51 protein-coding genes (2 of these 51 cut by a window edge) are annotated in these 57,671 nt (G+C 56.5%); 26 read left to right on the top strand and 25 right to left on the bottom strand.

Annotated elements, in window-relative coordinates:
* From SH292x_RS22940 to SH292x_RS22925, 4 genes are all read right to left on the bottom strand, one after another.
* Positions 1-839 carry the 5' portion of a DUF1156 domain-containing protein gene (locus SH292x_RS22940; protein WP_442483356.1) on the bottom strand. 2,068 nt of this gene lie to the left of the window's left edge, so the window shows 839 of its 2,907 coding nt (coding positions 1-839); the start codon lies at positions 837-839; the stop codon falls past the left edge of the window.
* Positions 836-4,342, bottom strand: coding sequence for a helicase-related protein (locus tag SH292x_RS22935; protein ID WP_442483355.1), 3,507 nt, complete (start codon positions 4,340-4,342; stop codon positions 836-838). Before SH292x_RS22935 ends, SH292x_RS22940 begins: the two co-directional genes overlap by 4 nt.
* Before the next feature lie 59 nt (positions 4,343-4,401).
* Entirely contained in the window at positions 4,402-4,599 is a 198-nt protein-coding gene (locus SH292x_RS22930) for a helix-turn-helix domain-containing protein (protein WP_442483354.1), read from the bottom strand.
* 210 nt (positions 4,600-4,809) lie between these two features.
* Positions 4,810-4,992 (bottom strand): hypothetical protein, encoded by a 183-nt coding sequence (locus tag SH292x_RS22925; RefSeq protein WP_442483353.1) that lies wholly within the window; start codon positions 4,990-4,992, stop codon positions 4,810-4,812.
* Positions 4,993-5,624: 632 nt separating this feature from the next.
* Between SH292x_RS22925 and SH292x_RS22920 the strand changes: the two genes are divergently transcribed.
* From SH292x_RS22920 to SH292x_RS22905, 4 genes are all read left to right on the top strand, one after another.
* Entirely contained in the window at positions 5,625-5,864 is a 240-nt protein-coding gene (locus SH292x_RS22920) for a hypothetical protein (protein WP_442483352.1), read from the top strand.
* A gap of 141 nt (positions 5,865-6,005) precedes the next feature.
* Positions 6,006-6,359: a CHC2 zinc finger domain-containing protein gene (locus SH292x_RS22915; RefSeq protein ID WP_442483351.1), complete on the top strand. Its 354-nt coding sequence runs from the start codon at positions 6,006-6,008 to the stop codon at positions 6,357-6,359.
* Positions 6,360-6,691: 332 nt separating this feature from the next.
* Positions 6,692-7,675, top strand: a complete 984-nt coding sequence (locus tag SH292x_RS22910; RefSeq protein ID WP_442483350.1) for a DUF3644 domain-containing protein — start codon at positions 6,692-6,694, stop codon at positions 7,673-7,675.
* 301 nt (positions 7,676-7,976) lie between these two features.
* Positions 7,977-8,690, top strand: coding sequence for a hypothetical protein (locus SH292x_RS22905; RefSeq protein ID WP_442483349.1), 714 nt, complete (start codon positions 7,977-7,979; stop codon positions 8,688-8,690).
* A 15-nt stretch (positions 8,691-8,705) separates the two neighbouring features.
* Here the strand turns inward: SH292x_RS22905 and SH292x_RS22900 are convergent, their stop codons facing one another.
* Together SH292x_RS22900 and SH292x_RS22895 are read right to left on the bottom strand one after the other, a co-directional pair.
* Entirely contained in the window at positions 8,706-9,050 is a 345-nt protein-coding gene (locus tag SH292x_RS22900) for a hypothetical protein (protein ID WP_442483348.1), read from the bottom strand.
* 135 nt (positions 9,051-9,185) lie between these two features.
* The gene (locus SH292x_RS22895; protein WP_442483347.1) at positions 9,186-10,469 is read right to left on the bottom strand and encodes a hypothetical protein; all 1,284 of its coding nucleotides are present in this window, start codon (positions 10,467-10,469) and stop codon (positions 9,186-9,188) included.
* A 278-nt stretch (positions 10,470-10,747) separates the two neighbouring features.
* Here SH292x_RS22895 and SH292x_RS22890 point away from each other — a divergent pair, with 278 nt between their 5' ends.
* The gene (locus SH292x_RS22890; protein ID WP_442483346.1) at positions 10,748-11,815 is read left to right on the top strand and encodes a tyrosine-type recombinase/integrase; all 1,068 of its coding nucleotides are present in this window, start codon (positions 10,748-10,750) and stop codon (positions 11,813-11,815) included.
* A 20-nt stretch (positions 11,816-11,835) separates the two neighbouring features.
* On the opposite strand, the gene SH292x_RS22885 is transcribed toward SH292x_RS22890, so the two are convergent.
* The 14 genes from SH292x_RS22885 to SH292x_RS22820 form a co-directional block, all read right to left on the bottom strand.
* Positions 11,836-12,678 (bottom strand): type IV secretion system DNA-binding domain-containing protein, encoded by an 843-nt coding sequence (locus tag SH292x_RS22885; protein ID WP_442483345.1) that lies wholly within the window; start codon positions 12,676-12,678, stop codon positions 11,836-11,838.
* 141 nt (positions 12,679-12,819) lie between these two features.
* On the bottom strand, positions 12,820-13,449 hold the full coding sequence (locus SH292x_RS22880; RefSeq protein ID WP_442483344.1) for a JAB domain-containing protein: 630 nt from the start codon (positions 13,447-13,449) through the stop codon (positions 12,820-12,822).
* A 321-nt stretch (positions 13,450-13,770) separates the two neighbouring features.
* Positions 13,771-14,598 (bottom strand): ArdC family protein, encoded by an 828-nt coding sequence (locus tag SH292x_RS22875; protein ID WP_442483343.1) that lies wholly within the window; start codon positions 14,596-14,598, stop codon positions 13,771-13,773.
* A 693-nt stretch (positions 14,599-15,291) separates the two neighbouring features.
* Positions 15,292-18,729 carry a type IV secretion system DNA-binding domain-containing protein gene (locus SH292x_RS22870; RefSeq protein WP_442483342.1) on the bottom strand — a complete coding sequence of 1,146 codons (3,438 nt, stop codon included), beginning with the start codon at positions 18,727-18,729 and terminating at the stop codon, positions 15,292-15,294.
* The gene (gene mobF, locus SH292x_RS22865) at positions 18,686-22,282 is read right to left on the bottom strand and encodes a MobF family relaxase (RefSeq protein ID WP_442483341.1); all 3,597 of its coding nucleotides are present in this window, start codon (positions 22,280-22,282) and stop codon (positions 18,686-18,688) included. The genes SH292x_RS22870 and mobF overlap by 44 nt, the downstream gene beginning before the upstream one ends.
* A 3-nt stretch (positions 22,283-22,285) precedes the next feature.
* Positions 22,286-22,624 (bottom strand): hypothetical protein, encoded by a 339-nt coding sequence (locus tag SH292x_RS22860; RefSeq protein ID WP_442483340.1) that lies wholly within the window; start codon positions 22,622-22,624, stop codon positions 22,286-22,288.
* A 115-nt stretch (positions 22,625-22,739) separates the two neighbouring features.
* Positions 22,740-23,261, bottom strand: coding sequence for a hypothetical protein (locus tag SH292x_RS22855; protein ID WP_442483339.1), 522 nt, complete (start codon positions 23,259-23,261; stop codon positions 22,740-22,742).
* A gap of 1,267 nt (positions 23,262-24,528) precedes the next feature.
* Entirely contained in the window at positions 24,529-25,875 is a 1,347-nt protein-coding gene (locus SH292x_RS22850) for a tyrosine-type recombinase/integrase (RefSeq protein WP_442483338.1), read from the bottom strand.
* Between the two features lie 3 nt (positions 25,876-25,878).
* Positions 25,879-26,157, bottom strand: a complete 279-nt coding sequence (locus SH292x_RS22845) for a helix-turn-helix transcriptional regulator (protein WP_442483337.1) — start codon at positions 26,155-26,157, stop codon at positions 25,879-25,881.
* A 63-nt stretch (positions 26,158-26,220) separates the two neighbouring features.
* Positions 26,221-26,604: a hypothetical protein gene (locus SH292x_RS22840; protein WP_442483336.1), complete on the bottom strand. Its 384-nt coding sequence runs from the start codon at positions 26,602-26,604 to the stop codon at positions 26,221-26,223.
* Between the two features lie 66 nt (positions 26,605-26,670).
* A complete protein-coding gene (locus tag SH292x_RS22835) occupies positions 26,671-27,120 on the bottom strand; it encodes a hypothetical protein (RefSeq protein ID WP_442483335.1) in 450 nt (149 codons plus the stop codon).
* 35 nt (positions 27,121-27,155) lie between these two features.
* Positions 27,156-29,210 (bottom strand): type IV secretory system conjugative DNA transfer family protein, encoded by a 2,055-nt coding sequence (locus SH292x_RS22830; protein WP_442483334.1) that lies wholly within the window; start codon positions 29,208-29,210, stop codon positions 27,156-27,158.
* 450 nt (positions 29,211-29,660) lie between these two features.
* Complete coding sequence (locus SH292x_RS22825; RefSeq protein WP_442483333.1) at positions 29,661-29,909, bottom strand: hypothetical protein; 249 nt, start codon at positions 29,907-29,909, stop codon at positions 29,661-29,663.
* A gap of 61 nt (positions 29,910-29,970) precedes the next feature.
* Positions 29,971-30,126, bottom strand: a complete 156-nt coding sequence (locus SH292x_RS22820) for a hypothetical protein (RefSeq protein ID WP_442483332.1) — start codon at positions 30,124-30,126, stop codon at positions 29,971-29,973.
* Between the two features lie 320 nt (positions 30,127-30,446).
* Here SH292x_RS22820 and SH292x_RS22815 point away from each other — a divergent pair, with 320 nt between their 5' ends.
* The 3 genes from SH292x_RS22815 to SH292x_RS22805 all read left to right on the top strand — a co-directional run bounded on the left by SH292x_RS22815 (position 30,447) and on the right by SH292x_RS22805 (position 33,638).
* Positions 30,447-31,067 (top strand): hypothetical protein, encoded by a 621-nt coding sequence (locus tag SH292x_RS22815; RefSeq protein WP_442483331.1) that lies wholly within the window; start codon positions 30,447-30,449, stop codon positions 31,065-31,067.
* A 7-nt stretch (positions 31,068-31,074) separates the two neighbouring features.
* Positions 31,075-33,159, top strand: a complete 2,085-nt coding sequence (locus SH292x_RS22810; RefSeq protein ID WP_442483330.1) for a serine/threonine-protein kinase — start codon at positions 31,075-31,077, stop codon at positions 33,157-33,159.
* A gap of 209 nt (positions 33,160-33,368) precedes the next feature.
* The gene (locus tag SH292x_RS22805) at positions 33,369-33,638 is read left to right on the top strand and encodes a hypothetical protein (RefSeq protein WP_442483329.1); all 270 of its coding nucleotides are present in this window, start codon (positions 33,369-33,371) and stop codon (positions 33,636-33,638) included.
* Between the two features lie 75 nt (positions 33,639-33,713).
* On the opposite strand, the gene SH292x_RS22800 is transcribed toward SH292x_RS22805, so the two are convergent.
* Together SH292x_RS22800 and SH292x_RS22795 are read right to left on the bottom strand one after the other, a co-directional pair.
* Complete coding sequence (locus SH292x_RS22800; protein WP_442483328.1) at positions 33,714-34,166, bottom strand: tail fiber domain-containing protein; 453 nt, start codon at positions 34,164-34,166, stop codon at positions 33,714-33,716.
* Positions 34,166-35,425, bottom strand: coding sequence for a hypothetical protein (locus SH292x_RS22795; protein WP_442483327.1), 1,260 nt, complete (start codon positions 35,423-35,425; stop codon positions 34,166-34,168). The genes SH292x_RS22800 and SH292x_RS22795 overlap by 1 nt, the downstream gene beginning before the upstream one ends.
* A gap of 720 nt (positions 35,426-36,145) precedes the next feature.
* On the opposite strand from SH292x_RS22795, the gene SH292x_RS22790 reads away from it, so the two are divergent.
* From SH292x_RS22790 to SH292x_RS22740, 11 genes are all read left to right on the top strand, one after another.
* A complete protein-coding gene (locus SH292x_RS22790) occupies positions 36,146-36,427 on the top strand; it encodes a hypothetical protein (RefSeq protein ID WP_442483326.1) in 282 nt (93 codons plus the stop codon).
* Entirely contained in the window at positions 36,424-36,729 is a 306-nt protein-coding gene (locus tag SH292x_RS22785) for a hypothetical protein (RefSeq protein ID WP_442483325.1), read from the top strand. Before SH292x_RS22790 ends, SH292x_RS22785 begins: the two co-directional genes overlap by 4 nt.
* Positions 36,730-36,864: 135 nt before the next feature.
* Positions 36,865-37,110 (top strand): hypothetical protein, encoded by a 246-nt coding sequence (locus tag SH292x_RS22780; RefSeq protein WP_442483324.1) that lies wholly within the window; start codon positions 36,865-36,867, stop codon positions 37,108-37,110.
* A gap of 151 nt (positions 37,111-37,261) precedes the next feature.
* A complete protein-coding gene (locus tag SH292x_RS22775) occupies positions 37,262-37,675 on the top strand; it encodes a DUF6876 family protein (protein WP_442483323.1) in 414 nt (137 codons plus the stop codon).
* Positions 37,676-37,908: 233 nt separating this feature from the next.
* Entirely contained in the window at positions 37,909-38,409 is a 501-nt protein-coding gene (locus SH292x_RS22770) for a hypothetical protein (RefSeq protein ID WP_442483322.1), read from the top strand.
* The gene (locus SH292x_RS22765) at positions 38,406-38,681 is read left to right on the top strand and encodes a hypothetical protein (protein ID WP_442483321.1); all 276 of its coding nucleotides are present in this window, start codon (positions 38,406-38,408) and stop codon (positions 38,679-38,681) included. The genes SH292x_RS22770 and SH292x_RS22765 overlap by 4 nt, the downstream gene beginning before the upstream one ends.
* Entirely contained in the window at positions 38,678-39,364 is a 687-nt protein-coding gene (locus SH292x_RS22760) for a hypothetical protein (RefSeq protein ID WP_442483320.1), read from the top strand. The genes SH292x_RS22765 and SH292x_RS22760 overlap by 4 nt, the downstream gene beginning before the upstream one ends.
* A gap of 742 nt (positions 39,365-40,106) precedes the next feature.
* Positions 40,107-40,484, top strand: coding sequence for a plasmid mobilization protein (locus tag SH292x_RS22755; RefSeq protein WP_442483319.1), 378 nt, complete (start codon positions 40,107-40,109; stop codon positions 40,482-40,484).
* Positions 40,474-42,063, top strand: coding sequence for a relaxase/mobilization nuclease domain-containing protein (locus tag SH292x_RS22750; RefSeq protein WP_442483318.1), 1,590 nt, complete (start codon positions 40,474-40,476; stop codon positions 42,061-42,063). The genes SH292x_RS22755 and SH292x_RS22750 overlap by 11 nt, the downstream gene beginning before the upstream one ends.
* Before the next feature lie 189 nt (positions 42,064-42,252).
* Complete coding sequence (locus tag SH292x_RS22745) at positions 42,253-43,014, top strand: type IV toxin-antitoxin system AbiEi family antitoxin (protein ID WP_442483317.1); 762 nt, start codon at positions 42,253-42,255, stop codon at positions 43,012-43,014.
* The gene (locus tag SH292x_RS22740; protein ID WP_442483316.1) at positions 43,011-43,934 is read left to right on the top strand and encodes a nucleotidyl transferase AbiEii/AbiGii toxin family protein; all 924 of its coding nucleotides are present in this window, start codon (positions 43,011-43,013) and stop codon (positions 43,932-43,934) included. The genes SH292x_RS22745 and SH292x_RS22740 overlap by 4 nt, the downstream gene beginning before the upstream one ends.
* 58 nt (positions 43,935-43,992) lie before the next feature.
* On the opposite strand, the gene SH292x_RS22735 is transcribed toward SH292x_RS22740, so the two are convergent.
* On the bottom strand, positions 43,993-44,547 hold the full coding sequence (locus SH292x_RS22735; RefSeq protein WP_442483315.1) for a hypothetical protein: 555 nt from the start codon (positions 44,545-44,547) through the stop codon (positions 43,993-43,995).
* An 864-nt stretch (positions 44,548-45,411) separates the two neighbouring features.
* Here SH292x_RS22735 and repC point away from each other — a divergent pair.
* Positions 45,412-46,722 carry a plasmid replication protein RepC gene (gene repC / locus SH292x_RS22730; RefSeq protein ID WP_442483314.1) on the top strand — a complete coding sequence of 437 codons (1,311 nt, stop codon included), beginning with the start codon at positions 45,412-45,414 and terminating at the stop codon, positions 46,720-46,722.
* 26 nt (positions 46,723-46,748) lie between these two features.
* Here the strand turns inward: repC and SH292x_RS22725 are convergent, their stop codons facing one another.
* Positions 46,749-47,867, bottom strand: coding sequence for a Fic family protein (locus SH292x_RS22725; RefSeq protein WP_442483313.1), 1,119 nt, complete (start codon positions 47,865-47,867; stop codon positions 46,749-46,751).
* Between the two features lie 323 nt (positions 47,868-48,190).
* On the opposite strand from SH292x_RS22725, the gene SH292x_RS22720 reads away from it, so the two are divergent.
* The 6 genes from SH292x_RS22720 (at position 48,191) to SH292x_RS22695 (ending at position 55,170) form a co-directional block, all read left to right on the top strand.
* Positions 48,191-48,649 carry a winged helix-turn-helix domain-containing protein gene (locus SH292x_RS22720; RefSeq protein ID WP_442483312.1) on the top strand — a complete coding sequence of 153 codons (459 nt, stop codon included), beginning with the start codon at positions 48,191-48,193 and terminating at the stop codon, positions 48,647-48,649.
* 168 nt (positions 48,650-48,817) lie between these two features.
* On the top strand, positions 48,818-50,350 hold the full coding sequence (locus tag SH292x_RS22715) for a recombinase family protein (protein ID WP_442483311.1): 1,533 nt from the start codon (positions 48,818-48,820) through the stop codon (positions 50,348-50,350).
* Positions 50,347-51,243 carry a ParB/RepB/Spo0J family partition protein gene (locus SH292x_RS22710; RefSeq protein ID WP_442483310.1) on the top strand — a complete coding sequence of 299 codons (897 nt, stop codon included), beginning with the start codon at positions 50,347-50,349 and terminating at the stop codon, positions 51,241-51,243. Before SH292x_RS22715 ends, SH292x_RS22710 begins: the two co-directional genes overlap by 4 nt.
* Positions 51,240-51,989 carry a ParB/RepB/Spo0J family partition protein gene (locus SH292x_RS22705; RefSeq protein WP_442483309.1) on the top strand — a complete coding sequence of 250 codons (750 nt, stop codon included), beginning with the start codon at positions 51,240-51,242 and terminating at the stop codon, positions 51,987-51,989. Before SH292x_RS22710 ends, SH292x_RS22705 begins: the two co-directional genes overlap by 4 nt.
* Positions 51,871-53,985, top strand: a complete 2,115-nt coding sequence (gene brxL, locus SH292x_RS22700; protein WP_442483308.1) for a BREX system Lon protease-like protein BrxL — start codon at positions 51,871-51,873, stop codon at positions 53,983-53,985. Before SH292x_RS22705 ends, brxL begins: the two co-directional genes overlap by 119 nt.
* 300 nt (positions 53,986-54,285) lie before the next feature.
* Positions 54,286-55,170 carry a hypothetical protein gene (locus tag SH292x_RS22695; protein WP_442483307.1) on the top strand — a complete coding sequence of 295 codons (885 nt, stop codon included), beginning with the start codon at positions 54,286-54,288 and terminating at the stop codon, positions 55,168-55,170.
* An 880-nt stretch (positions 55,171-56,050) separates the two neighbouring features.
* Here SH292x_RS22695 and SH292x_RS22690 read toward each other — a convergent pair.
* Positions 56,051-57,671, bottom strand: partial view of a dockerin type I domain-containing protein gene (locus SH292x_RS22690; RefSeq protein WP_442483306.1) — the 3' portion only. Its footprint extends 617 nt past the window's final position; the window shows 1,621 of its 2,238 coding nt (coding positions 618-2,238); its start codon lies beyond the right edge, outside the window; the stop codon is at positions 56,051-56,053.

The raw sequence follows: 57,671 nt of genomic DNA, 5'->3' as shown, positions 1-57,671 counted from the left end.
GCCGGATTTGGGCTGCGAACAGTTCTGGCCCAAATCCAAGCGATGACCGTCAGTTCTCGGCCAACATAACGCTCTAAGTCAGGGCGATATTTAGACATTTCGCGGGTGACAGGTATTGGAGCAAATAGGTGCTCGCATTTGGCCGCTGCTGAATCGCGTAGCCATTTACCATAGAATCGAACATCAGCGGCAAGACCAGTCGCGCCTTTCCAATCGCGGGCAAGCAAGCGACGCTCTTTGATAGCATCTGGATTCACCGGTGGACGATCTTTGAACTTCGGTGGCACCTCGACTAGGGCTTTGTTTATCAGTACGGCGACTGGATTCAAGTCCGTTGCAAATGCCTCTATACCCAAGCGTTGTGCCTCAAGGGGTATTGTGCCGCCACCAGCAAATGGGTCATGGACCTCGGGAAGAGCGTCTGGGTTGAACAGCTTCCCGGCGGACGGATGGTCTTTGTTTAATTCACAAACCTCTCGCCAACTTCGCCTAATTTCTGTCCGCGCCTGATCAAGAAGATTTTGGTTATCGACGTTTTCCCACTTAACCAGTTCTTCAATAATATCGAAAAGTCGCTTTCTTTCCTTAGCGGCGGCCTTCTTGTTCATCCCGTACTTGAAGCCCTGGCCATGTTGGTAACCCGGGTCGTTGACCATTTGTGCAAAGATGACAGCACGTGCAGCGGCCAGCGGCCGCCTAGCCCACCAGAGATGAAAAGTCGCTGGATGGCCTTTTCGTGGGACAGATTTCTCATGTGCACAGGCCTCGTTAATAGAGTCCAACGGCAATGCCACTTCGATCAACTTGCGTGGCGACTTGATCGGGAACTCTTTAGTCATCGGATGCGTTCTCCACGCAGCAACAAATCATTGATGTGAAAGTTGATTGACGAAGTTCCCCAGGGTGGCTCGGCGTCGAACGGGTTCGTCAGGTAGTAAACGCTGTCAACGGATTCGTCTTCGTTGATTTGCACGATCGCCAAAATAAACTTGTCGGATTGGTTCAACGCGTACAGCATTTCATTGCGACTGATCGTGACGGTGTCGGCACCTTTGGCTCGCCCTTTGACTTCGATGTGTCGGGCGTTTGGTTGAATGCCGTCAACCGCTGGCGGATACGATGAGAGGTCCCAACCACATTTGGCTGCCGCGACGTTTTCCACTCGGCATCCTTGGGCTTCTTCAATCTCGGTGATGGCATCCATCGCGATCTTTTCCGAGCGAGCACGGGCTAGTGGGTCGGCTGAGAAGTTACCGGGTGTTGGTAATTCGTTTTGTTGGGGGTGAAGCATGCCGACCGGTATGACCAACGCTCCACTGACGACGACGGGCGTGCCCGAAGTGACATGACGCATCGACTGCAAGGTCTTCTTTCGGTTCTCCAACCGTGAAGTCATCTCTGTTATCGACCGTTGGGTGTTGTCCAAGTTCAATCGCACGTCCTTGCCGGCTTCCAAGTCCTCTTTCAATTTCATCCAACGGTCGGTCCAGAAGTCGATCTCTTTGGTCAACCGTTCGTGAACGGCCGCCAGCGTCTTGTCGACGTCAGCGATTCGGCGATCAGCGACCTCGCCATAGTGTTCGGGGACCAGCGTCGTCGCGGCGAGCGTCAAAGCCTGTTGATCGAGGTTGGCTTTGAGCCAGTCGGCGTTCAAGTGCGGTTCGACAGCGGATTGCTGTTCGGGCGTGATCGATTCGAGATCGAGGTGCGGTGCCCATCCGGCGAAGATCGCTTTGCCGTCAGGCGTGACCCGCACGAATTGCAGTCGCTTGGAGATGACGGTGCCGTCGCCCGATTTGACTTCGTGCGTGAGCATGAACAACAACCACGGTTCGGTCCCTTGGTCGGCCGGATCGACCAACACGGCACCTTGGCGAAGCAGGTTGGCGTTCTGTTCCAAGATCAAATCACTGACGGCCAGCATCAACGGATGACCGGGGTGCAACATCACAGCGGGCGTGATACCAGCCTTGTCGAGTGGCTGAACGGCCTCCTTGGTAAAGCAGACTCGTTCGTAACGTCGCAGCACGGGCGATTGGTCGCGGCGATTGCGTCCGGTGATGCGTCGGTCACGTTCGCGTAGCGATCCCGGCACATGGGTGACTTCATATCGTTCGGCTTCTCGCGGGTGCATACTGCCACCAACTTGCTTGAACGCTTCGGTGAAGAACGATCGAACGAAGTAGGGTTGTAGTCGACGCGCTTCGGCCTTTTCCATTTCTTGCTTGACCGCGAACAGCCTTTCGGGGCCAAGCGTTTCTTGCGACAACGCGTTTCGGTCGAGGACTTCTTTGATATGCGTGTGATTGAGCGTGTCGTCGATGACTTGCGACAGCCGGGCGCGGGTCTCTGGAAGGTCGGAGTAGGTGATCGCGTCCATCAGCAGCGACTTGAGGCTGACGTCCTCGAATAGCTCGCCGAGTATGTCAAATACGCGTCCCTTCAAGGCGACGGCTTCGACTTCCAACTTGGTCAACAATCGGTGATAGACTTCGCCTTCGCGTGTTTCTTTGGCGACCAGATTCCAGAGGTGACAGACTTCGGTTTGCCCGATGCGGTGGATGCGCCCGAAGCGTTGCTCCATGCGGTTCGGGTTCCACGGCAAGTCGTAGTTGACCATCAGGTGAGCGTTTTGCAGGTTGACACCTTCACCGGCCGCGTCGGTGGCGATCAGAACGCGTACATCAGGGTCGCTGCGGAACAGGGCCTGGTTCTTGCGTCGGTCGTCTCGCTTGACGCTGCCGTGAATCGTGACGATGGCATCGTGGTTGCCGAGCACGCCTGCGATCTTTTCGTAGAGGTAGTTCAGCGTGTCTTTGTGCTCCGTGAAGATAATGAGCTTTCGCAGTCGGCCATTCGCGTTTTTAAGCTCAGGCGAGTTTTGCAATATTTTCGATAACTCATCCCACTTGCGATCCAGCCCCGACACAACGACGGTCTTGGCTTGCGCTTCGAGGCCTTGCAGGATGAGGATTTCCGCTTGCAGTTCTTCGGGGGTTTGCGAAGCGGTGGCGCGATCAACGAGTTCTTCTTCGAGTTGCTCCTGCTCTTCGGCAGTCAGATCGTCATCGTCCTCAGGAACTTCGTCGAGCGTTTCGGCGAGCAACTGCCGTCCGCGTTGGCTGATCTTTTCTTCACGCAGACGCTTTTCCAGTCGTTCGCGACGACGCTTGAGCGATTGAAAGATGGCTTCGGGACTAGAGGCTAAACGACGTTGCAGCGCCGTGAGTGCGAAGCCGACGGAGCCTTTCCGTTGGCCTCCCAATGCTTCGGCTTTCCCCATTTCCGTTTTGACGTAATCTGTAACGGCTTCATACAAGGCGGCTTCGAGGTCCGAGAGTGTATAGTTGACCGTGTATGCTTTTCGCTCTGGGAACAAGGGGGTGCCGTCGAAACGCAATAGTTCCTCTTTGACCATGCGACGCATCACGTCGCTGGCATCCACCTTGTGAACGCCGTCACGAAACTTACCGTAGAAACGGTCGGAATCGAGCAGCGAAAGGAAGAGTTGGTAGTCTTCTTCTTTGCCGTTGTGAGGCGTCGCGGTCATCAGCAGTAGGTGCCGCGTCGCCGCACCGAGCTTTTCGGCCAGTATGAAGCGTTTGGTCTTGTTGAGCCTGTTGCCGAAGTAGTGGGCTGCACATTTGTGGGCTTCGTCGAAGATGGCTAAGTCCCAGGGGACTGTGCAAAGCTGGTCCCGCAAATCTTCGTTACGTGAGACTTGGTCAAGCCGAATGATGAGGCGATCGTGGTCGTCGAACGGGTTTCCGCTCGGCGATGCGAGTTCAAGGTCTGTGGAAAAGATCTTGAATTCCAAACCGAACTTTTCCCAGAGTTCGTCACGCCATTGTTCAACGAGACTGCCGGGAGAAACGATGACGATCCGCTGGGCGTCGGCTCGCATGACGAGTTCGCGGATGTAGAGACCTGCCATGATGGTTTTGCCAGCACCTGGGTCGTCGGCCAGGACATATCGCAGCGGCTGACGCGGCAGCATGGATTCGTACACCGCGGTGATCTGGTGCGGTAGCGGTTCGACGTTGGATGTGTGAACGGCCATCATCGGATCGAATAGGAACGCCAAGTCGATTCGCTTGGCTTCGACGGCCAGCTTGAACGCTTCGCCGTTGCCATCGAACGACCAGGGGCTTTCAGCAGTGGCGAGGGAGATGTTGGGCTCGTCGGCCGCGGTGAGCAGACGCTCTTTGACGCTTCCATCGCCTGTTCGATAGAAAATCTGAACCGCGCCGTCGCCGATCGGCGCGACGGCAGCAACGGTTGCAAGACTTGATGATTCGAGGCCTTCGAGTGTTTGGCCTGGTTGGATGTCGTCGATTTTCAACCGGTTACCGTCGTGAAAAGGTGAGATGTTGTTGGTTGGGTGACCAAGTGAATGCTTTCCTATCGCGGCTTGAATGGCTTATCGGACTGCTGATCTAGCCAGTGGTCGATCGCTTCTCTCCTAAACCGCCAGTGCTTGCCGACCTTTTGACCCGGAACCTTCCCCTCCTGTGCTAACTTGTAAAGCGTCGACTTAGAGACCTTTAGGTAGGTTGCCAACTCGTCGATTGTGAAAATGTGGATTCGGTCGGTAGGCATGGTGCCGTCCGCTGGAGGGGGAATATTTCCGGGCTAAGTGGTGCACTTAGCCCCAAACAGCGGATTATCCACGTTGCTAGCAGTTGCTGTCAATTAGTGCTCAATGCAGCCAGGGAGTTCTCGTAGCGATAACAGGCCGACTGCTGCGACCTAATTGCGTCGCAGGGCGGCAGGGGAAGTGATGCATGTCACTAGAAGGTAGAAGGCGAGCTAGAACAGCTCGAAGCTCTCACCACACCCGGGGCAAGACATCCGGCGTTGCTGCTCCAAGTAGCGAGCCCGCAGCTCCTCTTCGGAAAGGTCCTGCTGCGAAGCCGGTGTCCGCGGGAGCTGACAGGGAAGGAGTGACGTGTCGTTCTGAGCGTCGGCGGGAGTCGTCGGTTGGTCGGCCATGGTTGGGTTCTCCTGGGTGGTTGCTGCTGCCCCTCACCCGCGGCTGGGGGCGACGGCAAGTGCCGAGGAGAACTAAGGGCGATGTCCAGGACTCTCCTCGGACCAGACGGCAGCCACGAAAGCCTGACTACCCTGCGGCCCCGAATGTATACTCAAGTACAGTATACCGAACGAACGGGAGCCGGGAAGAGACGGGCGACTCATCAAGAGGACTCGGCGACGGTCAGAAACGGCGAAACGCCTCCTCGGCGGCGAGCCTTCCTGCCTACTTTTCGCGGCGGCCCCAGATTGCCACCGTGCGTCTGAAACCGGCCGCACAGATTGGCTCCTAACGAGCTTCGAGCCGTTCAGGCGACCACAAGGTCATCGAGACGAACTGGCCCTGAAATCGGCATTCTCGCGTGCTGGAGTTTTGGCACTGCCTTGGAGTCGTTCGCTCCCGCGACCGCCGGACGCACCCAGCACGGCAGCGTCGTGCCCCTCACAAGTCTCGCGTCACTCGCCGCTGCTTCGTCTGGGTTTTGCGTCAGGCGGCCGCTCCGCTCGCTCCAGTCTCCTTGATCGGGGATGTCACTAACCGGGTGTTCTTGCGAACGGTCAGTGCTTCCCCTCAACAAAAGGAGACCCCCATCATGGCAGTCCAGAAAAACACCCCCTCGCTGTACCATGTCTGCCGGCATTGCAACGCCAAGTTCTTCACGCCCCAAGTGGTCGAGAGCTGCCCGCGTTGTGGCGAAAGCTCGACGTCGCATGACGAGCGGCCAATGCCTTGGCAAAAGCTTGAGTCGGTGGCGGACATCGAGGCCCGCTACCGCGAACAGCAGCGGCGGCTCGCCTGTCCGGGCTGCGGCGAAGAGCCGTTTCTTGGCTGACGCTCCCTGGGGCCCGCCTCCACCGAGGCGGGCCTCTTTTAATGTCCTGGCAGAAGGGGAGGACGGGCTCCTTTTCTCTGGTTCCGGACATATCGGCTCAAAGAGTTGACTAGTAATCGAGGCCCACATAGCGTGAGACCCATGATGCAGAACCATTCGCAACACAATTCCTCGCGACTTGCTCCGATTGATTTTGTGGCCCTCAAAGCCGAGGTGAGTCTGCTCGACGTGCTGCAGCTCTTAAAGTGGCAGGCGGTGAAGGAGCGGGGGAGCGAACTTCGCGGACCTTGCCCCGTGCATGGGTCGAGTTCCCCGACCAGCACCATCTTCGCCGCGAACACCGACAAGAACGCCTGGAAGTGCCACAAGTGCGAAGCAGGCGGCAATCAATTGGACCTGGCGGGCTGTTATTTTGGGCTGCCGAAGGAACAGAGCGTTCGTGTTGCTGTCGCTCTTTGCCAGAAACTCGGCCGGGACATTCCGCGGCTGGGTTAAGAAAGTGCCAAGCAAAATAATGCATAGCTGCCGAGCTCCATGACCCCAAGGGAGGTGAGTTGGAGAGTAAAATTCGCGGGCTTCCTAGACCGCCCAGCTCAAGGGGTTTATCTTGTTTCTTCGTAGATAGGCTCTGCTTCTCCAGTCATTTTCCATGAGAATTGTCGGCGATGCGGAACCACAGTTCGCAGAACCGATGGTTTCTCGGACACGCTTCTCGCCACTGTCATAGCGGATGATAGGGCTGAGATCGATACTTGGCTCGACAACTACGCTAATGATTTGTCTCAGCAAGTCGTCATACGTCCTGTCTCTAGAATAAGCTTCTGCATATGAATCCTTTTGGCAAGTTTCGGTGCTTACGAGATAACGCAAAGTCGGCACTTCTAGCATCGCTTGAAATCTACAACAAACCACAGCTTGCGTACCGCGACGAATGCTTCGTCATCCTACTAGCGAACGCATGGGAACTTTGCGTTAAGGCGATTCTCTCTAAGAACAGAGTGCGAATCTTCTACCCCAAGGAAAGGGATAAGCCATACTTGACCCTTTCGCTTCGTGACGCACTAAACGCTGCAAAGCCGCTTTTTCCAACGACTGTTCCGTATGCCCCCGTTGCTGCCAACCTTAATTCGCTGATTGACTACCGAAACAACGCGGTCCATTTTTACAATGAACCGGGATTGGGGGTTTTGATGTACGGTCTTTCCCAGACCGCAATTATTAATTTCCGAGACATCTTTATCGCGTGCTTCAATCAGGACATCGCTGAGGAGGTTAACCTCAGCCTTATGCCACTTTCGTTTCGGGCACCGCCCGATCCAATTGCCTTTCTGCGATCCAACGCAAATTCTGATAACAAATTCCTGTCTGCGTATCTCCATCTTATCTCTGAAACAACCGAGAGTCTTGAGAAGTCTGGTGCCGACACCGGTCGCTTTCTGACCGTGTTTTCAGTGAGCCTCCAATCAACGAAAAAAATCACGTCCGCTGACGTGGTAGCTGGTGTGCAAACCGAATCGCCCGAAGGGATCTTGTTGGTTGATCGAAAAGTCGACCCGAACAAGTCCCATCCGAAACTACAAAGACATGTGCTGGCAGAAATTGGCCCTGAGCTAAAAGGTGTTCGCTTTACTTCGTATGCGTTTCAAGCCATCGTTTGGCATTACGATATTAAAGATAACCCTCAATATTATTGGAAACCAGAACATGGCGGGTCGTCACAGTATTCTCCGCAACTCATTGCGTTCGTCCGTGGCCTGACGAGAAGCGAGATCGAGACCAGCATCGCCAATTATCGAACACGGAATCAATAGAACGGAACGATGCAGACTAAAGACATGGACGCGGAGCCGCCATTAGCGTGTGTCACGCAGCATATTAATTAGCACCCTTTGTGGGCCGAAATAGAGATTCTAGTTGTCTCTAGTCGCACCAGTGAAAGTCGCCGTCGGATTCAAGAAGATAAGCAAGGAGAGTGGCTCACAGGATTAGAGGGGCTGTATGTGTCACTAATGGTAGTAAGTAACAGGGATACTCGAGGGCACCTGAGGAAGCACACGATGCGAATCGAGGCCTTTTTTGTGTGCCTGGCGATACCTCGGCTATAGTAGATGCATGAATAATTTCACAATCGACCTGCCGGCATTTATCGAGACGTTTATTGGTTACGGAGCCGATGCGTCGACAACCTGGTTCGTTGGTCCTGAAGAAGCAGGTGCCAAGAGCGTTGACGACCTAATGCGGCGAGTGAGTGTATGGCGTGAGCTGGGTGAAGAGCCGGTTGTGGACCTTTACGATTTCCACCGGCTTCTGGGCGTTACAGAGCACTTTACGGAGAATGCCAGGCCCCAATTTACGTGGCGGCGGCTCATTGAAATCGCCCTAGTTCTGGACGGACAGACGCCAGATTCCAAGGCCATCCGCGAGTACCAGCGTCATCAGCTGGGGCGACGTGATGGAACCACACTTCTTACCGAGCTGATGCCACTTCCCAAACCGACAATCGGAAGCTGGTTTTACGACGGGTTATCGGACACGTTGCCTTACTTGTCGGACCTTCAGTCCTACCACCGTGCCGTTCGGCCGAAGCGGATTGCTCTGCTGCGAGCGGCGATTGAGCGGTACCAACCCCAGAGGGTCTTCTTTTATGGGACAAGTGGTGGGTTGTTGGACGCTTGGCAAGAAGTTGCGGGAGTGGGTCTCACAGCAGTAGAGGATGGCTACTGGCGGGGGCGACTCGGCAGGACGACCTACGTGGTTCTAAAGCATCCGAATGCTCGTGGCATGCCACGAGAATACTTTCTTCAAGCGGCTGCGGTTGCCAAGTAAATCTACCCGAGCGGGTTATTCGGTCGCGTGGAAGTCGCCTTTCGATTCGAGCAAGTAGCTCCACCGAACGCGAGCCCGCTCCGGATCCTGCTGGGCGAGGCCAATCATGCCGCGACCGGCATCGTGCCAACCACATTCAGCCCGGAGCTGATCCGTCCAATCATCGATGTGAGCAGCACAGATAACTGCTGCCCCCAATTCAGCGAGCGTAGCAGACAGGCCATCTTCGCGAGCCCATTGCTCCCAGTGGTCCCATGGGAAGGGGCGAGGAGGATTGTCATCAGAACGCCTGTTGTAGAACAGGTCCGCCCGGTGAAGATACTCTTCCCCGGCGGCTATCTGGTCTTCGAGTGCTCTCATGCGGAAGGCGAGAGTTCTCAGTTCATCGGAAAACGGGTGAACAGCCATGACGCTAACTATCCTTTTCCGCGAGTGGCGGCGGTTTGGTAATCAGTTTACTACTTTACTATTTGCGTGGCAAATAACTGCATGCGATCAGCCGTCGTGTTCTGTCGACACGATCTTTTGCCTAAGTAGCTTCCGGAGATCGCCCCTTGAGAACTCGACCTCATTGCCCGCAATGTTTAGGCGGAGCTTACCGGCGGAATTAAGGAGAGCTGATGCTAATGCATCAGTAGCTGTAACAGCTTCATGCTCCGGCTCTTCTGAAGAGAAAAGATTTCTGCTGAGCCGACTTAATAGTTCGTCCGGAAGTTCCGCGTTGCCACCGGCCGTAAGGGATTCAAAATAGAGTTCAACGAGCCAGCTGGCACGCTGAACATCTAATTGCAGTTGCTTAAGTTTAAAATCTTCGGCCGCCGACTTTGTTGCAAATAGATTCAGCCACCTGATGAAGAACCCCGCTGTCACGATAGTGCCGATAGTTGCACCAGAACGCGACGCAATCAGAACCCAATCGTTGGTCCCCGCTTGGTAGAACAAAACTATCGTTATCGCGGCGAAGAATACCAGCAGACTAAGGTAAGCAATGCATACCGCAAGACGTCTTGAAGAAGTTTCCGAGCTCAGCGCTAGGCGATTCTCTTCTGTGAGTGCTTTCAGCAGCTCCTTCCGATCATCGCGACGTGCATGAGTTGCTGCCCGGTCGTCGATCGCTTTTGTGCGAGCAGCAAGTGTATTCTCCTGTTCGTCGAGCTGGGCCTGTCGTGTGTTATAATCGGCTTCAAGTTCCTTAAGTCGGGCATCGTGTCTTTCTTCGAGCGCGGTGACACGTTCTGTATATTGAGCATCCAACTGCATTCGCTGCTCATCCAGCTGCTTGTTTTGCTCAATAACCAGAGATTCGAGCCTGTTTAGGGCGTGCTCACGAGCCTCAAAGTGCTTCTGAACGTCGGGCCCCAGTAGCGAGCCAATGTCGGCAGAAGTGCTGGATCGAAGGCGGGATTGGGCCACATCCGCGAAGTTGATGAAGGCATTCGCGTTGCCGGGACAGTGCTGCTGATAGAGATTGAGCGTGTCAAAGAGCTGGCTTTTGTTATCCTGGTTACGAAGATCGCGGCGAACGTCAAGCAGGGCTTGGTCACCAGATACAAGAAGCTGCCCAATCCTAATGACTCTGCTTCGCTTGGTAGAAAGTTCGCGTAGTTGCTCTGAGTTCCACTCGCTACGGCCAAACTCTATTGCCTCACCTTCGTTAGGAGTGAGACGTATTTTGGTCACGTAGTCACCTGCCGCGGGTGACGAGGCAATATCCACGAGTGCAGAAATAAGTTCGCCGTCTGTCGCGCGGACGACCTGGTCAATAATGTGGTTACTCATGGCGGTGCCCATCGGTTGGTGTAAGCGACAAGATAGCACTCAGGGTTGCTCCGGGTCAAAAGCACGGTTCAGCGGCGGCCCCCTGCCGGTTTTTTTGATCCTTGCTTACTTATGATAAAATCTGTTATCGTAATCAACGTCGGGTCGATAAATGGGTAGGGGATGCCCCCTCAGAACCCAGATTGGACGCCGGGACCCAGGATCTGGATGCAAAATCCGGGCTGGGATGACATGAAGCGGACGAAGTTATGGCGGATGAGCAAAAGGAGATGGCACAGATGATTGACGCAGGATCGCTCATTGTCCCTGGTGCTGAGCTCGACCCGGACCGCATGCCGCCAATCCTTGCTGGCCAATCGACCAAAGCAATGGAACGCCGCGTCGAGCGGTTTTACTTCTCCGTCGGGGCGATCTTTGAAGCCTGGGTCAAGCGACGGCCGAGCCCGCATACGCAGCGTGCCTACCGCCAGGATGTCGAAGCCCTGATCACGTATCTGAAGCTTGATTGGCCCAAGGAATCAACTGAAATGCTGGCGGTCTCGGTGGCCGATGTCATGAACTGGCGGGATAGCCTCGAAAAGGCTGGCTTGGCACCCAAAACCATCATTCGTCGGATTTCATCCGTTTCGAGCTTCTACAAGTACCTCCAAGCCGTCGCGGCCGAGATGCGGCTCCCGATCGTCGTACCAAACCCCGCCCACGCCCAGTTCATCGGCCGAGCATCTCAGGATCCGGTCGACGAGACCAAAGCCCTTACCGCCACGCGGGCCAGGCAGCTGATGGGACTGCCTCAGGGTGACGATCTCATCGCGTTCCGCGATCGAGCGATCTTGAGGTTCTGCCTTTACGCTGGCGTTCGACTCGGTACCGTGTGCCGCGTTCGCGTGCAAGACTTTCACGTTGAAGGTGATGAGGCCACCATACGGGTGGCAGAGAAGGGCGACAAGCGTCGTACGATTGGAATTCACTTCGCGGCGGCCGAAGCGATCGGCGAGTACTGCAAGAAAGCCGGAATTGAATCAGGGCCCCTCTTCCGACCGCGGAGTGGACCTCGCAGCCGAAGTCTTGCCAGTCGACACATGACTGAGACGGCGATGTACATGCTCATCATGAAATACTTACAGCAGCTGTCTGGTTCGATGCGAACTGAAGAGAACGGCCGGAGGCGGTGCCTGTACTCACCGCACTCGCTACGGGCGACAACCGCCACGCTCCTGCTCGAAGCGTCTGTCGATATTCGAAAAGTCCAGGAGCTACTGGGGCACCGCCACGTCACGACAACGCAGGTCTATGACAAGCGAAGAAGGACGACAAAGGAGTCGGCCAGTCACGACGTGCCGATCTAGCCAATAGTCTCCGGTTTTGCTCACTGCTTGGATGCGGTGTCGAGTACGGCGGTGATTGCACGCGAGCGACCATACGCCATAAGTTGTTCAAACCCGTCGAACCGATCTGCCTGGCCAACGTCTTCTAGGAAGAAGTATCGATTTCGGGGCCGATCGTTAGTCTCCTCGAAAAGGAGGCGGGTGAGGACCTCTAGAAGAGCCCTATTTAGCGGCCTGTAGGCTATCTCCACGTTCTCTTGCGGCAGTACAAGAACGGAACGCTCACAGCTATCTAGCCAGTTTCTCACGCTGATGGTGCGTCCCCCTTCATTTGCCGCCGACCAGAGTTCTTCCACCACTGCAAGCCTTTGGATGGATAATTGAGCGGTCATAAGCATGCTCCTACTCATCGCATCCGAAAGACCATCGACGAACAGAGTACGGACGCGTTCGCCCTTGTCGTGGTGCTCTAGGATGTCGGCGATCGATTCGGGAGTTGCGAGGGCTCGGATCAGATCACGAAGCGTCCATGTCGGCTCCTCACCACTGGCGAGGGCCCGATTTCGGAGCGAAATTATAACGGCGCTGAAAAGGCCGCGGACCATTTCCTCCCAGAAACGAGCATTTGGGTTTTTCTCTGCGATACGCGATGCGGATACCACCTCGCCAGCGAACTTCTCAATGCTTGAGTAGTCGTTGATGTCAGCAGCAATGTCCCACGCGTAGCAGGTCGGGTCAGACGGGTCGAGACTTAGGATATCGTTTTCTAGGTCGAAGCCCATAGACGCTAGTAGCGGGATTTTATCGCATTTCACATTGTAGACCACGGCTTGTGAATTCATGACACGGATACCAGAGCAAAGTGAGGCAAAACAACAGCACATCCTAGCAGTCGTGCAGAGGCAACGCCTAGCCAGCCGACGCTTTGGACGCGATTTGAAGACCTGCTCTTGGCCAGGTGTTTGGGGTCGCACCTACTCGCTTCAGGGCGTTAGGACGCACATCTGGCGGCCGTATTTCAGCTACTAGCCTATTAGAGGCCGAATCTCGCGGAATTCAATGACACTGGTGCACCCATCCCTTGCGACCACGATATGGTCAAGCAGCTTGATGCCGATAAGCTTTCCTGCTGCTTCGATGTTCTCTGTGACCTTTAAGTCTTCCGGGCTAGGTTTAGGATTTCCTGACGGATGGTTATGCACAAGCATGATACTCGCGGCGGCATCAAGGATGGCGGGCCGAAATATCTCTCGGGCATGAACCTGCGTGGTGTTGAGGAGGCCAACGGTGACCTGGTGGCTCCGAATCACGCGGTTGTTTCCGTTAAGCGTGAGAACGTGCATCTCTTCTTGTATGCCACGGTGAATAAGCGATTGAAAGTGTTCTTGGCAAAACCGAATGGTATCTTTTGCGTTTGAGAGTGTTGTTGATACAGGTTCGTACTGCGCAGCCTCAGATTCTGATAGGTACCGCGTCTGGTACGGAGCGCTGCAGCTTGGCGTTCGGCGAAGGGTCGCGGTGATATCAGAAAGCTCGCTGCGAATGGCTGCGATCTCCTGCGACAGGGCCTCCCGGTGTTGAGCCGCTGAGTGCCGAGCAGAACTTTGTTTGCGAATACTTTTCATGTGTAAATCCTCCATAGTTAATTTCTTCATGGAGGAGACAGGGGCCGGACTAAGCTGTGGGGGTCAAGGAGGAACGCAAGCGAAGCGAGTAGTCCTTGACGCCAACAGCGGACGGCCTATTCCTGGACGACTGAAGAAATGAACCGCGGGAGGATGCAGAACAAGTGCTTCTCCGCCTAGTCTCGCCTGAATTACACATTCAGGGGGCTAAGAATCAGTGAGCTCGCTACCTGGAAATGCGTGCTTACACACGTGGCCATGAGAAAGGCTGCGAATGAGGCCGATGGCGTGCTAAAAAACCGACCTCAAATCAAAACCTAAGTTGAGAACCTCACTTGCCTACGGATGCAGTCAGGCCATTTGGCACTCGGTTGCAGCGGTGCTGCTCATGAGGGCGGAAATGATCTCGCTCGCCACACGTTGGATGTGGGAGAGCGACGCTAGCAGCAGTTGCTTGTCGCCCGTATAAAGCTGAATGTAGTCGTTCGAACGAGCTAGGCCCTCAAGCCCCGCTGCCTTCGAAACGACATACGAGACGGCTTCGGCTTCAAGCTCCCGTACGCGTCGCGTCGTCTCTTTGCGACGCTCCGTGCGATGCAAGAGTTCGTGTCCAAGCTCGTGCACCAGGACGGCGAACTCCTCCGCTGGCGAGAGTCCGAGTCGCAGGGCAATCTTCCCTCCCTGGGAAACTCCCTCGGCTCCGCCAAGGGATACTTCGTATCGAAGGTCGATGCCACGCTCCGCGACATATTCCTTCAATCTCGACAGCCGTTCGCCAGGTTCGCCAGCAATCTGAGCGAACTCTGGGAGATCTTGGCCTTCGGTCTGTGAAACGTCAAAGACGTACACGGCTCGAAACCCAAAGACGTTTCGCTCAGAGTCTTCCTCGTCCCCTTGGTCTTCGGCTTTTTTCCGGCCGACCATCGGAGCGAGAATGAGAATCCCCTTCTCCCCTTTCTTGACAAAGCGGCCAAGCTGCTTCCAGCGACTAAAGCCCGCAACGCAAGTCGCATCGGGCTTCTGGATGGCGATGAGCAAGCAGTTTCCAAAACTGTATTGATGGAACTTTGCTTGGAAAGCGAGATGCTCCAAGAGCCGCTCGCTCTTTCCTTGCTCCAAGGCTGCGATGAGTTCTTCCAGACCTCGGTCTGTGACCTCCATTGCTTCTTCACGATCCATGGTTCACTTCTTTCAAATAGTCAGCAGAGCGTTTGTTCGCTTACTTGTGGGTGGCGAATAAACGCTCTCCTCGGGATGAACTCCGCCTGAGATACAAGGGAAGCAGCAAAGGCTTGGCTCGAAGACCAGGCGAACTGTGCGACTTCGTATCCGCGGGCGGGGCGGCAAGAATGCCATAGAAAGCCAGCCAACGGGGCTAGGCAAAAACAAAACCGTGGAATGCACGCCACCGGTCTCGCATGCAAGCCGCGTGAGCAGCTCGTCCACGAGAACGTGGCACGGTTTGAGAACTTCTACCCAGATGACGTCCTGACGTTTCAGGACAGCAGAGAATAGCGCAGAAGTTGATACTACTCAAATAAAGAAAGTCCACGGCGAGAATCGCTTCTTCTCCCGGGCCACAGTTGATTCTCTCCCGCTGGGTATTAGTTAATGTTCCAGCATGCACAGCTTGCCGCTTCGGCTATCCTGCTGGTTCTCCCCCTCAATGGAACTGAAACTATGGCGATGAAGGTACCACCGCATGGTGCGATGACTCGAAGTAGAAACGCTGCCGGGAGGATGTAATCGCACGGACATTTCCGCGTAGTCACGTCCTGAAGCATGCTTCAGGCGGGCATTTCGCTTCTCGCGGCCCGTCTACTTGGAAACAAGCTGCTATTATCGCATGTGTCTGCCGTTTGGCACACCTTTTTAGAAATCGAAGTCTGCGAGTGGCGTTCCGTAGTCATCGGGGGCAGCCTGATGTTGAATCAACTGCTGGTCAGCCACCCTGCTTGTTCGCTCCTTCTCGACGGGTGATGCGGCGGGAAGTATGAGCATGTGCCGAATCTCGGGCAGCGTGTGAGGCTTATCCAGGAACAGCCTTTGCAGATCTTCTGGACCCCATTCTATCGACCTGCTGACCGCCTGATCCTGTTCGTCGTTTCGCCTGACCTTCGGTCGGTCCAACTTCTCAGGGAACTCGAACTCCGGTTGCATCTGTGCCATCCGCAGCGTTGTTCTGAAGACCGGCAGCGTAGGCGTTAGGTAAATGCCTTCGCATTTGCCGGTCGTTTCCGGGTCCGGAAAGTTGCCGAACTCATCCGCTTCGACGGCGGGTTCCCCGCGAAGCTCCGTGGTAGTTGAAGTGCCCTGATTCGTTGTGTTATTGACAGCTTCGCTTGTACCTTTCGAAGTGCTGGTGTTCCTTTGATGCGACGAGCCGGTAGTCGTCCCCTCGCTTGTAGACTCATTGTTCGAGTGAGAACTATTATCCGCTAAACCATGGGTCACCGTAGTACCGGTTGTGACCGAGCCTCGCTCTCCGGGTCTAGAAGCCGATGTGGTGCTTTGCTGATTGGCAATTGAATTGGAGACAGAAGAGCCAACGGTGTCGGATGTTCCTTTCGAGCTGCTCGCGTTAAGTGATCTACTACTGCCTTCGGATTGACCATCCGTACGATTTTCGGAGGTCGTATTCGTTATCCCTTTGCTCGTTGAGTAGGTAAACGTAGCTTTTTCGTAAGAACGCAGGCAGTTTCCGATGTGTTCGCTCATCCACTTTCGCGTTCTTGTATCGTTCGACTTAAGGCACGCCAAATACGAGCAAAGGCCGATGATGGTTTCAGACCCGTCTTCGCCGTAGGCTTTTCTTACCTGAGAAAGTTGCTGAAGTCCAAGCACAACATTGACGCCATAAGAGCGACCTTCGGCCATTAGTCGTTCAAGTTCATCAAACTGGCCAGCTTGGCCAAACTCGTCGATAAACAGATGCCGGTGTCTCTTCTGTCGTTTTCCATTTTCATCGATGTAAATGGAGTACGTGTCATCTAGCCAGAGCCCTGTGAGAGCCTTAACCAAGGCTTTGTTGAGCGGTGCATAGGAAGCGACGAGTTCTAGCGTGTTGGGGAGCACGAGGACGCTGTGCCCCCCCTCCAAGCACCATTTCTTCAGGCTGATTGCTCGTCCGCGATTTCGAGCGTCATACCAGCGATTAGCGACCAGGCGAAATTCACTGAGACAATTCCGGAGGGTCATCATGACGCTCGATGTTTGTGTGTCTGCTAGACCGAAGCACTCGTGGAGTTTTTGTACGGGTGTATCGTGCCATCTAAGAATATGCTTGATAGAGTCGTCGGACGCCACGGCAGTTACGAGGTCTCGCAGTGTCCACGAGGGCTCTTCTCCAGCGTGGCGGGCGGCGTTTCTAAAGGAGACGATGATCGCCTCCAGAACAGTCCGAGCAGTGCCATTCCAGAACTCCTGGTTCTTGTCCTGGGAGGCTGCCGTACTCTTTGGAATCAGTTGTTCGGAGAACTTTTGGATGCTCTCGTAGTCGTTGATGTCGGCAGCAACGTCCCAAGCGTAGCCGTTTGGGTCAGCCGGGTCGAGGTTGAAGAGATCGACATCGCTGTCAAACCCAAAGGCTTCGAGATACTTGAGGTACTCGCTTTTCGCGTTGTAGACGACGGCTTGATGCATTTGACTTCGGCTCCATTGATGGCTTGATTCGGGATACGGTGCCGTGCCGCTCGATAAGTGCTCTGCCAATCTTGTGGCTTGAGCGTTCGAGAGCGGCAAGAGCGATGACATTAATCGAAGCAACGTTGTCGTCTTCCCTGACCCTGTCGTTCCGACAACCAACATATGGGGCGAGTTGCCAGTTGTTGCAAACGGCACCCCACCAAACTGAAAGTGCGGACGGACCTTATCGCCTGCAAACAGATGAGCCCTTGCAAGCGTCGTCACCTGCTCAATTCCGTAGACTTGTGATCCTTTGAAGACGTGCTCGATGTCACCCATTTCGGTGGTGTCGAAGCAGCTATCTGGCGGCATTATTTCTCTGGGCGTTTTAAACTGAGGCAAAGGTGGCATTGCCATCAGAGGATGACGCAGCGGCTCGGCGGGAGGCTTGGGCTCGGGCAAGGCTGCCATGCGCCTCGCAACTGAAGTATGGTCGCATACATTCTCCCACCACGATAAGAAGGTGTTCAAAGACTCTGGGGGTGGATTGTGTTTCTTCCATCGATGGTCGTAGATGGATAGTTTTAGCATCGACGCTTTTCGTGCAATAAGGGCGTCGTCAAACCGGGAATGTAACGTGTTCAATAACGCTCCGAATAAAGGCACACCGAATACCAAGTATAAACCCACGGGAACTTTTCGAGTCTCTGGGTCGTCAAACTCGTCTGTGGTGTAGTGCCCAAGCGGAGCGCGTTCTTGAACATGCCTACCCGGGATACGATCGTCCCACTCGTACTTCCCTGCAACGTGTAGAGGAGTATGGACGTAAAGGTCACGTGATGTGATGCACAAGTTGGGGCATTTGTACGTGGCGTCAGGCTCGCATATATGAAATATAACGTGGCCGTCTACGCCTGCTTTTCGGGCACGCCGCCTATCGCGGTACGGACTTGAGAAGTACTCATAGTGGTTAAGCTGTTGAACGAGGGTGTCTCTTCCCTCACGATTCGCCCGTCGACGTGTCCAAAAAGAAAGAGAGCTTAATACGCCACTCATCCATATTCCTGGGTACGTCCCCGTAAAGAGACACGCTACGCTAAAGATGAGAAGCCAACGCGATGCCTTCATCGCGCGAGAGACCTTCCTTTCCCACAGCGCCACCTTAGCAATGTTATCGACCGCGAGGTTAACCATTTCCCGCTGCTGATGCAGGGCAAGAATGGATTTATTCCTATAATGTTCGTGGAGTTGAAGGTCCAGTCGCTCCTGTTCTAGTTCCATTTCTTGTTCCCACGCAGCGTGTGCCGCGTTGAACTCCGTAACGCGTTCTTGGTACTTGCAAAGTGCATCCTCGTTCAGCTTCTGGAGCTTACGGTTGTTCTTCTGGACGTTCCGCACCGCTAGTTCGTACTCGGCTCCGAGCCTAAGGTTATACTCCTCGACCATTCGGTTCTCATGGACTTGAGCATCGTCACCAATGTACTTTCGCCACATTGCAACACGGTGCGATGATGGAAGGGCGACGGCAGACTTCTCGCTAGCAAACGCCTCGCGAAACGTATCCGTCAACTCAAACGAATAGGACTTCGGCAGCAAAGCGAGGGCTCGCTGCTCTTTTCGAACTTCTACCTCGTCGCTTTGACTAGAGGTGGAAAGATTGCTGTCTTGAGAGCTGGGATTGTTCATTTTGTTCCATTCCTGCACGTTGTTGTTCTTCCAAAACCTGCCTATAGCGATCGAGTAAGGTCTGCGAGCGTTCTTGAGGGCCCTCGGGCTTGGGAGCCTCAAAAGATCTCTCAAAGGCTTCCTTTCCGCGTCCTGCGTCGAGGATCGGGCCATAGTGGGATTGCTCCCCAAAGAGCGACACATCCTTGGTGGCGCGTGTTAATTGGATGGCGATCTCGTGCGGTTCACCCCTCTGCTCTGGCAGGAGGACCAGCGACGATTCAATCTTGATGTCCTTGAGCCTATCCGCGGTGGCCGCATAGCCGAGTTGAAGCTTGTCGAAGTCTCGTCCGGAAATGAGGATGCGTTCCTTGGGTTCAGCTGATTGACCAGCCCGCTCTTTAGGGTCGAGCTCGACCGTTAGCCAAGGCGGGTTTGCAGAGTAGGCGACCTCGCCGCCGGGCTTCATCACGGCGTTGAAGGGGACGTCTGGCAAATCAAGCGCTGTTCCAATCTGCGTTGTTGGTACACCCTGGTCGTTGTTGGTGGTGATGAGGATCCGGTCTCCTCGATGGACTCGTTCTCCCTGTCGAATCTCTACCGAGTCGACGCTGAGTTGCTGAGCAGCCTTGCGATGCTCCTGCACGCCGTTGTTAACGCGTCTGGCTTCATTGGCATTGCTAACGACAGCGATGGTCTTGCTGAAGTCTGCGTTAACTAGCTTGCTGTACTCGGCGATTAACAACCAGAGAGCACCCGTCTGATTGGTTGCAAAGCGCGCATCAGCAAGGTAAGCCGTGGGAGAGACAAGCTCTTTGCTCGTGCCACTGGCTAATCGAGAGAGCGTTTCTTGCAACAAGACTTGCCGTTTCTCGATCCGGGCTTCTGATTGAATGACAATCTTATGATCGTTGGCCAGATCCTTAGAGGACGAGTATGAGAGGCGACTGGCCAGGCTCTCCAAACTGTTACCAAGCTGGGCTTCTGCGGAATAGATAACGGTGCTGTGCGAAGCTCGCGTAAGCTGTGTGAACGCCATCTCCTTATTGAGCATCGACTCACCCAGGAGTACGTAACTCGACTTGACGGTCGCTCCTTGTGCCTTGTGTGTTGTAACGGCGTAACCAAGCTGAAGGCTGGAATACTTATCGAGGTCGACGACGATAGCATCCACCTTCTTGCTTGACCCTTGTGGGAGAGTTGGCGCGTCCAGCTTCACTTCCACCCTCACGGACTCACCCCTCCATTGCGGCTGGTGAATGCTGGCGACGGTGCCAAGCATTCCGTTTCGGAGACCGAGTCGGTAGTCGTTGCGGGTAAACAGGATGCGATCATTGAGGTGAATGCGTTCTCCATTCTTGAGCGAAGCAGTCTTTCCTTTAAGCTGACCTGCTGCTAGTCGGCGTTGCTGCAACCCAGCATTGATTTGTGCCGCTTCTGCTCGCGTGGAAGTTAATGCGAGCGACGTATTGAAGTCCGCAGCACTGAGCTTGCCGTAGTCCGCGATTAGGTGAGAGATGGCGGCTTTGTGGCTCTTTTCCAGCCGCAAAGAATCATTAGCCGCGTACAGGTCGAGCGCGAGACGCGGTTCATTCTGAATTAAAGCGTAAGTCGCATTTCGCATCCATTCCTGTCGTTGGCGAACGACGGTCGTGAGATACTGGCAACCCAGTCGATCGCAGAGCGACACAAAGGGTCCGCCCGCTTCGATAGGCGGCAATTGGAGCGAGTCGCCAATGAGTATCAGTTTGGCACCAACCTTGTCGCACTGTTGCATTATTCGGAGCATCAGCTTGGTCGGCACCATCCCTGCCTCATCGACAACGAGGATAGACTTCTCGGTGAGCGAGTAGCTTGGGATAGCGTTGCGCTTCTTGTAATCCCTTTCCATTTGCTTAAGGGCTTCTCCTAGCGGATTCTTCATCCATGCTTTCGTTCGATAGCCCTCATAGTAGGCCCCTTGCGAGGTAGTAGCGGCACTTTCTGGAAAGCACTTCCGCAGTTCATCACGCGTCAGCTCTGGTAGTAGTGATAACATGAGCTTACTTAGAGTGACGCTACGCATGCCGCTAGCCGATTCAAGGCCCGCTGCTGCTTTACCGGATAGGGCGGTTCCAAGAACCTCATAGCCGGACTGCTGCCAGGCGAGGTTTGCCGCTTCAAGCATCTGAGTCTTCCCGGTACCGGCGTACCCTTGGATGGGCTTTATGCTGCCAGGCTCCTGGGTGGCGTGGATGAGGGCCGTGTCCTGGTCGAAGGTGAGTGAGGCGGCAACGCCGATTTGCTTGCTCAAGCGTTCTTCAACGGTTTTCTTGGCTTTAGCAAGGACCTTGTCACTCACGGGATGAGAGCCTTTGCGGCGGCCTTTTTCGGCGATGGTCAGTAACTCCCGCTCAGAAGCTAGTGTTTCTTCAGTTGCGTAGTAGCGATAGTCTTGTCCGGTAAGCTCGACTCTATGTTGAAAGCCATCCAGCGCGTCTTCGACCGCCTCGATGACGTCGGTCGCATCTAGCTCGCTCGCCTGCAGGGACACGGCTACTTTCTGAAGCAATTCTCTTTCTGAAAAGTAAGACTGGCTGCTTGAAAGGGACTCGATGCTATTACTGAGGGCCTCACGCAGCAGCTTATCACGAGCGTCGCTCGTAAGACGGGTCGCGAGCCCTGAACTGACGGAGTCCATCGCGGCGTCAAGAAGCTGCTCTGCTTGTTGCCTTCCGAAGCCATGCTTCTCACCTGCTTCAAGCCATTCTCTGGTACATTCGGGCATAGATACCACACCCTTGGCCGAGCGAGTCTTGATGGCGAGTTCGGCCATAAGTTGAGGGCTCTCCCATCCTTCCTCTTTAGCGATCTGCTCGATGACTTGGCGTCGCTTGCTTTGCTCGTCGCAAAGGCTCTGTGGTACTCCGCTTAGCTTGAAGCTCCATTCGTCGGCTTTAATTTTGAGGCCCAGCTCTTTGGAAAGAAGACTTGCGAGCTCTAAGCGAAAGAGAGCCCCCGCTACCATCTTGTGAAGATAGATATCCTTACTTCGGATGGTACCGGTTGTCCCGTCTTCTCGAACGCACATGTTCATAGCAAGGGCGTGAATGTGTAGTTGTGGGTCCTGGGAGCGGCTGGTGCCGTGGGGACAAAGAGCGTAGACGCCTTTGGCGTGTTCAACTCTTTCGCCTCCTTTGCCGCGTCGGGTAAATAAGGCCTTCGCATCGAGATAGTCGACAGCCCGCTTTGTGGCCTGCATTAGCAAAGCCTCGATCTTGTGACGGTCTGCTGCCCCAAGCACGGACCAAAGCACAGAAACAGATTTCGGTGCGGAAAAGGTCATGTCCCAGGCTGGCTGGCGATTCCTTCCTTTGGGAGTCTGGACGTGCCGCGTGGAGCCGTCAAAACTAAGGCCACTAAAGGCCGCTCTCAATTGTTCGGCAAGAACTTCACCGGTAAAGTCGAGTAAGCTCGCGCCGTCACCGTACCACACCCCTGCCCTATCTGCCGTCAGGTAGTAAAGGGCGTGGTCTACCTCTAAGTAGTAGTCGGGGTTCCTGCATGCACTGACTGAGAGCACTTCAATCTCCATCTGCTACTTTTCAAGCGGTTCGTATAAACTTTCGCGTATCCAGACCTTTGCTTTCTCATTGTCCATCTTGGCGGCGTGCACGAGCACCGCGTAGGTATTGCGTCGAATGAGCTCGGCGACGCCCATGAGCTTAGATTCGATGCCGCCCAGCAAAGCTCGCTGCTCAATGCTGTCGCGATTGGCAAGGTAGTGGAACGTGATTGCCCGTGCCCGCTGGTGGTGCGAGCGTTCGCCATGTTGGGCTGCATCTCGTTCGAGGGCTTCGAATGCTTCTGGTGAGAGTTCAAACGTAACCAGATTGCGCGGCGCCGCGTTGGGTTTCTTACTTGACAGTTTCTTCATGGTTGGTGCTCCGTGTACGTTCTGTAAACAAGGGTTTCCGTCATGATTGTTCGAGAGAATTAGGAGTTTTTAGGGGGCTGTCGTGTACACCAAAGGTGCATCAGGTGTGAATGTTTTAAATTGTTTCCTTGGAAGTGCGGGGGAGATCAACTAGTCCCGACGAATCGTCGTCGGCGACTTCGGATAACGACCGCGACGCCGCCAGGGGCGTTCTCCGGCTGAGCTCGATACCTTGTACTCCGCAGACGAAACGAGCATCGGCGAGAGCCTCCTTAAATCGCAACGAATATCCCATGCGATTAAAGCCTGCTCGCACGAGTTGCTCCTCGATCGATACCTTTAGTTCTTCTTCCTGCATTGCTTCCTTCTGCTGAAGCGTCGCCGCCATCAGGTCGGCGACTTGAGCACGACTGGCGGCCGGAGCGCCGACCTTACGCTTGTCAGACGTCTTTTTCGAAGTCTTGCCATTCGTGCCTACGTGGGCTGTTCCTCGCAACGCAGAGATTGCTCCGTCGAGACGAGCAATCTGATCATCCATATCCGTCAGTTCGGTCCGTAGTTGATTTGCCTTGGTGGCTGACTTGGCTTTCTCATTCTCAAGCTGTTGGGCGATGTCATGGAGTGTGATGGTATTCATGAGGAGTTCTCACGGGGGTGTGGGGTGGGGAGTGGGACGACTGGAAATAAACCAGCATTGGTGTACGGCTCAGAGATGTGTGAAGTTTCTCGCCTTGTTCGGTGTGGCGAGGTCTACTTCGCTTGCGTTGGATAGTTGGCTTGACACTACGCGTAATCCTCGGTGACCAGTCCAGCTAAGTCTGAGAGGTGCTTGAGGCCGTAAGTTGGGGAGTGTCTCCACGCTTTGTCTGCCGCTACATAGCGGCCGCCAATGTTGGCCGACGAAACCAAGCCGTCAGACTTCATTCTGCCGAGGGTCGTTAGCTCGACGCTGAACGCCCTCAACTTGGCGAAGCTATCGCCCCTTTCTGCTTGTAACCGCAGCCATATGGGGAGTAGGTGAGTTTTAGATGCCATTGGGAAGTTCCTCTGCTGGGACGACGGTCGTGAGATAGGATTACAAGAACTGAGCTGGACAGCGGAGCTCCGGCCCTGGGCCAACGGCCCAGGACCGAACTGCCGCCATCGGCTATCAACCTGGGCTGCGTGTCGGCTCCTCCCAGATGCCCCCGCTTGAAATGACGTAGGTGAAGGACAAGTCGTTACGTGACGCCTGCTCCTTCTCCTCAAAAGGTTCTGGGTGGGGAGCTATGTCCTCAGTTAGCATTGCTAAGCGTGGGTTGGTGGTCTTCGAGCTTACGCTTCGCGATTTACCGCAGGAGACGCCGGTAGTTGTGGACGAAGCTGGCGAAAGGGAAGAATTAAGTGGATTAGACATGGCGACAATTTCTTTCTGATTGGAAAACTATTGGTGACTTGAACGAGGTAATGAATGGCGGCTTGTCGGCAAAATACGACGAGCGGTACACGAGCAGCTGGCCAAGCGGAGGCCCGCGAACGGTTGGCAACGACTGTGCAATTACTGGTGGATAGGTATCGCCACAATTTCGAGTGGCGTGCTGCTTGGCGTAGGCAGCGGCAGCTCCATCGCTCAGCGAGATGTCGACGCAACTACTCGCCAGAACTCGGGGCGTAGCATCTCGCAACGTCATGAGGCCCCTCCACGGCTATCGCTGTCGCCGATGGAGGCGGCGGTAGCGTCGATGAGCGTGAGAACCGCACTGCGAACGTGGGGCGGAATTTGGTCCCAACGCTCTACGAGACGAAGAAGTGCCTCGTCCTGTCCGGGCCCGTCAAGGCGTGCCAAGGCGAGACAGAGGCGACACGTTGTCAGGCTTGCTGACTGTGGCACTGACTGGCCAAAGTCGTCATGCTGCAAGTCGTTGTCAGATAACGTACTTGCGGAAATTGGGACGCGGGTTCGATTCCCGCCGCCTCCACTCGACGCCCCCTGTGACAGGGGGCGTTTTTTTGTGCCCGTTGGTGTCATAAGGTGCCATCTCCTCAGGACTTACGGCAAGGGTGCCCGCCACCTCGTGGTGACACTCGGCGACGGCCGATGACCCGTTTGGACAAGCTGGGACGGCTGGGTTCCTGACAATATCCTGACAACTCAGCGGAGCAGGCAGCCCACGGAGTGCCTGAGCCTGGTCCTGAATCCCGATGTGGGTGTACTTCATCGTCATCTTCACATCGGAGTGGCGTGCCAGCTCCTTGGCCTGAACCAGCGACGCACCGTTCCTAAGGAGTTCGGTGATATGGGTGTGCCGACCGGCAGCGTGAAAGTCGGCAATCCCGTCGGCAGTCTCGTACTCGATGCCCACGCGTTCGAGATCCTTCTTGACCATCAGCCAAGTCCGTCGGCGGGCCAGCTTCGGAAACAGAAAGTCGGTGGGCAACAAGCCGAGCAGCCACTCACGAAGCATGGGCACCAATTCAGGATGGAGAGGCAGTACGTCCCTCTTGCGGTGCTTCGAAATCGTCGCCTGGATGGTAACCGTGGGTGGTGAGCCATCGAGCGAAAAACTCTGCGGCGTAAGACTGGCAAGTTCTCCTCGCCGCAGACCCGTCATGTACGAAAGGGTGTAGATTCGAGCCCGCTCTTCTCCACTGTAGCACTGGATGCTTTCCGAGCTCTCTCGGGCAGACTTGATCAGCTTCCCAAATTCCACCGGCGTCAGAGCTCTGCGTGGATGCCGTACGTCGGTTTCGGCGTTGAGCCGGGGAATCCCCACCGCGGGATTGCGTCCCAATCGCCGCTTTTGGACCAGCCAATTGCACAAGCCTTCAATGGCTTGCAGATAGTGGTTGTAGGTCCGATGTCCCAAATCCTCCTCCTCGCGAAGCTCGATTACTAACGCTTCGATGGCGTCGGCATTGATATCGCCGAGGGTTTGGAAGTCGCAGCCCTCGACGACGCGGCGAACTCGGCCCATCGTCAGTTTGACGTGTTTCGTCGTATTCTTTCTCTTGGTCAGGCTACGCTCGTAGTCTTCCAGATGCTTTGCAATTCCTGACTTCTTCTCCAGGGCCAGATCGGCTTGCTCGCCGTCGACGAGCCCCATGCGCCGGAGCCGAGCTTCCGTCTCCAGTTTGACGGCAAGCTGCTCGGTGAGGGATTTATCGGTGAACCCCTTTCGCATTCGTTTCTTGCCGTGGTGATCCAGATACTCGAAGTACCATGGGGCCCCTTTTCGCTTTTTATCGCGGCCGAGTTTAAAGACGGATGCCATATTCTATTTCTTCCTTTCAGTGCTATTTTCGCGCGCCGATGGCGACGGGCAACCGGCGTCGATCCAATGATGTATCTGTTGGCATCCCCAACGGGTGCTGTTGCCAATTCGCAGAGGAGCGGGCAAGGCACCTGCACTGAGCAATCGCCATAACGTTCGCTTGGAAACTTGTAACAACTTGGCGACCTGCTCCGCCGTGAGCAGCAGCGGGTCATCGCGGGCGTCAATCGAAAATGATTTGAAGGACTCTTTGTCGGTGGGAATGGGGTCCGAGCGTTTCATGTTTACTCCATGGCTTGCTTGAGTGAAATTGATTATTAGGACCGACGTGCGATTGAGCGGACCCTAGAAGGTCTGCAGAAAGACCACTTCCGAGTACACCCGATTGAAGATCATCTTGGCGCCGCTACGGTTGTAGCCATCCTGCCGCAATTGATCGCTCACTAGGTCCCACGTATCTCCGGGAGAGATGCCGGGATTATCGGTAACGAATCTTCGCACAAGCTCTTCAATGACCGGCTTGGTCGCCGAAGGGGCGGTGGACGCGGCCGCACGCCGCCGGGAAGACTTGGTACCGCCCGAGTCCGAGAGCACCTCCACCAATCGCTCGGCTTCGGTCAATTCGGTGCGGAGTTGTTTGACCCGCGCCGTCGCTAGGTCGCGAATGCGCAGTCGCTCGTCTTCGAGCTGCCGCAGGCAGGTTGCTAAATCCTCATGTGCAGTTTGCATGGCATGGTGCCTTTCAAGTGGGAATGAAAAATAGAGAAAGTGTTGATGGTCGCGACGAGTAGCTGCCTACCGTTCGTGCTCGCAGTCGTGGCCACGGTCCTGCTGCCGGCCTATGGGGCCGTTCCAATCGTGCTCGTCGAGTTCCTCCTCTTCTTCGGGGAGGTAGTCCGCCTGGTCCTGCCGTTGCCACTCTTCGAATTCCCGCTTGGCGACATCATCCCACTCGTCGCTCATCGATTGATACTCGGGACCAACCTCTTGCTGTGCTTGCTGCTGATAGCGGATTTCCCTTCTCGCCCGCTCGTCCAGTTCGGAGTGAACGTCTTGCTCCAAGTAACCGCCTGGCGTGTAGTCGAGCGTCAGATGCTTCTCGGATGGCTTTGGGAAATCAGGCTCTTCCGTAGGCTCCCAGCTCGCCGCATCAAAGTCGTACGCGATATCCGGAATCTCGATCGAATCCGCTTCGTCGAACTCGCGGCTCAAATCGGGAGCCGACTCAAAATCTCGATCGCTCATCGCAGTTCTCCAACCATGTAAAGGTAAAAACGTGATTACATCCGCACGCCGCCGTACGAATAGCGGCTGAGTCCTTCGTCGTACTGCCCCGAGAGCGGCAGGCCGGCGAACTTCGTCCCGTCGCCGGTGACGATCGTTTTGTAGGCGGCTCGCGACAGCCGCATCGGTACGACGCCACCGCCCATCACATAGGTGAGCGGGCTCGTTAGTGAAAGCTCCCGCAGCACCTCGTCTGCTGTGATGACATGGGCCACGTCCTGCTGCTTCTCTCCCCACACCCCTTCTCGCTGGTTGTGGGTACCGAACCCCATCCGGTCGCAGATTCGCTGGGCCGTCTTGAGATCATTGATGGAGAAGTAGATCATCGTCGAACAGGCCTCCATTTCCGCCGCCGCATCTTCGCCGAGCGTCTCAAGGGCCGAGGGCCAGCTCTGAAACATGAGCCACAGCTTGACTCGAGCGTCGCGCAGCAAGGTTAGGCCGTTGCGTATGGATTGAATTCCCTGAAGGTATTGGCGGGCTTCATCGCAGATAAACAGCGTGGGAACTGACGGACGGCGAAGATTAGTTTGAAGAATTTGGAGTGAGAGCTCCGCGTGCGATCGAAGCCAGGGTAACGCGGCCCGCAGGGCCGCATCGCCACGTGGCGGAACGATAAAGATGGAAGTCGGTCGCTCGTCATCCCCCAGTTGCCGATACGAAAAATCGCTCGCGCCGGTCAGCTGGCTGTCCATGAATGGATCAAGCGCCCAGGAACAGCGGGTTTGAAATTCGCTCTTGAGCGTTCCATAGCCGCGATCGCCCAGCTCAAGAATTTGTACGGCGGTTGTGCTGATGTAACTGCCCACGTTGTGGTGAGTATTACCGGTCATCTCGCTAAGGAGCTTCTTCATCACCTTCGGTCCATTCTCGTCATTTATCCGATCGATCCCCATCGCCCGTTCGATGATCCGAGGCAAGTTCTGACGGCGACGATCCTCTGAAAACGTTAGGGCGTGAAGGATGCCGGCGGCGAGGTAATTGCGAGGCGCTTCACGGAACCACGGGTCTTTGGTTTTGCCGTCGTCCGGGAAACTCCCATCGGCGATCGCCAGCGCCAAGACACGGGCGTTGTTTGCGTTGGGATCGATCTCTGAGAGGAGCGTATGCCGATTGGAGGGGAAGACGCTCTGCTGCGTGGCGTCCAACAGAAACGCCTGGCTCTTGGGCAGCCAGCGCGTGACGTTGGTAATCCCTCGGGGATCGACGCCAAAGGTTCCCGCTGAAGCCCCCTGTGGATGGGGCGGCAATTGATCCTGATCGACGCGGGCAGCGAGGAACTGATCGGCTGCTTCGGGCTTCACGGTGATATGCACCATCGAACCGCGGTGCATCGCGTAGTTGCCGGCGGCGCAGATATGCTTGCCGCCTCCCGTTTGAGCGATCGTACAAAGGTGCGACGGCCCTCTTAAGAAGACCTCCTCGCCACGAGCAAACGTGTCTTCGAAATTCGTGCGGCCGACGAAGACGCCATCGCTGAAGCATCCGTGTGGGGTTTGGCAATCCTCGATCCGCGTAATGTGCCGGCGGATTGCGATCGGGCCCGCCCAGCTGCTGTGGCGTCCGGTGCCGCTAACCGTCCATCGCCGCAAAGTCGGATGAGCCTTCAAGTAGGCCATCAAATCGGGCCACTTTGTCACGGCGATGCCAACGGCAACCGGCAGGAGTGCGACTCGTGCAATCACGCCCATTGCAGCGAACGCATGACTGCCGCCGTTGACCGTAAGTCCCACAACGCCGCCGACGAGGGCCCACATCCCTGGCAGGCCTAGGAGGAAGAACAATACCACTCCGGCGATGACGCGCCGTTTTGTCGAGGAGCGACAAATGGGGCGAAGGATTATTGTTAACCAGCACAGTCCGGCGATCGTGAACGCACCGCTCGATAGTTTGGCGACGGCGAACCGAGCGCCGGCAGGCCATTCGGCCCAGCCTTCAGGCGGCGAGCCAGCGAGCAAGAATGCGGTGATTAGGACGATGGGTGCTGCCAGCAGGAGATAGGCGAGCTTTTGAAAGCCGTAGAAGCGAAACGGGTTCTTGAGAGGGTTCATGACTGAAGTGCCTTATTCTTCTGACCACCAGGTCCATGCCGACCGCGGTGTTTCGGGCGTTGAAGGTTTGGAAGCCTCAGGTTCGCTAGGTGGCGGAACTTTGGCGGGTCTATCGAATGCCCCGGGAGCGTACGGATTGAACATTCCCGGCTCAGGCAATCCGGCCCCCTGTGCATAGCCAGTGAGGTTGGTGGTGACCGGGCCGGTATAAGGCGGGGACGATGCGTCTGACGCCGATTTCGTCTGGGTGGCCGAGCCGCCCTCCTTGGAGGGCCCGCTCGATTGCCACCAGCAGACGAGTCCGACGACGCAGGCGCCGCCAAGCGCCCACCGCATGAGCAGCTCGCCAAACGATTGCAGTGCCCGAGTGATCCGACTCCCGAACAAAAGGAGCGCGAGCACCCCAGCCACTGCCAGACACATCGTCCCCGTATCCATGACCGTGACCTCCTAGAAGCGGATGTTCTTGGGGGCATCCGGGACGAACGTGTTCCCCCGCTGACGCTCCATGTCTTGGCTGACCCGCTCTTCCAACTGCTGGGTTATCGATTTGGAGAACATCTGTTGCACGATGACCTTCGGCAGAATGATGGCCCCGAGGAACAGCACGCAGTAGAGGAAGATGGAGAGCAGCAGGCTGCCCCCCTTCTCGTCGTCGTCCGTCGACTTGAGAGCAGTACCGGTGGTTTGAGTGTTCATGACTTTGAATCCTTGAATGGGTGTTAGAGAAAAACAGCCGTGCGATCTTCGGCGGCAGGGACTACGCCACCGCGGGTGGGTCCGTCGTGTGGTCCTCATTCGGCGACTTGGACGGCAGGAGGTGGGGGTACGAGAAGTGGGGCGGAACATTGACCCGCTCGGCCCCGTTGCTGGCGAGCAGATGAAGCCAACGGTCAATAAAACCTTTAAGAGCCATAACACGTTCTCCTTGAGACGTTGAGGATGGCGACTGAGGAAGGTCAGTCGGAGTGGCAATCACTGTTGCCTTCATCTGTTAGGGGGAGACGAGCGAGCGGTTTTGGCGCACCAGGAAAAGAAAAATCCAAAAAATCCTGGTGTCAGGCGGCAAAGATGAGTCCGTCGTCTTTTGCCCAACACGTACAGGCTTTTCCTGAGCCGAGAAAATCCCTTTCCCACCTGCGGTTTTCTGCTTGCCACGGGCCCATCGCCCCCCGAAAATGCGGCCACCTGAAACGCAATTCCGGCTCAATTTGCCCTAAGGGAGGAACGAAAGCTTTGAACGAACATCATCCGCCATCGCAGCGTGAACCGAGCGCAAGCCGGCTTGATATCGAGAGTAAACACGGCAAGGCGTCCATCCGCCGCATTACCGAACGGGCCCGATGGGGAATGCGGTCGGTCCAGCGGATCGGCCTGGATCAGGAAGACCTGATCAATAGCACGCTCCGCACCGCGTTGCGGCGAGAGGGAACGCCCGAAGAAGCACCCGCCCCGGAGGAAGACATCTGGGCATGGTTTGAAAAGCTGTTCTGGAAGAAGCGCGATCAGTATAAGGGGATGCAGCGAACGCAAAAGCACGGGTGGAAGCTGGAAACAGACGCCTTTACCTCGGCTGAGGCGGGCATCGAAGAGCTGACCCATAATGGCCGGCAATCATCGGATGAGCTTTCAGCGAATGTCGAAACGTATGTTCGCTGGGCGCTCAGCGAAATTCGCTCTGATCTTCTTATGCCCGAGCAGCGTGAGATCGCCCGATTGCTGGTGATCGGTTGCAAGCCAAAAGAAATCGCATTGGAGATGTCTCTCCCTGTTGATTCTGTACGTCGCAAGATTCGACGCCTGCGAAGGACGCTCGCGCCAAGTGACGATTCCGGTAAGACAGAACTACTCGATTAGATTCATCATGCCTCAGCATCCTCTCAGCCGGCTCGATAGTGATAATCAGCAGTACGTCAGTGCCTGCTGCCGCGATTTTCGATCGTTCCTGCCGCGTCAGGAACCGCATCTGCTCGAAAAAGCAATCGAAGCCGCGCCGAGTGACGCACGATTGGCCTTGCTTTGCGAGTTACTGCCGATTGAAATCGAGCACATCAAACTTCGGACGGGCAAATTACCAACGCTTCACGAACTTAGCCATGCGCACCCCACGCTGAAAGAGCTTCTACCGGCCGCCTACAAATGGGTGCCCGGCGAGTCGCGAGTGCCCGATGCCTTTGGCCGCTACAAGACGACCAAGGTCATCGGTGAAGGGGGCCAAGGATGCGTTGTGCAAGCCCGAGACGAGCTGGATGATCGACTTGTTGCCATCAAGTATGCCTGGGAAGCGCAGCATGTCCGTTTACTTCGTCGCGAACAGATGTTCTTAGCGGATCTCGCGCATAAAAACATTATTCAAGTGCTCGGTTGGGGAGACGAGCCAGGGCTATTCTACATTGTGCTGCCCCTACGGCGCGGCGAAAGTCTTCAACTTGCATACGCGCACCATCGTCCTAGTCCCAAGTTAGCCGCGGAGATCACCCTTCAAATTGCAAGGGCGATCGCCCATATGCATGCTCAAAACGTGGTGCATCGTGATATCAAGCCGGGCAATATCCATCTCGATCCGCAATCCCCGGAGGACACGGTCGTCCTGCTCGACCTAGGGCTAGCCGTTGCCCTAGCAGCCTGGAATGCAGAAGATCGGCGGGTACTGGAGCATGGGGGCACCAAAGCCTACATGGCCCCGGAACAGCTCGCGTCCGACGAAAACAGCGACCCCAAGCTCAGTGACGTATATGCGCTTGGTGCCGTGCTTTTCTTTCTGCTGGTCGGCGAACCGCCTCAGGATAAAGCGGCGGTGCATACAAATCTCCTTAGGGCGAAGGTTCCCGATACGCTTCGAGCTATTTGCCGGCGCTCGCTTGAGTCTCGTCCAGCCGATCGGCAAGCATCAGCAGCCGAGTTGTCGCGTGAACTCGGACAATATTTGACGGTGGATACAACGCGTCGAGCCGTTTTTAAGTATGCATTGCCCTTCGCATCGGTTGTTACTCTACTGGCCTCATTTATTGTTATATGGAACTTCGCGCCGGGTGGGCGGGCGCCAGAAGCTTCGCCTGGGCTCGTAGATCAATCCGACCGCATTACGCCACTCGACTACGGGAATGTGTCGGCGGCTGACTTTCAGGTTTCAGTCGAATGCGATACAGATTCTCGTTGGGTCGTTGGCGGTGATCCTCGACTTCTTAGGTTTCCCGGCAAGCTCGCCGTCCGAGGAACCCCATCTACCGACGCAATGCTGGCAGGGGCTGAGTTCCGCTTTCATAACGGCCCATGGAGAAACGTGTATCGCGAACCGAAAACCAATCTATCCATCGCCGAATTGACGGAGGCCGAACTGCTGCTGCGAGGACCGTTGTATATCAGATTCACTACGCTCGCACGAAACGGCTCGCCTACTATATGTGGTCCATTTCGATATTCTGTTTACTTGGACGAGAGTCTCGATGTGATTAAAAAACAGTTAGCAGAAGAGATTGCCAAAGAATGGATCGACAAGAAGTATGACTGGATTGGCAATAGTATATTTTTCCAGAAATGGAGTCTGCGGGTCAATCGCTACCGATTTCCCTGGACCCCGGTTGTCGCGTTGCGCTTCGGAACGAGCGCCTCAGAAATGGTTCACTCCATAGACATTGCATCGTACGGGCTGGAGACTATCGCGGACGCTAAAGACGCTACAGAATCTGGGGTATTCGCATCCTTCTACTACACCAGCACTGAATTCGATAACCTCACGAAACCCTTGAAAGACTCCCATAGTCTGTTCGCACAACTGCATTTCTTTGACGGAAGCAAAAGCGAGGTTCGCGAATTCTTGGCCGACCTCCATCCGCAAAGTGAGCAATCCATTCGACGTCGCAAACACCTCGAAAGCGTTGGTTTTGGCGGGATTTCGCAACCACTCGTCGAACCCGTGCCGCGTCCGGAGAACAATTGGTCTCCTTGATGAAGAAGCGGGAACGGCGGCGCGAGGATAGTAAGGAATAGTCGTTCTCCCGTCTGCATCCTCAGCTGGTGCAGCGTCTCCACTCCTGCTGAGCTTCGCCGCGGTTGGTCATTTTGACTTCGCGTTCTCCTTGGCTTTCGATTGTTGTTTGTCTGCCCGGCCGGGGGTGAGGCAGAACAAGCCAACAACTCGAAAAGGAGAACTAAACCATGACAAACCCAACCGCCAACAAACCTGTCCAGCAACTTCGCGATGGAGCCATCCGCGCCGCTATCTGGGCCAACCAGGGTCAAGAGAACCGCACCTTCTACAGCGTCACGATTTCCCGGACGTACAAGGAAGGCGAGGAGTACCGCGACTCCAATAGCTTCAGCGGGGCCGACCTGCTGAAACTTAGCCGCATCGCCGCGAAGGCCTACGACGCCATCGCCGAACTGCGAGCCGGTCGCGACGAGCCGGAAAACGGGGCTTCCGAATAAGCCCCTTCCGCCTCCCGCAGAGCGTCCGTCAGCGATCCCGCTGGCGGACGTTTCTGTGTATTCAATAGGATGGTGTTAGTCGTTGAGGCCGTGCGGTGCTGTCGGCTGTCCCGTGGCTTCGGTGCCCTGCTTGTCGCAGGTCACCGCCTCGACCTTGGCTTTCAAGGCTTCGTTGTCGGCCTGCAACTGCTGGATCGCTTTGACCATCGGTGCGATCAGGCCGATATAGTTCATTGATTTGGTACCGCTCTCGCTGGTTTGCACCAGCTCGGGGAACACCTGCTCCACGTCCTGCGCGATGAAACCCAGCTCGCGAAGGCCTTCACGGTCTTTCATCTCGAAGGATACGGGTTTCAATGCGGCGATGGCGTCGCCTCGCTCGGGCGACAGGCTCTCGATATTGGTTTTCAACCGGCTGTCGGATACGTCGGCGATAAAGCCGGTGTATTGAATATCGCCATCGACATCGAGGGCCACATCAGGGGCCGTAATGCCAATGCCGACATATCCAGCGGGGGCTAGACTCATCAGAACCGTGTCGTTGTGCAGGAACTGTATCCGGTGGCGGGAGTCCCTCCTCCTACGGTAAGGGTGCTGGAAATTTTGGAGCTTCCAGTTACGTCCAAGGCAACTGTGGGACTGGAATTCCCAATCCCGACCTGGGGTGTACCAGAACTGTAATAAATCACATCGCCGCCGCTGGCTCGCCAGAGGCCGGAGCTGCCACTGAAAAGTCCTGATGCGTCCGCAGCAGTGAAGCAGTTGTTGCCGCCTTCGTCGCAGAAATGCGTTCCTCCGATTGGGCCTTCGACATCCAGTGCGAGCTTGCCTCCTGTTCCGGTGGATACATCGACTTGAGTGAATGCCGGATCAATGAGCCCCCGGCCACCGACCACTGCAAACACCTTCGAACCGGTAAGGTTGAATGAATCCGCTTGACTCATGAACACACCGAATGAGCCCGCGCCAGAGACTTGCGGGCGATTTCCATCGGTGTTGGTCTGGTCGGACAGGCCTATAGTAAATGAGTTTGATCCGGTTGCTCGCGCTTCTTGCCCGAATGCCGTAGAGTTATTGCCGGACGCCGTTACGCGATCACCGAATGCAAGACTGGAGTAAGTGCTGCCAGATGCAATTGCGCCGGCGCCGCCCGCAAAGGAATTCTGCCCCGTCGCATGGTTTTGCTCACCAACCGAAAAGCTGCCTGCTCCGGATGCTATGTTCATAGTTCCAAAAGCAGCGGAAAAATTTCCAACGTTCGCGTCATTAAAGGCGTGGGACTGTGCGTATCCCGCCCGGAAGGCGGACTTCGACGTATCAAAGAACATGCGAGTGTCGTCGTAACTCTGCGCGCCCACATTATCAATCTGATTTGATCCGAATACAAAATCATCCGTCGCGTAGTTCACCACGCCGGATACAGGACGAACCACTCCAGACACGGCTTCCCATATCCCGCTACCGCCTCCAGCCGCGGCACACGCCCAAATCGTTCCGTTAAAAGTCAGCACCTGTCCGGTGCCGCATGATTGATTGCCGATGGTGGTTGCTTCCCCATCGCTGTTGTGGCTCAAGAGCGGCTGCCAGTTGGTTCCATCGCAGATAAGAATATGACCAATCGTGCCATCGCCGGCGGATTGGCGGAAGCTGCCGGTTGCGAACCCGGCGCAGGTGTCACCCGGCTCGGTTTCCTGGGCGATCGCCGTTCCCGCGCTCATGAGAAAGGCCGCGGTGATAAGAAGCGGAATCCAGCCTCTGCGTGCCTTTATTGAATTCGCTGCATCCATGCGCGTGCCTCCCCTAAGCTTGTGCATCAAGTCTCGACCATGCCACGCAGAAGGCGCGATGAAAAGCGATTTCTCGCAAGGCCATTTCTCGCGAAATCGCCGAAAGCGAATGCGCAAGACCAAGTCTTATTTTACTACAGCTTCGCATACGGGCGCAACCGGAAACTCGCTCTGTGGCGGTTTGCCTTTGACACGCAGGCATCATCGCGGCAGGGTTCATGTCGCTTAAAGGAAGAAGCCATGACCAACGCCTATTCTTATCACTCGCCGAAGACCGCCCGGCCGTTTCCACCACCGGGCACGCTGAGCTTAATCTTCGCCTGGGCCGTCACCCGGCAACCTCGCCGCACGACCAGTAGCAAAGGTCGCAAATCCCAACGCCGAACGTCTCGCCGCCGTTCCCGCTTCTGATGCCGGCCAAGTGCAACGTGGAATTCAAGTTCGAGGCTAACGAGTGCTTAAGCCCACCGGCCCTTTTTCCCGGTTGCTGCACCTCCGGCTATCGACCCAACCACGCTGGGCCTCGTACACTGCCTCCTCCTTGGTTTCGGTCGTCGCCGCACCGTCTCAATTGAGCATCGGAGTGGACTGTCCATGTAGAGATCGTCCGCCAGTGTTCATCGCGAGTCCGAAGTGCCGCAAAATTTTTGCCCCCAGCCACGGGGTGAGGGGCGAAAAAGGTTTTGCTCCACCACTTCAACCTCACGAAGGAGAACGACGATGACGACTGCAAACACCTCCAGCAACAAGCCCGCACTGACGCTTCGAGACGGTGCCATCAAGGCCACGATCTGGTCCAACGACAAGCAGGATGGCGGCACCCGCTATTCCGTGGAACTCAGCCGCAGCTACACCGACAGCGAAGGCAAGTGGCATGCTACGAACTCCTTCTCGAACGGCGAACTGCTCCGCGTCGCCCGCCTTGCCGGCAAGGCCTACGATGCGATCGGCGAGTTGCGAGCCGACGGGCAAACCGACGCCGACAACGGGGCTCAGCAATGAGCCCCCGCGCTGGCACCACCGCGAGAGGCCGGGGGCGCAAAGTCCCGGCCGACCGCCTGGCACTTGTGTCTCGCACCCGCGATCTTGCCGAGGAAGTCCTGGCGCTCCGGGAATTCTACAACGGCCAACTCGTCCCTTCTGACTACGACTACTACACGGAGCTGCACCTAAAGCTCTCCGTTCTCGCGGACCTGCTCGCGCTGAGCCGAGCAGAGCAAGTTACCCAGGCCAAAGCTTTCGTCGCGCAACACGACGCGTGGATCGATGTCTTTCGCAAGAAGCCGACTGGAGGTTCTACATAACGTCTCTTCCCCTTCGCCGTTGAGCTGTGGCCGATCGCTGACTTCGCCACCGAGGCGACCGAACGTCGCATCGCCGCCCCCGCTTCTCACCAAAGTTCTTGCTTTGTTCTCTTGGGTGCGCTACTCCATGGCCCCATGTGGAACGCCCCGCCGAACACCATTCCCGAATTCCAAATCCGCCGCGAGCATTTGCGGGTGCTGAAAGACGCTACGTCGATCGAAGCCCCCGACACACCGGAGGTGCGCCAGTCTCTCGCCTATCTGGAAGCGAGGGCCTTGCGAATAGGCGGATTCCGCTCTTATCGCCGCTGGCTCTCCGGCGAAGGCATCGTCCACTACTACGCGGCCATGGCGGCGATTGAAAAGCAGTTTCCTGCATAGCGGCTTATCGCCCTTAAGCTGTCGTTCTTAGTTCTCGTTGCGTGCGATTGGGTTTGCACAACATAGAAATCTCCTCGGCTTTTCGTTGGTTGTTTGTCTGCCCAGCCGGGGGTGAGGCAGACCAAGCCAACCCACGAACAAGGAGAACCTAATGTCCCAAAACCTCAATCCCGCACGCCTATTGGCAGAACTCCAGCAGTTTACCGGCGACTCGGAGCGCTATCGCCATTCCTTAAACCGCCGCGTTATCTTCACGCCGGGCGTCAAATACCTCGCCGACGAGGCTGGTGCCTACTGGCTGATCGACGCGATCGCCAGCTGGATCGGATCGCCCGAGTTCAATCGGGCCATCGCAGCGAACAACTGGCTCCAGTACCACCACTTCTGGTACCTCGACGTGGAGCTCGACAAGCATCAAGCCGTTCTGACCGCCCGCGGCGACGAAGACGAACCGGCCTTCATCACGCAGAAGATCGGCTTCACCGATTTTCCGCTGGAGCAGATGATCCTCTACGCCGGCTTCGATGGCACAAACTGGGTGATCTATCTTCCGAGCGAGCATTAACCGCTTAGCTAGTAGGCCGTCGCTACGTTCATCGAGGCGGCGGCCTTCTTTCTTGTTCGTGACCTTCAGGGCGCGTCCTGCCGCTTCGCCCCTCCCCCGGCAAGGGTTGGCTTGCAGATCGCGAAGGGCGCGATCTTCGCCAAGCCTGGCGGCAGACCCATTGCCTGGCGAGCGGCCCCCCAGCGGCCCTTTGGACGCTTCGGTCACTCACAACCAGAAAGGAAACCTAACCTATGACCAAAATCAACCTCGACCTCCACCAACTCCTTACCGATGCGATCGGTGACGATACGGTGCACATCCCGGCAACTGTCGATCTCTCCGAACTGCTGGAGTTCACCGACGCCGTGGGCGGTGAACACGATCTCGATCTCTTGCTCCACGATAACCGCCTGATTGCCCATGTCTGGAGCGTCCCAGACGTGCAAAGCGTCCGCCCTGATCTCAATGACGATCAGGCGTGGGAAGTCCTGCTCGGCGTCGAGAAATGTCTCGACTGCTCCTTTGGCATCACCTGGGAGATCATCGAAGCCGCAGCAATCGCCCGCTTTGGCGAGCCGCACGAGCACCGACTAAAGCGGTGCCGCGAAGCCCTCGCCCATTACGGCGGTCTGGAGCTGGCTGACTTCCTCGCCGACGCCATGCTCTGGTGTCAAGAAAACAACACCGACTTCGAGACGGTTCTGCAAGCAGCACGCTTGTACGCCACCCGTGACAACGGTGATAGCCAATGAGCCGCCGCACACTCCTCGGCGATAGCCAGCAGCGTGATGCGCTGGCTGTTCGCCTGCGGCAGCTTGTTGGACAGCTCGAAGCGTTGGCCGACGAACACTGCGAAACATTCGACTACGAAGGCTACACCGGCTTAAGCGAACACGCCGCGGAACTGAAGGTCGTCTTGCGGGTGCTGCTGGCATCCGACGTTGCCGCAGAGCTGACGGTGCTGGTCACCCAGGCTGAAGAGCATATTGCCTTCATCCATGAAGCTTACGGAGGTGCGCCATGACCAAGCCCCCCACCTTCGTCGAACTGCCGCAGGCGCCCCGCTGTGCCAGTCCGGTGCCCGAACTGACCAGCTTGCACTGCGCTCGCCGCCGCGGACCTTATGGCAACTCCCGCTATCGTGGCAATTGCGGCGGGTATCTGATCCGCGACCTGCTTCGCTACTACCAGCCGCAAAGCGTGCTCGATCCGATGCGCGGCAGCGGCACCTGCCAGGATGTCTGCCGCGAGCTGAAGGTTCCCTGCCACAGCTTCGACCTGCGAAGCGGGCAGGATGCGGCGGACCCGGCCAGCTATGCTGGGCTCGCGCCGGTCGACTTCGTTTGGATGCACCCGCCCTACTGGCGGATGATCCGCTACAACGATGACCCCCGCTGCTTGTCGGCCGCACCAACGCTTGATGCGTTCCTGGACCGCATGCAGCAAGTGCTTCGCAACTGCAAGACCGTGCTAAGCCCACGCGGCAAGATCGCCGTGCTGCTGGGCGGCTTCAGCGACAGAGGCCGCTATCAGCCCTTGCCGCAGCTGCTGCTTGCGCGTGCCATCGACGAAGGTCTTTGGCCCGCCTGCACGGAGATCATCCGCTTTCAATACGGAAACACCTCCAGCCAGAAGGAATATCGCAGCAGTTTTATCCCTGGCTTGCACGATACGTGCCTCGTCCTGGAGCGCCGTAGCGGCCGTTAGGCGACTTACCGCCCTCATGCCCTTCCTGCACCCGCAGGAGGGGCATTTTTGTGTCTATATACTAAGACATCGCCTCGGCCGGCAAAGCGCTGCCTCGCGTGAGCGTGCGAGATCGAGCCTGACGCTCGCCCCCTTCTCTCCCGGTCGGCAAACTCACTCCCTTCGCATCGCACTGGCGTCGATGCTTCAGGTGTCCAGTGCGGTGGCAAGCGTAGCGCATACCGGCGTAGGAATGCGCGTGCTGATAATCTGGATCGCTCGTGGCATCCCGTGGCGCAAGCTGACCGCGGCTGTCGCGTCAGTTACGGTTCGAGACCTTGGACCGTGCTTGAGGCAGCATGCGGTTCTTCATTGACCACCTCGCAGTGGATGCGTTTAATCCCGAGACAAACGGATAGCCAGATGTGTTTTTCGTTCCGAAAAACCACCTCTTCGCCCGAATAAATTCGGGCTACGAGGCATCTGGCGAGCGTCAAGCCGCTCGACCACGCGTCGGTTCATCATCAGGCCCTACAGGCCATGATGAACCGAGTGCAACCCACGCCTCGTGCGTTGGTTGCACCAAGGGCGTTTCGCCGCCCTTGAAACCCCACGCCACCGGTCGGCCGGTGGATCGCCGCGAAGGAGCGTCCTTCGATGCGGTGCTTGTTCGACCTGCCCAGGCTCTTGGAGGCCGGCAGGTCGATCAGCGGTCGATGGTCTCGACCGCATTGACTGACGAACGAACGAAGGCAGCTCTCGGATGGCCCGACCACGTAAGCAACTGCACGAACGCCGCACGGCCGCGGTGAGGTCCGACCTCACGCTCGCCGAGAAACGTTATGTCCAGTCGCAAGCCGCGAGCGCGGGCTTGAGTGAAGCCGAGTACACTCGGCGGCGCGTGCTCGGCTATGCCGTGCCAGCGTCCGCTGCTGGCGCCACCGATGCCGCTTTAGTCAGTGAGATCAATCGGTTAGGCGGCCAAGTTAGCGCCTTGGGCAACGTCGTGAACCAGGTCGCCCTCTACTGCCACACCGATCGCCGCATCCCACCCGAGTGGGACACCTTACCGAGTGAAATCAAACGCTTACGCCGTCTTATTGAACAAACGCTTGAACGGATACTGCTCGATGGTCCCTAAGATCCATAAGAAAGGCGTCAGCTTTAAGGGGGCTGCTGGTTACCTCCTCAAGGATGTCGGAAACGACACGTCCGAGCGGGTTGCTTGGACAGAAGTCCGAAACGTCGCGTCTCATAATCCCGAAGTTGCCTGGCGGGTGATGGCGGCAACCGCCATGGATCAGGATCGCCTAAAGGCGCAAGCCGGCGTTCCCAACACCGGCCGCAAATCGAAGCAGAGCGTCTTCCACTTCTCCCTCTCGTGGCACGAAGAGGAAAAACCCGACCTCACCCGCGAGGAGATGATGCGCGCTGCTAACACCATCCTCGCGGTCATGGATGCCCAGGAGCATCAAGCACTGGTGATCTGTCACACCGATAAGCCGCAGCCCCATGTTCACGTGCTGGTCAACCGTGTGCACCCCCTGCACGGCAAGATGCTCAGCTCCAGTTTCGAGAAACTCCAGGCTTCCCGCTGGGCGCAGCGGTATGAAGAGGAACGTGGCAAGATTTATTGTGATCAGCGGGTGGTCAACAACGCTGCACGCGAGCGGGAGGAGTTCACCCGTGGGAAGAAAGACGATGCCCGGCATGTCCACGATGCTGCACAGGTGGCTAATGACAATGACCGACGCCAGCAGTTGCTGGCAGAACACCGGAAGCAAGCGCGGACGCTTGGCGATGCCGGCCGGCAGCTGAAGCAGCGGCACGCCGAAAGCTGGTCCCTGCTCGAAGAACGCAATCGGCGCTTACAGGACCTCATTGTAAAGCGGGCCAAGGAAGTAATGGCTCGCAAAGAGCAGCAGATACGCGACCGCTTTCGACCACGGTGGGAACAGCGGCACCACGAGCGGCAGGCGGCGCTGCGGGAGTTCGAGAAGCAGGAGGCGACGCTTTGGGGCCGCATGAAGAATGCGGTGCAAGCGATTGATTTGAAAGGACTCTTGTCGCGCGAAGTGCCGCTCGACGACGGCAAGACCCGCACGCTGAGCGAGGCGTTTCGCTTGATGAATGATTCCGCGGCACGGTTGCAGTCGCTTCAGAAGCAGCAGGATGCGCAGGATCGACAGCTGAAGGCAGAGCAGCGGAGGATCGAGGCCGAGATTCAGCAGAAGCGACAGGCCGAGCGTGATCAGCTTCTCGAAGAGAACCGCAAGCGGTTCGAGGCGGAACGGAGCAGTCTGATCCTTCAGCAGCAGTTGGAGCAGTCGATGCACCGCGCCCGGTGGCAGGAGAAAGGTCGCCGCTTCCGTCAGGAGGTCGAACAGCTACGGGAGTTGGAACAGAAGAAGCAGCCGGAGCGGACTGTCACTCCAGTTCGTCCCGCAGAGCCGGTCGAACCGTGTCGTGAGGCGCCTCCCCTCGCCCAGGAGTTTGCGAAAGCTGCTGAGCCGGAGGCGAAGCGTGAGCAGACCGAGAACGAGAGCGAAGCTCCGCCCAAGGCCCACACTCCGCCCCCGCGGACCAGTCCGAGTGATCTCTTGCCGCAGAAGGATGCGCAGAAGGCGGCTCAGCAGATCGATCAGTGGGAGGATTTTGTGCAGCAGCGGCAGATGGGACGCGAACAGCGGGCAGACCGGGATGGAGATCGGGATCGATAGTGACGGGAGTTAACTGCCGAAGATCCAGTTTTTTCCATGGATATCCCCCTCCTACACGGGCCCCAACTCGCCCCGATGAACCTTCCTTCGGCAGGCGCGCCTTTCAATCGCTACAGGTCCGCTAGCCCGTTACCTGGAGAAAAACACTGGCAGGTTCGTTAAAAATGTCGTACTTTTAATACTATGGGTATGCATAACGAATCCAAATTAAAGAAGCTGCTGGATAATCACCTTTCCGGCACTGTCTACGTGGCTTCTTGGTTGGAAGACCGCGGCATCTCGCGGGCGCTTCAACAGCGCTACCGCAAGAGCGGGTGGCTGGAGACGGCCGGCACCGGGGCTTTCAAACGTCCCGGCGAACAAGTGACATGGCAGGGAGGCTTATACGCCCTGCAATCGCAGAGCGGACTGGCCGTTCACGCGGGCGCGCTTACCGCGCTCGCCCTGCAAGGCTACGCCCATTACCTGCGTCTTGGTGCGGAAACGGTCTTTCTATTCTCCCCCCCGAAAACCAGCTTGCCCGCTTGGTTCAAGAACCGCGACTGGGGGCAGCACCTCCACCATTGCAAAACCTCCGTCCTGCCGCCGGAGCTTGCGCTGGCCGATTTTCAGGTTGGAGCGTTCTCCGTCAAAATATCCGCGCCGGAACGCGCCATCTTGGAGTGCCTGCACCTATCGCCGAGCACGCTTGATCTGGTGGAATGTTATCAACTGCTGGAGGGTCTTACGACCTTGCGGCCCAAGCTGCTGCAACCGCTTCTGGAGCAATGCAGTTCGATCAAGATCAAGCGTCTGTTTCTCTACATGGCGGAAAAGGCGGGGCATGACTGGTTCCAGCGGCTGGACATCGCCAAATTTGATCTAGGCGCAGGGGCCCGCACCATCACTAAGGGTGGGGTTTATGTTTCGCGCTATGGCCTGACCCTACCGGAAGAGCTGGTGAACCAATGATTTCAGAAGCCTACCGCGCTCAAGTGGATCTACTCTTGCAAGTCCTGCCCCATGTGGCGAAAGAGGAATCTTTTGCCCTCAAGGGAGGAACTGCCATCAACCTATTTGTCCGCGACATGCCCCGCTTGTCGGTGGACATTGATTTGACCTGGCTTCCCTTCGATGACCGCGCTACCGCACTGGCGGGCATCACGGGTGCCCTGGAGGGTGTCAAAGCACGGGTAGAAACTGCTATTCCTGCCTGCAAGGTCACGTTGGTTCCACAAAGCGATGGACCGGAAGCAAAGCTGGTCTGTCAAATCCAAGCCGCGCAGATCAAGGTGGAAGTGAATACCACTGTCCGTGGTCACCTACTCCCACCCCGCAGGATGGACGTTGCCGATGCAGTGGAATCAGAGTTCGGACGGTTCCTATCGGTAAACGTCGTCTCTCATGCAGAACTCTTCGGCGGGAAGATTTGCGCCGCGCTCGATCGCCAGCACCCCCGTGATTTGTTCGACGTTCATCACATGCTCAACAACGAAGGCCTAACAGATGACATTCGCTCTGGCTTTATCGCGTTGCTATTAAGCCATTCCCGCCCCATTCATGAAATGATCCGGCCTAATTTCCAGGACCAAGAACGAGCTTTTGAAGTGCAATTTGCGGGCATGGCATTCACGCCGTTTAGCTACGCCGACTATGAAACGACCAGAGAACGCCTCGTGCAGGAGATCGATCAAGGCTGGACGGACAAGGACCGTGAGTTTCTGCTCGGTTTCAAGCAGGGCAAACCAGACTGGTCTTTATCTCCTTGGGAGAACCTGGCTCAGATGCCTGCCGTGCAGTGGAAGCTGCTTAACCTTCAAAAGCTGATCCAGCAAAATCCTGACAAGCACGCGGAACAGCTAAAGGCTCTTGCTGAACGACTGGGCGCGTGAGATGTAGCAGTTGAAGCATTAAGACGCTACAAGATACCGTCACGCGCGAAGCACCTCCCTACGCCCCAAACACCACCTGCCACCAGTATTTGTCTTTGAGATCGCCGCCGTTCCGCTTGGCGGCGTGGGCAGCCTTTAGCTCCTTGGCTGTCAGCTCTTGGTTGGCGATTCGCTCTTCGAGTGCTTTGAGCGTTGCTTCCCACTCCCCTCGCCCGCCGGTGCGATTTTCCAGAAGCAGCATCGCTTTATTATGTCCTTCTTGCGCCAGCTTCAGGGCTTCTTGTAGTTGTTCGACCTGCTGCCGGAAGTGGGCTCGCTCCCGTTCGCGTTCGGCGACTTCTTTCGCCAGCTGCGATTGCAGGGTGTTCACCTCGGATTGCACACCCTGTCCAGTCGGTGTGGCAATGAGGGAATCCGGGGCACTCCCCTCCTCCCGGCTGAAGTCGCACTCGTCGCCGTAAACTCTTATCAGTTCGGAGGCATCGATCAGCTTGTTCCCCTGCCCGTCTTCTTCATAAGAGAGCCGGCCAGAGCGCAGGTGCTTAGTAATCGTCGTGCGGCTCTTGCCGGTGATCCGATTGGCGGCGGAAATGGAATACTTGGTGGTGGTCATCGGCGTTGGTCCCCTACTCTAGCGCTCGTTGCCCTTTGACCGTATCACCGGCGATTCGCCTAGCGCAAGCAGATTCTGACCAATCGCTGCACACGGTTGTGAATACAAGGGCATGATGCGAGCTGAACAGCTGGACGACCCCGATCGCTGCACAGTGTGCAGCGCTGGACAGGTGGGTGGTCAGCTTGAAGGCCGCAGAAGCGCTCCGCTTGGCCAGCGTGGTGAACAAGCACTGGCCTGATAACCCCCTGCTCACTGGTCAACACTGTGCAGTCCGCTGATTGCACAGTTCGGTGGACAAGGTGTGTGCAGATACCTGTCCAGCAGCTTCGGCCGAGCTGTTCAACAGGTGTGCTGTCCAGTTCCTTGACCACTGGTCAAGACTGGTCACCTGCTGCGCGGGCGAGGAGGGGGCGCGTAGCTTCGATATTGATCGAAGATGTACACCGCTGTGCAGCGAGCAGGGGTTGTTCACTGGTCAACACTGGACATAGCGGAGGAGGGAGTTTGTTATCGAAATCTGTGCATGAATCATGTACAGTCGTTTCACGGGAAGGCGAATCGCGCCCATCCTGTTCTCACCGGACGAGCCGCTCTGGCTTGTTCAGCCCAACCAACCTCTAAGTGAAAGGAGCGCGCCCACCCGAAGCCAGCCTATAAGCTCTTCCTTCAGCCAAAAGAAAACCGCCGTTGACGCGGCGGTTCTCGAATAGGGGAGCGTTACCACTCTAAATCTCTTCTTGGACAGTAGCGCTTCTCGCATCGCAATGCAAATCCTTTCGTGATTTGGCAGCGATTTTATGCACCCTTTTTTAAGGGGGCGAGGAGGGAGCGACTGCTACGTCAGGAAGCGCGAAACGCATCATGTCCCAGCTCATTCCATCCCAATCTTTTCCAACCGCGAGTAGGGGAGGCGGACGCATCAGCAGCGACCGCTATCGCCTCGCGCTCTCTCAAGCCGACGACTTCACTGGCCTGGAGGCCGGCGTCGATCGCTACCAGCTTCTCTTGCTGGTCAAGCGGGTTGGCAAAGCTGCCGGGTATACCTCGCGGATGATTCAACTGCTCGATTATTACTTTGCCTTTACGCGGCAGTGCGACTGGGAAGAGGGGGCTCGGCCGATCGTCTATCAGTCGCTCGCCCGCACCGCCCTCGACCTGGGCGTCTCAGAACGCCAGGTGCAGAAACTCGAAGCCGCTCTGTTTGCGGCTGGGGCAATCGGTTGGAACGATAGCGGAAATCATAAACGGTATGGTCAGCGTGACCCGCAGAGCGGGCGTCTGCTCTATGCCTACGGCATTGACCTGACGCCACTGGCTTACCTCAAACCAGAGCTGGAAGCGAAGCTCGCTGAAAAGCAGCTTTACGACCAAGCGTGGCTGGAGACGAAACGTCAGATCTCCTGGCATCGCCGACAAATACGCAGCTTGCTCTTGGAGTGGCCACAGCGGGAAGAGGGGGCTCGCGACTTGTCACACTTCGAACGTCGTTACGACGAGATCGCCGTTCAGATCCGCACGCACCTCCGCTTGGAAGAGTTGCGGCAGCTCCTGGCCCGCCACGCTTCGCTCCATGACGAGCTGATGGCCGCGATGGGGGTTGCTCTGCCCAAAATGGAAGAGGCCGCTCAGTCGCCAACTCTGGAAGGAGAAACACACAATCGTTCATGCAGAAGCGAACCAGCGTTCGCCCACTACAAATCTACCACTCAAGAAATTACTTCCTGTAGTTCTACGAACGACGGCTTTCAGAAAAGCGTAGCGGAAAGCTCCGAGGTTACTGCCCAAGTGTCCGCCACGGGGATCGAGCATGTCGCTCTGAGCCACGTCCTTCAGGCAGCTAGCGACCGGTTTCGAGCCGAGTTGCCGCTCGCGCACCGCCCGATGAACTGGGACGACGTGGTCGCGGCAGCCTACCATCTTCGGGCTCGCCTTGGCGTCTCCCAGCAGAGTTGGGGGGAAGCGTGTGGCACGCTCGGCCGCAACACCGCGGCGATCTGTCTGCTGGTCACCGACCGAGCTGCCTTGCGGGAGGTCAATCCGGTCCTCAAACCTGCGGCTTACTTCCGCGCGATGGTCTCCCGGGCGCGGGGAGGGGAGCTGCGGCTCCATGCCTCGGTGTTTGGGCTTCTGGAACGAGGCGAAGCCGATGCTGCGTCGGCGGCGGTGGCCTAGGCGTGCCGCCGGTCACCTCCGCTTCGCTATTCGCCAATCTCCTCGGGTTCGGCCAAGCGATAGCTGGTGCTGCGCCCGCCGCCGGGGTTTTGGACGATGATGCTGCGATCCAGAAGTTCTTTCAGATCGCGCAGAGCGGTGTCGGCCGAGCATTTGGCCAGCTTCGCGTATTTGGACGTGGTCAAGAATCCCTGGAAGTCGCTTAGCATGCGATTAATCACCAGCCGCTGTCGTTCGTTGACCGGTCTGCGGTTGATCCGTTCCCACAACCGCGATTTGCGCAGGACGCCCGCCAGGCGCTCGTCGCTGGCGGCGATGGCGCGGCCTAAGCACTCCAGGAACCAGAGGAGCCAGGCGGTTACGTCTAGGTCGCCGCGCTGCGATTGTTCCAGCTCGCTGTAGTAGGTCTTGCGGTCCGCCTCGATCTGGGCCGACATGCTGTAGAACCGCTCTTTGACGCCATCCGCCCGTGCGAGGGAGAGATCGGCGATCGCGCGCGCAATTCGGCCGTTGCCATCCTCAAAGGGATGGATCGTCACGAACCAGAAGTGGGCCAGCCCCGCTTTGAGAACCGGATCGATGGGGCTCGGTTCGTTGAACCACGATAGGAACTTGTTCATTTCCTCCGCAAGTCGCTCGGCGGCGGGGGCTTCGAAGTGAACGCGCTCCTTGCCTATAGGGCCCGAGACGACCTGCATCGGGCCAGCCTCTGCGGGGCGCCATTGCCCCACGGCGATGCGGTTCATGCCGCTGCGACCAGTGGGGAAGAGGGAGGCATGCCACCCGTACAGCCGCTCGTCGGTGAGCTCCGCGGCAAAATGCTGCGTGGCGTCGAGCATCATCTCGACGATCCCTTCGACGCTGCGGCTCGGTTGTGGCAGTCCAGCCGTATCAAGGCCGAGACGACGGGCGATCGAGGAGCGGACTTCGTCCGCGTCGAGCGTCTCCCCTTCGATCGCCGACGACTTCACGACGTCGGCGGTGAGGACGATGAGACTCGCTTCGCTCCGTAGGTCGAAGCCGAGCGCCTCCATTTTTCCCAGGAGTCTCCCTTGCTCGTGGCGCACGGCCGCCAGCGGGGCGGCGAGGGCTTCGCTGTCCCAGGTAACCGTTGGCCAGCCGGGGAGTTCGTGGATATAGGGCATCTAATCGCCGCTCCTTCTGCGGTGATTATAGCACTTATTCGCCGCACGGCGCAAGATTTGCCGCATCGAATGCGGTGAATAGAAGCTCTATTCGCCGCACGGGGCATAGAGGGTCGCCACGGCCGGATCAATCGAACCGCTTGACCATTGGCGAGCATTGCTCGCACGCCGCACCTCAGAATTTGGGCGACTGGCTCTGAGCTGGATCTGTCGCAAGGGGAGGAGCCACGTTTGGCGGCAGGAGTAAAAAATTCGTGAGCATCCTGCCAATCGGCAATTACGCTGGAAGTCCGGGGGAGTCGGACCTTTCAGCGAGCTCTCCAATGAGTGCATCTAGCAAAAAGGATCGGATCCGAGAGGCCTTAGCCACTCTTGTGACCACTCACTCGCAAGCGGTGTCCCAAATCGAGGAAGCCATTCGGGGACTTACTCTTCTCTTGGAGATTGAGGCCCTCGTAGAGCCAACACCCGCGTGGACTTCCTCCCAAACAACTGGTCCGCAGGCGGACCGCCAAACGCACTCGATTGTCTGGCGAAACAAGTCCTGCTTCTTAGGCAACACCTTGCCGTTTCTTTTCTTTGAACGGCTCGCTAGATCTCCTCGTCGCTATGTATCTCATGCCGATCTCCTCGACGATGTTTGGGGAGGTGACCGCCACACATCCACGATCCGAGGAGTCGTAAAGCGGCTCCGAGATCGGCTGCAAGAAGAAGGGATGGGAGAAGTGGCGGCCGCGATAGACGGAAGTGTTAGCGGCTACTACGGTTTGAAACCGGTTTGAAAATCTAGCCCGATCAAACGCAAATCAAACGCGAATCGCGCCGAGATCAAACGGGCACCGCGCACAATAAACGGTGCTAGGAACTCCTGCGCCCGGTTTTCCTAGCGATAAGACGCACTGGCGAAGTTGTTCTACCGGACGCATCCCCTGCTTTTCGGTGCTACTTCTATGACTTCGGAACCAATCTATGCAGCCCAGTACGTCCGCATGTCGACTGAGCATCAGCAGTACTCCACGACCAATCAGGAAGAGGTCATTCGTGACTACGCTGCGAAACGAGGCCTGGAGATCGTCCGGACGTACGCTGATGAAGGGAAGAGCGGATTAAGTGTGAGCGGACGGAACTCGCTTAAGCAACTGATCGCCGATGTCACCTGCGGCAAGACAGACTACACGGTGATCCTCGTTTACGATGTAAGCCGATGGGGTCGGTTTCAGGATGCCGATGAGAGCGCGTATTACGAATACCTCTGCAAGCAGGCCGGGATCGAAGTCCATTATTGTGCGGAACAGTTTGAGAACGATGGCCGGCCCACGTCGACCATCATTAAGAGCGTCAAGCGAGCCATGGCCGGCGAATACAGCCGGGAGCTCTCAACGAAGGTATTTCAAGGACAATGCCGTCTGATCGAACTTGGCTATCGCCAAGGCGGGGCACCCGGGTTTGGGTTGCGAAGGATGCTGATCGATCAGACCGGGGAAGAGAAGGGGCAACTCTTCCGCGGTCAACAAAAAAGTCTCCAGACCGACCGCGTCGTTCTCGTCCCGGGTCCTGAAGAAGAAGTTGCTACCGTTCGCTGGATATATGCGCAGTTCGTGCAAGCTGGCAAGAGCGAAGCGGAAATCGCCGAGGCCCTCAATCGCCAGAAACTCCGCACCGATCTCGGCCGGCCGTGGACTCGCGGTACCGTCCGCCAAATCCTGACCAATGAAAAATACATTGGCCATAATGTCTACAATCGGACATCCTTCAAACTGAAGAAAAAACACGTCCGTAACGCCCCGGAAATGTGGATTCGGAAGGATAGCGCGTTTCCTGCTGTCGTGAGCGAGGAACTTTTCTATACCGCACGCGGTATCGTCCAGGAGCGGAACCGGCGGTATAGCGATGAGGAACTGATTGCCATGCTCCGGCGTCTTGCTTCGCACAGCGAGACAATTTCGGCAGCAGCTATTGATGCCGCTGCCTACACGCCACCAGCCGCCACATTCCGCTCCCGGTTTGGTAGCCTGATTGCCGCTTACCGGTTAGCCGGCTGCATGCCCGATCGGAACTACGACTACATAGAAGTTAATCGTCAGCTTCGCCGGCAATGGCCGACCCTCGTGAGCGATGTGCAGAATCGGCTTCAGGCCGTGGGGGCCTCTGTCGCGGAAGACGCCGAGACGGGCTACCTCTTGATCAACGGCGAATATAGCGCGTCGGTGGTTCTCTCGCGGTGCCGAACGACTTCCGCGGGCTCGCTGCGTTGGCAGGCATCCTTCCACCCTGCCATCGCCCCTGATATTACCATCTTGGCTCGTATGGACCGTACAAATTCCGCCCCTGCGGACTATTATCTGCTCCCGATCATGGATATTCAGGCACCCCGCGTCCTATTGTGCGAGGAGAATGGCGCTTACCTTGATACGTACCAGTTCGATACCCTTGACTACTTCGCGTCATTGGCAGTGCGTCGCCGAATCGAGGTGGCAGCATGAAGCACCGTCAAGACAACACGGTCCACATGATTCCCTTGTCGGACATTGAGGTGGTAGATCCGCGGCAACGCGGCCAGAAGAAGTTTCAGCAGATTGTCCATAATATTGCAGCGCTCGGTCTGAAGAAGCCAATCACCGTTACTCCCAAGCACCCAGACCAACCCAATGGTAAATTCTACCTTGTATGCGGGCAGGGCCGTCTGGAGGCGTACCAGTCGCTCGGGCAGAATGAAATACCGGCTCTCATCGTTCGGGTTACGCGCGAAAAGTTGTTCTTAATGAGCCTCGTGGAGAACTTGGCTCGTCGAATGCGATCGTCAGCAGAGTTGATGAGCGAGATTGGATGCTTGCACGATCGCGGCTACTCCTTTCAGGATATTGCCAAGAAGACCGATCTCGATCCTGGCTACATCCGCAGCATCATTAAGCTGATCATTGAGGGCGAAGAGCGGCTCCTATCAGCGGTCGAGCAGGGGAAGATCCCGATTAATATCGCGATGACCATTGCCACGGCCGATGACCACGACGTGCAACGGGCTCTCACCGAGGCCTATGAAAAGAATGACCTGCGAGGGAAGCGATTGCTCGCTGCCCGGCGGCTCATTGAAACGAGGCGAGCTGCCGGCAAGAAAATGGGGGGTCGCATTCGTCGCAACGGAACCGATCGGCTTTCTTCCAAAAAGCTGTTGCAAACGTACGAGGAAGAGACTGCGCGACAAAGGCTCGTGATCCAAAAATCGAAACTCTGCGAAACCCGGCTGCTGTTTGTCGTTTCGGCGCTTCGTCAGCTCTTTGGAGATGAGCAGTTTCTTGAACTCCTCCGAAGCGAGCAGCTCGACACTCTGCCCGGCTATCTAAACGATCAACTCCTTCGAAAGGATGGCCCACTGTGACCACGCTCGTAAAACTAGCCTGCCAGCCCGAGATTCAGGCGATCCCAGTCGCTAGTATCCTTCCGATGCGGAAGGTTTCCGACGGAGTCCGTACCAGCACCAAGTACCGCCGCATCGCCGCCTCCATCCAAGAGATTGGTGTGATCGAGCCTCTCATCGTCCATCCGGTCCCAGACACCCCCGGACAATTCATGCTACTCGATGGCCACCTTCGACTGGACGTCCTCAAGTTCGCTGGCGCTGCGACTGCCGATTGCCTGATCTCTGATGATGATGAGGCATTTACGTATAACCATAAGGTGAATCAACTCTCGGCGATGCAAGAGCACTTCATGATCCATAAGGCCCTTAAGAATGGGGTATCGGAAGAGGATGTAGCCCGCACACTTTGCATTGAGGTATCCAAGGTCCGGCTAAAACGAGATCTGCTGGAGGGGATCTGTCCAGAAGCAGTCGAGCTTCTCAAAGACAAGCGGGTCACCCGCGAGGGGCTTCAGCAGCTCCGGCAAGTTGCCCCGATGCGGCAGATCGAGATGGCCGAGTTGATGTGTGCTTCCCATAACTTTTCCAGCCAGTACACCAAGTGCCTATTGGCCGCCACACCACAAGACCAGCTCCGGGTGACGGATGCAGATCCTGGCCAAGCACTACGTGCACCGCAACGAGGCGGGCCTCATCCGGTCGATGATCAAGGAGAAGGGTCGGTACAAGGTCATCGACAAGGTCAGCGTCGACCTGAACGATAAGCTTGACGTTTACGAGGCGACATTCGCCAACCTTGGGATCAATAAGGTGTTGGTCAGTTCGCAGACGATCAAAGAACACCCGAAGCTGCTCATCAGCGGCGTTTGGTGCATCGCGGATGTGCAGTACGAGCACACTGAAGAGAAGAACGTGCCATGGATCCTGGATTCGCTCAAGCCGATCCAGATGTCGCACTTCAATTTTGACCACTACACGGCAGCCAGGGCAGAGTTCTCGACGGACGAGTGGATCGACACTCTGATCCAGAGTATCGGCTTTCGACCGGCGATGTTCGACCGGCGGACCAAGTTGCACCAGCTGGTTCGCCTGATTCCGTTCTGTGAGCGGAATTACAACGTCATTGAGTTGGGACCGAAAGGGACAGGGAAGTCGCACATCTATTCCGAGTTCTCTCCGCACGGGATGCTGATCTCGGGTGGCGAGATCACGGTGCCCAAGCTGTTCGTCGAGAACAGGGCACCCTACAAGATTGGACTAGTAGGATACTGGGACTGCGTGGCGTTCGATGAATTTGCAGGCAAGAAGAAGCGTGTCGACAAAGCACTAGTTGACATCCTCAAGAATTATATGGCGAATAAGTCATTCTCACGCGGCGTTGAGACGCTTGGTGCGGAAGCCTCCATGGCTTTCGTAGGTAACACACAGCATTCAGTGCCCCACATGCTGCGGCACTCCGATCTATTTGAGGCGCTACCGGAGAAGTACTACGACTCGGCATTCCTGGACCGGCTGCATTGCTATGTTCCGGGCTGGGAGTTCGACATCATCCGCGGCGAAATGTTCACGGATGGTTTTGGTTTTGTTGTGGACTATCTTGCAGAGGTGCTCAGGGATCAGCGGAATCTCGATTGGTCACAGAGATACGCGCCGGCTTTTTCCATCTCGTCGGATGTATCAACCCGCGATCGTGATGGCGTCCACAAGACGTTTTCAGGGCTAATGAAGGTGTTGTACCCGCATGGCGAAGCAACCGACTCAGAGATTGAAGAAGTATTGCAGTTTGCCATGGAGGGTCGGAAGAGAGTCAAAGACCAACTGAAGCGGATCGATACGACCTACGCCGAGGTTGAATTCTCCTACACGGCGGCCGATGGCCGAAAGCACTTCGTCACTACAAGAGAAGAAGTCGAGTACGCCGAATTCTACCACCAATCATCCACCGCAGGAGCAGGTACAGCAGAAGAGCCTCCGGAACCTCCCCAGCCCCAACCCGCCGATGTAGCCCCGTCCGTCGTACGTCCCTTGGAAGTCTACCACGATTACAATCTGATGCGACGCATCGAGTCCGCGGGAATGGCAGAAGCCTTTGAGGCCGAACACGCCCGCACAGGTCAGCCCGCGTTCGTTAAGCGCGTGCGACGCCGATCAACTGATGAAGAGGCGCTTGAGAGAGAGATCCGCATCTACGAGAAGCTGTCTCGCTTGTCACTCAGTGGGGTACTCCAGGTTATTGGTGTGCTTCGGGACGACGAGTTTTTGGGGGTCGTCACCGAGTACGCATCCGAAGGTGATCTAGAGGAGTATGTGCAGAACGCCAGCGATGGCGGCTTGCCTGTGGCCGAAGCGAAGTCGATCGCTGAGGCAGTGTTATCAGGCCTCGCAGAGCTTCACGCCAATGAAATTGTCCATCGCGACCTGAAACCTCGTAATATCTTGCTCTCGGATGGTGGCTGGAGAATTGCTGACTTTGGTATCTCGAAAAACCTTGGACGGCTCGTTACCCAGAAGACCTTTCAGCAGCATGGAACGCTCGGATATGGGGCTCCCGAGCAATTCGATGGCGTCGAAGCGAAGCCGAGCGCTGATATTTATTCCGTGGGCAAGATTATAGTCTTCCTTCTCACCGGACAAACTGATGCTGACTATATCACTTACCCGTCGTGGAGAAGATTTGTGAACCGATGCATAGCACTCGATCCACAGCAACGGCCCACCGTTCAAGAAGCGTTCTCCGAAGTCACTGCGATCCCCATATAGAATCGGTGGTTTAGCGAGACATGAGTATGATGTTTAGTGTGGCTCATTAGCGAAAAATCCTTCCGTCGAAGTCATTGGAATTAATAGGTTTTCGCGTGTGGGGATAGCGACTGCCCATGCTTCAAACGCTGATGTGATAATAAAGATTACGGAAAATGACCTTACAGAGAATCGAGGATTGACTCGCTATGGGTGGTGATTGCCAGGGCGAACGGTGAAGGGGGCCGGCTGCCCGCACAACCTGTCCTAGCCTAGCTCCCCATTGCCGACGCACAATTCCCCTTTGCCCACGGACGCTCGATGAAATCCAACGACCTTTATAATTGCTTTGCTGCGGTTCTGACGCTTGCTTGTGTTGTCTCTTGCTCACGTCCCCAGCAGAGCCCGCCATTAGCGCAACCAAGTGATGAGAACCTACAGGACCAGGTCCACTTTGTGGATGTTCCACAGCCGCCAATCGAGAGTCCCATTGCCGTCGCAAATGATGCCGTGCAAGGAATGTGGCATGTCGTTGAGTGGGTGGACCGCAACGGCGTCTACACGATGGAGGAAGGGACACTAACGCCAATGAGTTTTCACGTATCTGGCAGTTCCGTTCGCAATCCTGGTTCTACAAATCCTGGCCAAGATTTCTCCTTAAGCGTCCAAGGGGAATACTTGGGTATAGACCTTTATTTCGATATGCCAATGTATGGAATAATGCGATTCGTGGGCAGTAACCTACAGCTTGCCCTTGTGTACAGGAAAGAAGGTGTGGAGCGTCCTAGCGACTTTAGCCCGAGAGCGGGCGTGGTAGTGCTCACCTTCAGTCGGCAGCCACAAACTATATCCCCACTCGTGAAACAGAGGTTTGCTAAGAAGATCGCAGACACTGCGGGCATGGAGATCATGAAGGCGGCAGGAGGTGGTCGTGACTTGGTGACCACTGTCCAACGAGTCGATTACGACCCCGCCCACTATGAGTACGAGATGGACATAATCATTTCCTTCAATGGATCTATCCGGGCCAGCAACAACTACCAGGTGGCAGGGAGGATAACAGTACGCCGTAGCGGATCCGGTGCCACCTTCTCTCGAACTGGGGCCAATGAAAACTACCTAGCATTGCTTCGTAATCGCGAAGACATTGCAACCGGCGTTTTTGCAGCAGCTATTCTCGCCGCGGCCGTAGAGGGGCAGAAATAGAGGATGCCGCTAGACTTGATTCCAGCCGCTTCTTCCAGAGATCGACGAGTGGGAAACAGCATCGTTTGTTGTGTACTTCTCCCATTTCGAGTTGAGCGGTGACGAATGCCTAGCATTTAACCGGAGGTATCAGGAAAGGCAGTATCACTGGGCATTCCGTATCGGACTGCTAAGTTAGCGCACATACTTTTTGGCAGCCGGCTCAGACTTGTTTCGCAAGCAACTTTCTTCATAACGTTGGACACCTAGTTATCTCTTGCCTTTGCCATCTCTACGCAGAGGGCATGAACAGCCCGCCGCGAAGCGGACGCAATCTGGTGCCACGGCTCTAAGATTAGCTCCAGGATAGAGTCACTCGCTGCCAACAAGCGACATTCGGAGGCATTGCCGTGCAGACATAGTGCAGACACAGGGGGCGCCGTAAGTTCTATGCTGGAAAAGACTTCGGGAGTCGCGTCAGATGGTTCGATTCCCGAAGTGCCAATTGGCGCAAATCGCTGCCAATTTAAGTCTTTTTGGGCGGGGTGTACTGACAGAGCGGCGGGGATGCAGCGCGCGACTCAACTATGCGAAGCAGAATGGCTGGATCGGAGCCAGTGTGTGAGAAAAGGATCCGCTAGGAGGCGGAGGGTAACATTGCCAAGGCAGCTGTCATGAGCGCCTTGCGTTGATTTGAAGTTAATAGCGGCCAAGCCGCGACCAGAGTACTCAGCTCGTCGTCAACTTCTATCTGGGTACAACGATGGGTACAACAGCCCCAATGAGTATTTCCTAAGTCGTTTCCCTCCATGCCTTTATCAGAACCGGCACGCAGTATCATAATCCGTATACCGCGGAGGAAAATCGGCCGCACGAGGATGTGGTAGTGCGACCAACTATTTCATCGCTTAAGAGTGCGCCGGACGCGGGCGGAGCGGCTACCCAATCCGAGTAGCCCAAGAGCCACGAGGACCAACGCTTTAGGCTCGGGTACGACTGTTTCATCGAGCCCCAGAGTACTGACGTTCGCCTGCGTTAGTGCCTCGCGGAGGAGATAGGCGTCGCTGGCGTCGGTACGTCCGTCGAGATTGAGGTCGCCCTGCAGGATCTTCTCGACGTGCGTCTTGCCGAAAGTATTAGACCGCCAGTGCTGCATGAACGCGGCAACGTCCTCGCTGTCTAGTCTTCCGTCCTGATTCACGTCGCCGGCGACGTTGGTCATCTCCGCATCGAACGTGAACTGCAAGTCGGCCCAATCGACCGCGCGGTTGCCAACGATCGCGACGTTCAATTGTCCATCGTTCAGCAGCGACAGACCTTGGGAACCGGGCGCAAGTTCAATCACAACAATCTGGCTCGCATCAAACTGCGGCCGAAAGCTCACCGAGTTCACCGCGAACGAGTTGGCAATGCTATCGAGTAGGATCGTTGGATTGCTGGAGGGTGATTGTGAAAGTGCCAGCGTAAGCACCGCGGAAGTTGCCGTGCCGTAGGGAACATCGAAGTCGAAGGTAAAGGGGATAATCCGCGAGGAACCATAGTTGGTGTCCATCGAACCCAACGGGGTTGAAGGGTACTGCGTCTGCAATGCGGACACCCATGAAGGATTGACATAAGGCTGATCGATTACCCCGTCGTTCTCGAACTGGTCGAAATCTCCTACCCAGTACTCTCTGGAAGTTGAATTCCCGCTGGCCTGTCGGACGGCCATCTGCGCTCGATAAAGGCTCGTTTCGCCGTACAACGTTTGTGGTGATCCGTGGGCGCTGATATAGCCCTGAGGATAAGGCGACATTCCGGGTAGTGACGAAGAGGTACGGACAGTGCCCTCGGATCCCACTAACCAGTTCTGCGATCCAGGAGGATTTTGCACCGCCAGATTGCCCGCCTCGCTGTTCCAAATAACCATGTTCGCGCCGGCCCAGCCGTGGCCTGTGCCTGAGTCATAACGATTCTGCACATTGAGCCCATTGTTCGTCGTGACATTGTCGTAGAGTGTCCCCGTCGAATAGCGCTGATGAGGTCCGCTGTCGGAGTAGCTATTCGTAGCCACGGCGTCGAGAAACACGTTGGGTCCACGACTCGGGCTGTTGTTCACAAAGTCGTGGCGGCCACGGTCCGACCGAACATCTTCCATCAGGTTCATCTGTCCCTGGTTGCCAAAGGGATACCGCCGGCCACCGGTGAGCTCCGAGATGGGGTCCACACTGACGGCATCGCGTACGGTAATTGACTTGGAACTGGTTGTGAGAGCGACCGTTCCATTAATCAGGTGTTCGCCGGTGATATCATACACCCAGGCGTTTTCGACCGAGTTCATGCGAACGAAGTCGTTGGCATGATCTTCGTTGGTCGCACTGACAACCACCTTCTGCCCGTCGCCTCGAATCGACTCGATGCCGATGTTGCTAATTCGATTGTGCGTGTAACTCGACATAGTTCCACCCCCGAAACGCTGCTCCAGGCTGTGGGCCAGGGGGGCGTCGAGGAACACGCGATTCTGCGATTCGTCGATTGCCACG

The sequence above is a fragment of the Aeoliella fuhlenseeensis genome (assembly GCF_052161615.1).
GTDB lineage: Bacteria > Planctomycetota > Planctomycetia > Pirellulales > Lacipirellulaceae > Aeoliella.
The sequence above is the reverse complement of the archived record's forward strand: the minus strand, read 5'-3'. Positions and strand labels throughout refer to the sequence as shown.

Bases quoted from the DNA above. Each gene is read 5' to 3' on its own strand.
- SH292x_RS22830 (WP_442483334.1), bottom strand. From the start codon at position 29,210: ATGAACCCTCTCAAGAACCCGTTTCGCTTCTACGGCTTTCAAAAGCTC.
- SH292x_RS22895 (WP_442483347.1), bottom strand. From the start codon at position 10,469: ATGAGTAACCACATTATTGACCAGGTCGTCCGCGCGACAGACGGCGAA.
- SH292x_RS22740 (WP_442483316.1), top strand. From the start codon at position 43,011: ATGATTTCAGAAGCCTACCGCGCTCAAGTGGATCTACTCTTGCAAGTC.
- mobF (WP_442483341.1), bottom strand. From the start codon at position 22,282: ATGGAGATTGAAGTGCTCTCAGTCAGTGCATGCAGGAACCCCGACTAC.
- SH292x_RS22715 (WP_442483311.1), top strand. From the start codon at position 48,818: ATGACTTCGGAACCAATCTATGCAGCCCAGTACGTCCGCATGTCGACT.
- SH292x_RS22920 (WP_442483352.1), top strand. From the start codon at position 5,625: ATGGCAGTCCAGAAAAACACCCCCTCGCTGTACCATGTCTGCCGGCAT.
- SH292x_RS22880 (WP_442483344.1), bottom strand. From the start codon at position 13,449: ATGAAGAAATTAACTATGGAGGATTTACACATGAAAAGTATTCGCAAA.
- SH292x_RS22885 (WP_442483345.1), bottom strand. From the start codon at position 12,678: ATGTGCTGTTGTTTTGCCTCACTTTGCTCTGGTATCCGTGTCATGAAT.
- SH292x_RS22695 (WP_442483307.1), top strand. From the start codon at position 54,286: ATGAAATCCAACGACCTTTATAATTGCTTTGCTGCGGTTCTGACGCTT.
- SH292x_RS22825 (WP_442483333.1), bottom strand. From the start codon at position 29,909: ATGAACACTCAAACCACCGGTACTGCTCTCAAGTCGACGGACGACGAC.
- SH292x_RS22925 (WP_442483353.1), bottom strand. From the start codon at position 4,992: ATGGCCGACCAACCGACGACTCCCGCCGACGCTCAGAACGACACGTCA.
- brxL (WP_442483308.1), top strand. From the start codon at position 51,871: ATGCAGATCCTGGCCAAGCACTACGTGCACCGCAACGAGGCGGGCCTC.
- SH292x_RS22910 (WP_442483350.1), top strand. From the start codon at position 6,692: ATGAATCCTTTTGGCAAGTTTCGGTGCTTACGAGATAACGCAAAGTCG.
- SH292x_RS22805 (WP_442483329.1), top strand. From the start codon at position 33,369: ATGACAAACCCAACCGCCAACAAACCTGTCCAGCAACTTCGCGATGGA.
- SH292x_RS22755 (WP_442483319.1), top strand. From the start codon at position 40,107: ATGGCCCGACCACGTAAGCAACTGCACGAACGCCGCACGGCCGCGGTG.
- SH292x_RS22765 (WP_442483321.1), top strand. From the start codon at position 38,406: ATGAGCCGCCGCACACTCCTCGGCGATAGCCAGCAGCGTGATGCGCTG.
- SH292x_RS22725 (WP_442483313.1), bottom strand. From the start codon at position 47,867: ATGCCCTATATCCACGAACTCCCCGGCTGGCCAACGGTTACCTGGGAC.
- SH292x_RS22735 (WP_442483315.1), bottom strand. From the start codon at position 44,547: ATGACCACCACCAAGTATTCCATTTCCGCCGCCAATCGGATCACCGGC.
- SH292x_RS22780 (WP_442483324.1), top strand. From the start codon at position 36,865: ATGTGGAACGCCCCGCCGAACACCATTCCCGAATTCCAAATCCGCCGC.
- SH292x_RS22770 (WP_442483322.1), top strand. From the start codon at position 37,909: ATGACCAAAATCAACCTCGACCTCCACCAACTCCTTACCGATGCGATC.
- SH292x_RS22760 (WP_442483320.1), top strand. From the start codon at position 38,678: ATGACCAAGCCCCCCACCTTCGTCGAACTGCCGCAGGCGCCCCGCTGT.
- SH292x_RS22875 (WP_442483343.1), bottom strand. From the start codon at position 14,598: ATGGATCGTGAAGAAGCAATGGAGGTCACAGACCGAGGTCTGGAAGAA.
- SH292x_RS22855 (WP_442483339.1), bottom strand. From the start codon at position 23,261: ATGAATACCATCACACTCCATGACATCGCCCAACAGCTTGAGAATGAG.
- SH292x_RS22790 (WP_442483326.1), top strand. From the start codon at position 36,146: ATGACGACTGCAAACACCTCCAGCAACAAGCCCGCACTGACGCTTCGA.
- SH292x_RS22810 (WP_442483330.1), top strand. From the start codon at position 31,075: ATGCCTCAGCATCCTCTCAGCCGGCTCGATAGTGATAATCAGCAGTAC.
- SH292x_RS22905 (WP_442483349.1), top strand. From the start codon at position 7,977: ATGAATAATTTCACAATCGACCTGCCGGCATTTATCGAGACGTTTATT.
- repC (WP_442483314.1), top strand. From the start codon at position 45,412: ATGTCCCAGCTCATTCCATCCCAATCTTTTCCAACCGCGAGTAGGGGA.
- SH292x_RS22850 (WP_442483338.1), bottom strand. From the start codon at position 25,875: ATGGCATCCGTCTTTAAACTCGGCCGCGATAAAAAGCGAAAAGGGGCC.
- SH292x_RS22890 (WP_442483346.1), top strand. From the start codon at position 10,748: ATGATTGACGCAGGATCGCTCATTGTCCCTGGTGCTGAGCTCGACCCG.
- SH292x_RS22930 (WP_442483354.1), bottom strand. From the start codon at position 4,599: ATGCCTACCGACCGAATCCACATTTTCACAATCGACGAGTTGGCAACC.
- SH292x_RS22835 (WP_442483335.1), bottom strand. From the start codon at position 27,120: ATGAGCGATCGAGATTTTGAGTCGGCTCCCGATTTGAGCCGCGAGTTC.
- SH292x_RS22710 (WP_442483310.1), top strand. From the start codon at position 50,347: ATGAAGCACCGTCAAGACAACACGGTCCACATGATTCCCTTGTCGGAC.
- SH292x_RS22915 (WP_442483351.1), top strand. From the start codon at position 6,006: ATGATGCAGAACCATTCGCAACACAATTCCTCGCGACTTGCTCCGATT.
- SH292x_RS22900 (WP_442483348.1), bottom strand. From the start codon at position 9,050: ATGAGAGCACTCGAAGACCAGATAGCCGCCGGGGAAGAGTATCTTCAC.
- SH292x_RS22750 (WP_442483318.1), top strand. From the start codon at position 40,474: ATGGTCCCTAAGATCCATAAGAAAGGCGTCAGCTTTAAGGGGGCTGCT.
- SH292x_RS22745 (WP_442483317.1), top strand. From the start codon at position 42,253: ATGCATAACGAATCCAAATTAAAGAAGCTGCTGGATAATCACCTTTCC.
- SH292x_RS22795 (WP_442483327.1), bottom strand. From the start codon at position 35,425: ATGGATGCAGCGAATTCAATAAAGGCACGCAGAGGCTGGATTCCGCTT.
- SH292x_RS22800 (WP_442483328.1), bottom strand. From the start codon at position 34,166: ATGAGTCTAGCCCCCGCTGGATATGTCGGCATTGGCATTACGGCCCCT.
- SH292x_RS22775 (WP_442483323.1), top strand. From the start codon at position 37,262: ATGTCCCAAAACCTCAATCCCGCACGCCTATTGGCAGAACTCCAGCAG.
- SH292x_RS22845 (WP_442483337.1), bottom strand. From the start codon at position 26,157: ATGAAACGCTCGGACCCCATTCCCACCGACAAAGAGTCCTTCAAATCA.
- SH292x_RS22860 (WP_442483340.1), bottom strand. From the start codon at position 22,624: ATGAAGAAACTGTCAAGTAAGAAACCCAACGCGGCGCCGCGCAATCTG.
- SH292x_RS22870 (WP_442483342.1), bottom strand. From the start codon at position 18,729: ATGAACAATCCCAGCTCTCAAGACAGCAATCTTTCCACCTCTAGTCAA.
- SH292x_RS22785 (WP_442483325.1), top strand. From the start codon at position 36,424: ATGAGCCCCCGCGCTGGCACCACCGCGAGAGGCCGGGGGCGCAAAGTC.
- SH292x_RS22720 (WP_442483312.1), top strand. From the start codon at position 48,191: ATGAGTGCATCTAGCAAAAAGGATCGGATCCGAGAGGCCTTAGCCACT.
- SH292x_RS22820 (WP_442483332.1), bottom strand. From the start codon at position 30,126: ATGGCTCTTAAAGGTTTTATTGACCGTTGGCTTCATCTGCTCGCCAGC.
- SH292x_RS22840 (WP_442483336.1), bottom strand. From the start codon at position 26,604: ATGCAAACTGCACATGAGGATTTAGCAACCTGCCTGCGGCAGCTCGAA.